Origin of the sequence: Pararcticibacter amylolyticus, assembly GCF_003130405.1 — a bacterium.
Taxonomy (GTDB): domain Bacteria; phylum Bacteroidota; class Bacteroidia; order Sphingobacteriales; family Sphingobacteriaceae; genus Arcticibacter; species Arcticibacter amylolyticus.
The window spans coordinates 109,289-166,959 of the sequence record NZ_QEAS01000002.1 but is presented as its reverse complement, the minus strand read 5'-3'; the positions used below and the strand labels follow the sequence as shown (position 1 = coordinate 166,959).

The window sequence follows — 57,671 nt, the reverse complement described above, 5'->3', positions numbered from 1 at the left end:
GGCACTTGAAACTCATCAGCGGTCTCCCAAAACCACTGTTGAGAAATCGATCATACGAAACAGAACCAATGTATTCATCATGATTGGTGTTTCGGCATCTATCCTGATGTTCTTTATTGTAAACTTCTTTCTGCTTCAATTGAGTTTGAGAAAACGTGCGGAGGCTGAGAGAAAATCGAAAAAGAATGAAGAAAAATTCGAGACGTTATTCTATCATAGTCCTGTGATGTTCCTGATGGTAGATGCGTTCAGTCTTGAGGTGATCAATGCCAATAACAACATATTGAGATTCCTCAACCTCGAAAGGGAGGCGATCGTAGGTAAGGCTATCGCCAGCCTCAATATTCTGAAATCGGCACCTGATAAAGCATTGATCAGGAAAATTATAACAGAAAATACGCAGGTGCGTGATTATGTTACTTCCATTGTTTTAAACGGTAGCGAACACCGCTATATCTCCTGTAATTTTGATAAGGTAATAATAGATGGTAAAACCACGCTCTTTATTGCCTTCTTCGATATCACGGTACAAAAAGAAGCCGAACAGGCCATTAAAGAAAGTCAGGATCAGTTTGCCACCCTGTTTTATAAAAATCCAAGTATACTGGCTTTAACTGATATTGCAACCAATCATATTATTGATATTAATGACCGTTACGCAGATTTCTTTGGTTATTCAAGGGAGGAGCTGGTTGGCCGTGCGGCGCCTTTGTTCGGCATAAACAGCGACACGGAATTGCAAGGCAGCAATAATCCTGTAAGTGCAGTAAATCAGTACCGGGATAGCGTTGGGGTCTCAGTCAGAACAAAGGCCGGTGTTGTAAAGTATATACAGCACTTTGCCGAAACGATCAACATCAGGGGAAAGCAGCAAAGGTTAGTATGTTTTCAGGATATCACCGATATCAGAAAGACTCAGTCGATTCTGAAGAAGAACGAAGAGATTTATTCCAGCCTTTTTTATAAAAGTCCGGTCATACTTTGTATTACAGAAGCGCAAAGCGGCAAATTCATCGACATCAACAATAACTTCTGCAACTTTTTCAAATTCAGAAAGGAACAGCTCCTTGGCGTTACATCCCGTGAACTAAAGATCTGGATGAAATATTCAGAGCGAATCTTTATGCTTCAGAGGCTTCACAATGGTGAGACGGTTTCAAATATTGAACTTCATTTAAGAGCCGCCGACGGGGAAGAGAAATGCGTCTACGCTCATGTTGATCTGATTGATATAGACGGAAAGGAATGTCTAATTTGCGCTTTTACGGATGCCGCTGAAGAAAAGAAAGCCCGACAGGAGATCCTGAAATTAAACGAGGTACTGGAGCAAAGGGTAATTGAACGGACTAAAGAGATCCGCGACTACAAACATGCCCTTGACGAATCGGCAATAATTGTTATAACCGACCGCCGGGGACTGGTCCAGCATGTGAACAATAACTTCACGCTTATATCCCAATATACCTTCAGGGAAGTAGCCGGAAAGAAAATTGACATTATGAAACGAACTTCCCGCGGAGATCTCGAACAGAAAATAATGTTAACGATCCGGCAGGGTAAGGTATGGAAAGGTGAAATAGAACAAAGGACAAAAGATGGAGCGGTTTACTGGACACATACACATATCATCCCTTTTTCAGATACCCGTAATCACCCATATCAATATCTCATTATAGGATGGGATATTACGCAGAAGAAACTTGCAGAGATTGAAAACGAGAGGGTCACAAGGGATCTGATCCAGCGTAACAAAAACCTTGAGCAATACGCATACATCATATCTCATAATCTGCGAGCGCCCGTATCCAATATTATGGGACTTATGCAGTTGCTGCAGCTTCAGGATATCTCGGAAGGAGAAAGACAAGCATTCAACCAGGATCTGTCGTCTTGCATTAATAAGCTGGATGAAATTATCATAGATCTAAACAGTATACTACGGTCGAGCAGGCAACTGGCCGAAACGAAGGAGGAGATAAACCTAAGCCGTATGGTAGACTCAATCAAAGGAAGTATCTCAAATATCATTGAAGATGAGCATGCGATGATCGAATGCGATTTTTCCGATGTTTCAAATATTTATACTACTAAAAGCTACCTTAACAGCATTCTTTACAATCTTATCAGCAATAGCATCAAATACAGGAAACCAGACCAGGAGCCGCTTATCAGCATTAAGAGCGCCCGGACAAACGGATCCGTTGTTATAAATTATTCAGACAATGGCCTTGGAATAGATCTTGAAAAATACGGGGATAAGGTTTTTGGGCTTTACAAGCGCTTCCATCCTCACAAAGAAGGAAGAGGAATGGGGCTTTTTATGGTTAAAACTCAGGTTGAAACCTTAGGTGGGAAAATCAATATTGAGAGCCAGGCAGGTGCCGGGACTTCCTTTACCATTGAGCTTCCCGTTTATTCCTAATCCTTCCCGTGAATAGCCGACATGATTATAAAGGCAAGAACGGATATGATCAGGCCGTACATAAATATATTGTAAGCTATCCTTAGCAGCCGGTATTTCTTGCCCAGAACAATCCCCTGCGAATAAACATCCCGTATAAGACTTCCATAGAGGAATGACTTGTCTTCCATTGTTTTCCACATCCCGGCAGAGTAGTCTTCCAGGCTCATCTTATAAAAGTTGCCGAAGAATAAAAGGTTAACAGATTTTTCATCAATATCCTTTTGGGTAAATATCCCGTCGGGGATAGTCGGACGCGTGGAAAGTATTGAGTAGATGATACTTAATAAGCTCACTGTTAGTAATATAAATGTTGGACCAGCCAGGTAGATGTGATCTTCAAGCCGCCGGAGAAGAAGGCTTATTATAGCGGAAAGTATAATGGAATTTACCGTGATCAGGATATGCGACTTATTATCCGCCATATCGCTCAGGCGCTGATGATTCGATGAGCTGACCCTGAACATTGTTTCAATACCACGGTCGGGCCTGTCTTTGTTTTTTTTGCCTGATTCAGCGCTTTTTTCTTCCGCAGGTAAAGGAATTAAAGCAGCAGAAGGTTCCTGTGGCCGGGCCTTCTCTTCCTGCTTCTTCTCAAGCTCCTGCAGATTTTCTTCTTTTCCTTTTCCCAGCAGCAGGCGGCAATAATCAGTGTGGTATTTATGTTGCTTTAGTAGCCTGATCGTACTTTCCCGCCATTCAGATTTGCTGATCTTTACACCCGAAATTGATTCAAACTCCTTTCTCATCAGGCGGTTCTTCTCCCTGAATGAATCCCTGCCAAGATGAAAAAGATCGGCATCGCATACGATCATTTCATTCAGGTTAGCCGGATTCTGAGGCATACGGGTAGACAGGATGCATTTCTGAACGGCTTCGTTGATCTCTTCGTCCACTTTGTGTTTACGAAGAAAGTCTGCCACCAGGTTAGCTCCTGCATACTCGTGGTTATCCATGCTGATATAATATCCAAGGTCATGAAACCAGGCAGCTGCCGTAACGATAAAGTAATCTTTCTCTGATAAGTGGTAGTGATCCGCAATTTCCGCCGCCGCAGCTACGACATCTTCCGTATGCTTCTCATTATGATACGTCAATATGGGATTGTGATGTTCCTTATAAAAGGAAGATACATAGTCTTTTATGATTCTGGATAACTCATGGTAATCGCTCATTGTTACAGTCGTTTTATATTGATAAAAATCAGAAGCAAATCAGATATTTCAAAATAGATAATATTAATACCTGATTTTTATCCTTAACGCTTTCAGTCCGGCCACTCCCTGTAAATCTTCCACCTCCAGGGTTTCAATTCCGGGTTCAAAGAAACCCTGCTTAGACAGCTCTTCCACATATCCTATATACTCAGCCTCCTCCTGAAGACCGGAATATACAATTGTGAGCTTTCCGGGCCGGGTAATCCGTTCATGGGTATTTTTAACATAAGCCTTGTCAATCCTTTTCTTTACTATCTCAAATCTTGCATTATAACTCCCATCCACGTCAAAACGTTTTTCATCCATCCGGAAACGGATAGAAATAGGTGAATTGTAAACAAGAATAAGAGAAGTGATATCCATAGGGCATGGAAGAGAAGGTTTCAACTGATAATGGGCTTGTGCCATAATACACAGTGTCCTGACCTGCCAGAACCGCAAGTTATGGAGCCTGGAGATGGTGAAGGGCACATCAGGCGCAATGGACGAGCCTATATATAAATTATGTTCCACTCCGTCTGTTTTAAACCTTTCGAAATAATGAGGAAATTGTGACTGGGCCTCCGTTTGCGCAGCATCTATGATCGTGCTCATCCTGTCGTTGATAGCCGATACTGACTCCTCGTACTGCCTTCTGAACTGGTGAAAACGCCCCTCTTTCTTCCTGGTTTGTTCGAAGTACTCCCCGATCAGCACCTGCTGCCCGGGCTCGTCTATCAGCTTTAGTTTGTTGTGAATGTGCTTTTCGAGATAGTCATTGATTTCCTGCTCGGCAGAAGCATGGAGCGATTGTGATACTTCCCTCAGAAAAGAATCCAGCTGTTCCTTCTCCTCTGCCGTAAAAAGCGCACTTGAGCCAGCGTCTACGGCAGCCATCAGCCCCAGTACCGACTCAATCTGCAGCTGTAAATCTCTCTGAAGATTAATGTTCCTGGTATAGGAGGATCCTTTTATATCAACCTGACCATAAAGGGGATAAACATCTTTAAATACAATCTCTCTTAAGGTTGTTTCTTTCCCAAGCCGCTGGTCATAAATAAATTTCTGCGCTTCTGCCTTGAACTTCCAGTATACACTTGGATGGATAGTCGTATACTTTTCCTGGATCAGTATCTGGACCTGGTTCTGCAAGTCGCTGATCAGCCTCTTGATGTTGTCTGTAATATAGGGCATGACAACATCAAGCTTGTGCGCATTAATGCTGTTAAGCTCATTTTTTTTTCGTGAAGTAACCTCAAGCACTCCTAGTGTTACGCCTTCCCTGATTACCGGAGCAAGGATAAAGCTTTGAATGCCGGTTGTTAAAAGCTGGCGGACAAGATGATTTTCAGGTTCCTTTGTTAAGAGCTCTTCCGTATCCGAAACCGCGAAATACTTGCCCTTTTTAAATATGCTGGCATACGAATGACAGCATAGTGCGTCTTCTGCTACCATGGGCGCTGTGCCCTGCATGATAAAACTGCGCATCGGCTGTCCGAAAACTGCGATGCTGAAATTCCTGTTGTCGGGGTTGTAAAGAGTAAAACCGGCTTTTATATCCGGATCATTAAACACCGATTGAAATACCGACTCCACCCCTTCTTCAAACCCATCAGATCCGGATTTTAAAAGCCTTTCCTTCAGGATCGAGACAGCATTTTCAATGGTGACGTCTATCAGTGACATGATGGCAAAACCTCTCAGTTCCCAACTGTTCTCAGGGAATTTCTCTTTCCATAGATCCAGGTTATCGTAGTTATCAATGAGGAGCTCAATGTCCTCCCTGCTGATATCCACCGACCTTTCTGTAGGAAATATATCCAGAAAATCAGCATTATAAAGGACCTTATAGTGTCTTACAACCCCATTTGCAGTCGGGATATCATAGAATAAGGGTTTCTGAAAATTCAGTCGGGTCTGGTAGTATTCATTCAGGATCAGGCAGCAGCTTAACACATAAGACTGATGATCGTCAAGATCCCGGATGCCGAAGTCAAACACCGAACCGCTCGCATTCAATATACTTAAAAAGCGTTGCGAATGATTGAAGACAAGTCCGGAATAAGGGATTGTAATGGCCTTAATTTCATTCCGTGTTAGTGCCGGAGGAAAATAAGGCGCCATAAGACGCCTGATCAGGTCAGCATTCTTCTGAATGTGGAGAGTGTTCGAAATGCCGTCTCTCAGCTCCGGTGCTGATGCTATCTCTTCAAGCAATCCTGCTTTGTCCCCGTGGTAATACCCGCTTTCACCTGCTGTTTCTTCAAGCTCTTTTATGACAGATTCAAATGATAATTTAACCCTGAAAGGGCTCTCCGGGAAGAAAAGCAGATTCATATATCTTTGTAATAATTCGCAAACATAGTCATGATCACCTGATATTTGCAGTCCGCATGCTTAAATACCATTTGTTTTGATATAATCAGGAGATAATGCAGCTGCAGCCTTATCATCAATGGCCCAGATAAGTTCTCCCTTTTCCGGTTGAAGCAATTGTGCCGGATATGTAATGGTATCCCTTTTACCTTCCAGTACATGAGCAAGCGCATCCGACTTATTCTCTCCGAATGTGATGACCATAATTCTATCGGCCAGGTTAATAAGCGGTGCCGTTAACGTAATTCTGTACATCTGCTGCGGGTTAAGGTAATAGGCTTTTACCCACGTATGCTGTTCCCTTGTCACCTGTGTTCCGGGAAACAGGGACGCGGTATGTCCGTCTTCTCCCATCCCTAATAATATCAGATCGAATGTACCACCGCTCTTATCGAAATGAGACCTCAACAGTTTCTCATAAACAGCGGCATACTCTCCGGGTGGCAACTGGTCGCTCCACATCGGGTAAACATGATCTTTATTTACCGGAACATGATCCAGCAATGCGGCATAAGCCATGCCGGCATTGCTTCTCTTATCATCAAGCGGTACCCAGCGCTCGTCTCCCCAAAAGATATAAGTTTTACTCCAGTCAATGCTGCCGGAATATTGAGGCGATGCGAGCAGGGTATACAGCTGTAAGGGCGAGTTTCCACCTGTAAGGGCAACGTTAAACGTACCTTTTTCTGCTATTGCTTTTCGTGCTGCTGCTGTAAAATAATCCGCAGCAAAAGCACTTAAATCTTTACTGTCCGTGAATATTTTAATCATATTTTGCTATTGATAGATCCCGTCCGCATTCACTGCCCAAACATGTCCTTCCCTGGCAATCAGGGCTTCTGCACTTTCAGGTCCCCAGCCGCCGGCAACATAATTCGGAAAATCAAGGGAATCGCGTGATTCCCAGGTTTCCAGGATTGGCGTAATCACATCCCATGCCTCTTCCACCTGGTCGGCTCTCATAAAGAGGGTGGCATCGCCGCGCATGGCATCGAGCAAAAGAGTTTCATAAGCTTCGGGACTTTGGGTAGAGCATTTATCATAGTTGAATACCATCTCCGCGGGATTCAGCTCCATTTCAAGTCCAGGTCTTTTCGTGGTAAAGCGAAGCCTGATGTCCATCTGAGGCTGGATATTAATCGTAAGCCGGTTGGCAGCAAGCCTGTCTGACTGGCTGTCCGGGAATGTAGAATGAGGCACCGGCCGGAACTGGATGGTGATAGAAGAGGTCTTCTGCTGCATTCTTTTTCCCGTACGCAGGTAGAACGGAACATCCTGCCAGCGCCAGTTATTCAGATAGAATTTGACGGCTGCAAATGTTTCAGTATTGGAGTTGGCATTTACGCCATGTTCCTCTCTGTATCCGGGTACCTTGTTTCCCTGTATCCAGCCTCTTCCATACTGCCCTCTTACAGCATAATGATGTACTTCATCCGGTTTCATCCGGCGGATAGCACGGAGAACATCGACCTTCCTGTTCCGGATCTCTTCTGCTTCGAAAGACACAGGCGGTTCCATCGCGATCATACACATGATCTGGAGTAAATGATTCTGGATCATATCTCTCAGCGCTCCCGACCCCTCATAATAACCGCCTCTTTCCTCTACTCCAACCTGTTCAGCAACAGTGATCTGAACGTAGTCAATATAATTCCTGTTCCACAGCGGCTCGAACAGGGCGTTGGCAAACCTGAAAGCCAGGATATTCTGAACGGTCTCCTTTCCCAGATAATGATCTATCCGGTAGATCTGTTCTTCCAGGAAAAGGTTTGTCAGTAACTTATTAAGCGCAATTGCCGTTTCTTTATTATGACCGAATGGTTTCTCTATAATGATGTGGTCAGACTGCGGGATAGAGGCTATCCCCGACTGGCTGATGTTTACGGCTACAGGCTCGATAAACTGAGGCGCAACCGAGAGATAAAACAATCTGTTGGCACGCACCTGCCATTGCTTATCCAAAGAATCGAGTGTCTCTCCCAGGCTCCTGTAAGAACCGGGATCATTTATATCCGATTGCAGGTAAGTAACAGAAGAAATGAAGCTCTTCCATTTTTCAGGGTCCGGAGTCCCGCTGCGTGAAAACTGGCTGATGCCGTCTGATAAACGGTTACAGTATTCCTCTGCACTTAAAGGAGTTCTTCCTAATCCGATAATGGAGAAATGCTCCGGCATCCATCCATCCAGGTATAAGTTAAAAAATGCAGGGATAAGCTTACGTTTTGCAAGGTCGCCGGTGCCGCCGAATATGACGATTATTACGGGGGCGGAATTTTTATTTGTCTTCATTCTTTTTAATCCCAGATTGTATGAAAAATGCCTTCGCGATCAGTACGTTGATACTGATGTGCCCCGAAATAATCTCGCTGAGCCTGAATCAGGTTTGTCGGCAGATCTTTACTCCGGTAACCGTCATAATAAGCCAGGGAAGCCATGAATGCCGGAGCTGGAACACCAAGATCAACGGCCAGTTTGACAACTGCTCTTGAATCCGGATGAATCTGGTTCAGCAATCCGCTGAGTTCCCGGTCAAGCATCAGGTTTGGAAGAACGGGCTGATCCGAAAAAGCGCGCATGAATGTTTCGAGACTGGCGGACCTGATAATGCACCCTCCCCGCCATATCGCCGCAACCGTTTTGAGGTCCAGCCCATAGCTGTAAGCACTGGAAGCAGTTTTCAGCTGCGCAAATCCCTGAGCATAGATGGTAATAACCGAAAAATAATACGCATTTTTCAATTGAGTCTGTATGCCGGCAGGTACGTCTGCACCACCTTCCTGTGGCCCGTTCAGCATAGCAGATGCTTCAATACGCTCGTTTTTATAGGCCGACAGGTCTCTCATCATTACCGCAGAATCTATTACCGGCACCGGCACCTGCAGGTCCATGGCATTTTGAGAGGTCCATTTTCCTGTTCCTTTTTGCCTGGCCTGGTCAGAGATCAGGTCAACGAGTAACGTCCCCGTGTCAGGATCTTTCTTTTTAAGAATTTCGGCAGTGATCTCCAGCAAAAAGGACGAAAGCTCGCTGTTATTCCACTCCTCAAAAGTTTTCTGAATATCCGTTTCGCTCCACCTAAATCCGCGTTTCATCAGGTCATAGACTTCCGAGATCAGTTGCATGATGGCATACTCAATTCCGTTATGCACCATTTTTACATAGTTTCCTGCCGACCCGCTGCCTAAATAGGCGACACAGGGGTCTCCGTTCACCTTAGCTGCTACTGCCTCAAAGACCGGCCTCAGGCGTTCGTATGCCTGCTTGTCTCCGCCCGGCATCATACTGGGCCCCAGACGTGCGCCTTTTTCACCGCCCGATATTCCCATACCGAAAAAGTGTATCCCTTTGGCGGCAAGTTCAGTCACCCGTCTGTCCGTATCAGTAAAGTAAGAGTTGCCGCCGTCTATCAGGATGTCACCTTCATTTAGGAAAGGCAGCAAGCTGTTAATTGCCGAATCCACGGCTTTTCCGGCCGGAACGAGGAACATGATGGCTCTCGGAGTTTTTAATACTTCAACGAATTCCGCAGCGGAGGTTGTTCCTTTTACAACAGCTTCGTCTTTCTTTTCAGTTTCAAGTGCTTTAACTTTTTCCGCATCCAGATCCAGTCCGGCAGCGGCAAAGTGATGATCAGCAATATTCAGCAACAGGTTTCTGCCCATTACTCCCAGGCCAACCACACCAAAATCGTACTGTTTCATATTTATATAGATTGTTTAAACCGTATTCCGGGAATTTATAATCCTTTGTTATTTTCCAGTGCTATTACCTTCTGAAGGCGCCGTTCAAAGCGTTCCTCGCCAGCATACCGGGCGCTAAGAAAGGCCAGTGCAATCTCCAGTGAGAGAGCGGGACCGATCACCCTTGCCCCTATGCACAAAAGATTCATAGCATCGTGCTCTACTCCCTGGTGGGCAGAGTAACTTTCTGTAATAAGTGCTGCTCTTACGCCCGCCACCTTATTGGCAGCTATCGAAACCCCAACCCCGCTTCCGCATACCGCTATTCCCCTTTCCACCTCTCCTGCGGCAATAGCTGTTGCTAAAGGAAGTACCTTGTCAGGGTAATCATCTTCAGCGTCATAGAAATGGGCGCCGTAGTCACTCACCTCAAATCCGGCCGACCGCAATTGAATAAGCAACTGGTTCTTTTGTTCAAAGCCTGCATGATCAGCAGCAATTCCTATTTTCATAGTATCTTAGTTTAGTCAGAGCGCACCGGCAAATCCTTTTGCCGGCCATTTTATAAATTTAACTCCTGGTTTCTGAATACGATGCCATTTGTGATATTTTGACGTTAAAATTATTCATTACCACGTTTCAAAAGTAGAGTCTGGTGCCGGGAAAAGTATTGATGTAGATTAAGAAATATTGTTTATACCTTTGACACAAAATTAAATCCTTGTCTAAGGGCACACATCTTTTTTATCTGTTACACCGGTATGATCTTTCGTTCGTATTTCTTTTTGCTCTCTGCTTTTTTCCTCACCTGCATATCCGCAGCTGCTCAGAATAAAGCCAGTATCATGGGAAATGTGCGCGATTCACTTACAAGAAAGGCTCTTGAGTTTGCGACTGTTTCCGTTATCCGGGCATCCGATTCAACACTGGTATCGTACACCTTGTCTGATGAAGATGGGAATTATACCCTCCGGAACATGCCCCTTCAGCAGTCCCTTCGCCTGGTAATATCCTATGTGAGCTATCATCCTTTCAGAAAGACACTGCTTCTCCGGCAAGGAGGCGAGATTAAACTGGACACTGCTTTTTTAGCAGGCACAACATTAAAAGAAGCGGTTGTTACTGCCACCTACCAGCCCGTGGCAGTAAGGAAAGACACTGTTGAATTTAATGCGCTGGCATTTAAGACCCGGCCCAGTGCTCTTATAGAGGAACTTCTGAAGAAAATTCCCGGAGTGGATATTGATAATGCTGGTACGATAACAGTAAATGGAAAGAAAGTTTCGAGGATACTGATAGACGGAAAAGAGTTCTTTGGCAACGATCCCACAATGGCAACCCGCAATCTGGAAGCAAGCCTGCTGTCGAAGATCCAGGTATACGACGACAGGAAGAACGATCCTGATCACCGAATAGAAGAATCGAAAGTGTCTAAGGTTCTGGACCTTCGTTTGAAAAAAGCGATCCGCAGAAGCGTATTTGGAAGGCTTTCCGCAAGTGCCGGAAGCCGTGAAAGAGTGGAAACAGGCGGTATGGTAAATCTTTTTACCGATACCATTCAATTTAGTGCAATCGCCTCTCACTCTAATCTGGGGAACCCAGGGGCCTCTTTATTCTCCTCTTCCGGGCCGGGCGACATGGTGATGCAGGGAGGAGGACAGCCGAGCAGGAACAGGGTATCCAGCACGGGTGTAAATTTTAACTACAGTCCTAAAAAGAAGCTGATGCTGAATGGAGTGTACCGCCTCAGCTCCAGCAGTTCCGAAACGAACAACCGGTCGCTCACTTCCCAGGTACTGAATGATACAACTCTTCTATCCTTAGTTTCCGGTACCGGTAAACAGAAGAATCTTCAGCACATGCTGAACGGTGGTCTCGACTGGCAGCCGGATACCTTAACGACCTTATACTGGTCGGCTTCTGCGAATTTTGGCAGTAACCGCTCTGATAACCTCAGCAGCAACACGACTTCCAATAATTTTAATCCCCTGATCAGTGAAAGTCAGAATAACGGAACCTCGAAAGGCGATCAGAACTCCTTTTCCCATACCCTCAATTTTCACAGACGAATGAGAAAAAAAGGAGCCTCGTACGGTGTCACCCAGCAAATCAGCATAAGTCCGAATAATAGCAGGAGCTATAATACCAACAGCCTTCTATCCTACAGCTCTCAGGTATCATCAGATACCTTAAGAAGGCTGAATGACAATTCCAGCAAATCTATAAACGGCAACCTCGGCCTGAGTTTCCGTTATCCTTTATGGAAGAAACTGGTTGCCGGTGTTGCCGCGGATGCCAGTTATAACAAGAGCAGCCAGAAGTCATCCATATTTAATTTTGATCCCCAAAGCGGTACTTATTCTGAATTCATCCCCGACCAGAGCAGTGATATTGACCGTATCCAATGGGAACAAAATGTCAGACCTGAGCTGGTTTATAGTTTTAATGAAAAGGCCTCACTGACGCTGGGGCTTACCACGCAATGGTCGTGTATTGACAACCACTTCGCCGACAGGAGCCAGGATTTGAATCAGGAATACTTCAACTTCCTGCCATCTTTCCGTCTTTCCCTTGAGCGGTACTCTTTCAGCTACGATGCCAGTGTCAGCCAGCCAAACGTGAATGATCTACGGCCGGTAACAATCGAACTAACACCTCAGAGTTCTTTCACCGGAAATCCAAACCTGAAGCCGTCAAGATCTCACAGTTTCACGGCCTCCCTGTTTTCCTATAATACGGAAAAGCAGCAGTACATAAACGTCTTTGTGAATGCGTCTATTCAGCAGAACGTTATCTTTCAAAGAAAAACCGTATCGGGCACTGGGTCAGAATCAACAATGCCGGAAAACCGGAACGGCCAGTACGGACTTAGTACCTCGGCTGAACTCTCCAGGCAGTTCAAAAAATCGGGAGAATTTCAGTTTACCACTGCAACCAGTGCCGGTCTGATGTACAACAAGAACTTTTTTGTGGTAAACCTTGACGAGGGGTATCTCAATAGTTATTCTCTGAACCTCAGCCAGCGCTTTTCAATGAGCTGGAAAGATAAAATGGAATTCAGCCCATCCTACACAGCCCGTCCGGTGTTCAACAGCTACCAGGACGTAGCTTACAGCAATATAAAGTATGTGTATCATAACGCTGATGCAAGACTGAGCATCAGAGTTCCGGCAAAAATGACCTGGGAAGTATTTTACTCTTATTCTTATAATCCCCTGGCTGGTGAAGGCTTTCAGAAAAGTGTGCATTTTGTAAATGCAGCTGTCGGAACACGGATGTTTAAGAAGGACATGGCCGAAATCCGGCTGTCGTGTTACGACCTGCTCAACCAGAATGTCGGTTCTATGCGTCGTGTATATGGTAACACAACCACCGATATCCAGACCGAGATCCTCAAAAGATATTTTCTTGTTACCTGCATTTTCAAGTTTAACAAAACAGCCGGATAAGGGAATTAATAAAGATATTTCTTATAGAAACTGTACATATCGGTAAGTACCTCTTTTGTTTGAGGAACAGAGTGACCATGTCCGTAGTCAGTTAGCGACGAATTGTGAATACCAAGCGAATTCAGCTTCTCCCTGAAGTGAGCAAGCTGGTCCTGGTAATATCGCTCGTCATCTGTGTTGTAGAAAAAGAGAACCGGAGCTGTGGCTGAGGACTTGACCAGGTAAGCGGCTCCCATTGATTCCCATCGCTCATAATTGTTTTCTAAAGGCCCCCAAACCCAGGGGCAGCGTGTCTCCAGATTTGTATCGCCATCCCCTTTAGTATTATAGATTTGCGTATAATCGAAAACGCCGGGGCCAAGTGCGGCTGCCTGAACATGGTCTTCAACTCCAATATTAAATCCTGCATTCTCAAAGTCCGGAACTTTCCGGTCGCCGATAGCCAGAGAGCCTGCCGTTGATCCCCGGGAGAAACCATAGATGCCTATTTTTCCTGATAAACCCAATTCCCGCCCCGACTTTCGCAAAGTACGGATGGCAGATTTAACCTTGCGTGCTGCATCCGGGTTGGTCTGATAGGATTTATAGGCGTCATTCTGCCCGTTAAGAGGCTTGCCTTTTCCCCATGGGCAGTATTTCGGATGATCTGCTATTGCCCAGGCAATGCCATTTGCTGGTGCTCCTTCCAGGAAAGAATCGTTGAATCCGCTTAATGTATTTCCGAGATTTAACCTCTGATCACGGTTGGCAGCAGTAAGTTGCTTTTTTTCAGGATCGTATGTGGCATAGCTATTGGAATAGGAAAAAGAAAGGATCACAGGAACCCGAACAGCAGTATTCGCCGGATAAATAATATCCATGTGCAGCATATCCCCTTCCTTATATTCAGACGGGGTGTTATAAACACTTGGATCATCCTTAAAATAAGGAACATTCCGCTTTATGCGGTATCCTTCAAATAACACGTACGACTGGTACTTCGAACAATCCTTATATCCGCAGAAGGATCCGGCTGCTATTGAGTCGTTGATAGCGATGATGTCCATATTAATGCCCGGGCTGACCGCTTCTTTGCTTCCGGCATAATCCAGTTCAATTACACGGTATCCCTGTGACAGCAGCCATTTTACATCCTTTGCATTACTGTTTCTTCCGGCTTTCTTTAAGTTCAGATTTTCCAGATAAACAACAGTTGGATAATTTCCGTAGAAATCTTTTACGGGTGAACTACCATCTCTGGCTGTAAACCGTATGAAACTATCCGTTGTTTTGCTGTTCCATTTTCCCCGGGATGTCCCCGCAGCTGCATCCGTCAAAATCATAAAGATTAGGGTCATTAAAGGAAAAAAAAGACGGCTGAAGGGAAGAAAAAAAGATGGTTTAATCATATCTGCACTCTATTAAATAATAGAAATTGGGTCAAAATAAAGAAAAATGATTCTATTTATTCGTAACCAGGGAAAACTTGTACCTGCCGAAGCGCTTGCCTGAGCTGTAAGGCTTATTACCGGTGTTCTGCCCTTATCCGGCTGAGGCTCACCTGCGACATCCCAGGTAAGAGGCGATATGGCCAAGTTGAACTTTGAAGTAATTCACATTTCTTCTGCAAAAGCCAGGATGTGTCCGTCGGCATCTGCGAAATAGCATACCCTGTGACCCCAGTTTCTTTCCCCGATATCACTTACCCGAACAGCAGAGAGCGCCTGTGCCCGTTCATAATAGGGCTGAATATCTTCCACAAGCAGGTAGATCTCACAACGGGGTATGCCGCTTCCGCTTGCCGGATCCGGGGTTTTTCCTCCGATAATCTTTGCGATTCCGCGCTCGGGCATTAGTCCCAATTTACATCCCGGTATGGGTTCAAATTCAGTCATACCCGGAACATTGAGCACCGGATCTTGTTGAAAGAGTTGGCGATAGAATTCTGTACTCCTTTCCTGGTCTGCTACATAAAGGATAAATTCAAAACACTTCATATTGTATATTCCTTTAGTTGTTTCAGCGTGTGTAGTCTTTAAATGTGGCTCCCTCTGAAAAAAACTTCTATGTTTTCCAGGACTTTCACAGACAATCGCTCCTTTGCCTCAACTGTAAATCCGGAGGTAAAAGGATATACAATGACGTTCTCAGTCTCCTGCAATTCTTTAATATAATTACCGGCGCCTTCCATATCAAAGATGGCGAATGACGACGGATCTCTTTTCAACCATTTTTCTAATGCGTCTTTCTCAAAGGTCAGTCCAAGGGATGTATTAATAAAAACAGAATTCTGTTTCTTCTGTGCAAAGATCTGTTCTGTCAGCAACACTGTATGCTTGGGTAAATGAGTGGTGATGACATCGCAGTGCGCGGCCAGTTCTTCAAGTGGCATGTACGAAATATTCTCCTTTTCGATCTGTGGCTTGCGTGTCCGGCTAAAATAGGCCACCTCCATTCCAAAATGAAGTGCAGTACGGGCGACCATCAGGCCAAGTGTCCCCATGCCGACGATACCGATTGACTTTCCTTTCAATTCCTGAGTTTGGGGCCGCCATTTATATTTCGAATATCCCTTAAACAAGCTGATTAACTGGGAAAATACAAACTCCAGTGTGCCTTCGTCACCATAATCCCTTACACCTTTAACTGTCACACCCGACTCTTCTGCAGCCGAGATATCGACATTCGCGGCTTTCCGGTCATACAGGCTGCAGCACATTCCGATATACCTGAGCGAACCAGCCTTTTTAAGTATACTGCCAGTAAGGGCCGTGCGCCAGCTTACCAGCACACAATCGGCCGCTCCAATCCTTGCGCTGATCTCTTCTTCCGTAGCGGGCGTGTCTTCATAAACCTCCATGGGTTCTGCAGAATAAGCTCTTATTTTTTCCAGTTCCGGCAAGGTTAATCCACAGCTATCAACCACCACTATTTTGCGAAATTTCATCCGGCAAATATAGTCCTTACATCTACAAAATCATCCGCTTGAAGTTGACCCGATGTATAGCGTTTTCTTCTTCTTTGGAAATCTAAATATTGGTTTTTCTTTATTTAGACCCGTTTTTTTATAATAATATCAAGCAAATAACTCCTTATATCTGTCTTAAAATGCCTAAATTATCTATATTCGCTATAGATAAGCATGATGAAGCAGCAAAGGGTCGTTTCCGACGAAGAACTGATGTATTTTTTTAAACAGGGCAGTGAAATCGCCTTCGCGGAGATCTATGAGCGATATTGGGGCAAGCTGTTTCTGCATGCGCGTAAATTATTGAAGGATGATGAAGAAGCAAGGGATGTCATACAGGAAGTTTTTACCCAGTTCTGGCAACGGGCAGCCTCGGTTGATATCTCTGTTGCCCTGTCATCTTACCTCTATAAGATCGTGCGAAACCGGATTTTCGATCATATTAAGCATAAAAAAGTAGTGAACGACTACCTTAGCTCCCTTACTCAGTTTATGGAGGAAGGTGTGCTTCTTACTGATGTCGACCTTAGAGAGAAAGAGCTTAGTGCATTGATTGAAAGAGAGATACAAGCACTGCCTCCCAAAATGCGTCATATATTTGAGCTGAGCCGGAAGCAACATCTTTCTTATAAAGAGATTGCGGATAGTCTGGGTATATCCGAACATACAGTAAAAAGCCAGGTAAGCAATGCTCTGCGGATACTCAAGTCGCGCACAGGCGTTGCGGGTATTGTCTTTTTGTTTCTTAGCGGACTCTGATTTATTTTTTTTAATTTTAATCTAATACTAGCCGTGTACTTAATCGTCATAACATAAAACGGGATGAATACCCGTCAGAAAATGGACGAAAATAAATTCAGAGATACACTTGATAAATACATCCGGGATGAATGCTCCCCGGAAGATATACAGCTTATGGAAAGCTGGTATCTGAAGGAGACGGCGAAAGAAAGTATAGCTGCTGCCGATGATCCGGCATTGATGATGAACTACCGGAAATCAATATGGAACGAAATTAAGAACCAGACAGGGATTACCAGGAATCTCCCTTCCCGGGGAGTACGCAGGCTCGTACCCCGCCTGGCACTGGCTGCCAGCGTACTGCTGGTGCTTTCCGCTGGTTTATATTATTACAGCGGCAGCATCAGAAAAAAACAGTACGGTTCCGTTTATGAAAATGACTTGAGCCCTGGTAATAATAAAGCATATCTCACTCTTGCAGATGGAAGAAAATTACTGCTGGATACTGCTTCCAGGGGAGAAATCGCGAGAGAGTCCGGAATCCGGATCAGGAAAACAGCCACAGGCCAGCTGGTATACCAGCTGGATAAAAAGCAGGGGCACGCAAATGAAGGCGGATATAACACTATTGAAACTCCGGTGGGCGGACAATACATGGTGGAGCTTCCCGATGGAACTAAAGTCTGGTTGAATGCATCTTCATCCCTTCGATTCCCTGTAAATTTTGCTTCCGGCAAGCGGATAGTCGAATTGTCGGGGGAAGGGTATTTTGAAGTTGCCAGGAAAGTCCAGATACAGGGAACCGCCCGGCAGCCATTTGTCGTGCACACTTCAAAACAAGACATCGAAGTGCTGGGTACTCATTTTAATGTGAATGCTTACTCTGATGAACCCGATACAAAAACCACCCTGCTTGAAGGTCTTGTGAGGGTAAACCGTATTAACAGCGCTGAGTCTGTTCAGCTTAAGCCAGGTGAACAAGCCGTTCTCAGTGCAACAGTCATCCGGGTGGGCACAACAGATATAGAAGCAGAGACCGACTGGAAGAACGGGTACTTTATTCTTGCTCATGAAAGCCTGGAGGGGATTATGAGGAAGGTTGCACGCTGGTACGATGTGGATGTTGAATATTCAGGAAAACCGGTCAATACTACCTTCGGAGGTATTGTAGCCCGGTCAAATAATATCTCTGCGGTGCTCAACACTCTGGAGGCGACAGGTTCAGTAAAATTTATCTTAAAAGGACGTAAACTCACAGTGTTACAACAATAGCACTTCTAATAATTTAAAATCAATAGTTTATTAACGTATAATCAAAACAAAACATGAAGAGACTCTACCTGACAAACTGCTGACCCTTCATCTCACCTTAAACAAATCCGGAAGTGCGCTAACACTTCCGGAAAAATTTGTTTTGGGCCTGGAAAAGACAGATAAATATTCAATTCTCAACCTCAAACATGCAAATTTAATGAAATTTTACAATCTCATCAGGAAGTGCTTTGCTTTCTGTTGTCATCAACCATTGCAAACGGTCGAAAGCTCATTCAAAGTGCCGGGACCAGATTTACGAAGAAAACTAATTATGCGGCTGAATTTAATGATCGTGTTTCTGATTGTCGGTTTTATTCAGGTGAGTGCCGGGGGATTTGCGCAGCGTATCACTTTGCACCAAAGAAAGATCAGTCTGGAAAATGTGCTGAGAGAATTTGGTAAACAGAGTGGGTACAACTTTATTTATGATTCAAAGATTCTGGAAAATACACGGCCAGTCAGTGTAAAATTAAACAACGCTGATTTGCAGGACGCACTTAGCGAAATCCTGGCAGGTACCGGCTTCAGCTATCAGATAAAGGGAGCCACAATCGTACTGAGACCGGAAGAAAAGACCTTGTTCGATAAGGTAGCCGAAACACTGGACCTTCCTGGAAATATCCGGGGAAAAGTGACGGACCAGGACGGGATGCCGCTCATTGGCGCTGTTGTGAAGAAGAAAGGTGTCAGTGGAGGTGCAGCAACAAATGCGCAGGGCGAGTTCTTTCTTCCGGGAGTAAACCAGGGCGATGTATTGGTTGTATCATATGTTGGTTTTGAAAGCCGCGAGATCATTGTTGCAAGTTTTGCGCCGCTGAACATTAAGTTGTCCCAGGACTCGAAAGATCTGGGAGAAGTGGTCGTGACAGGGCTTGGCATAAAAAGAGATAAAAGAGCGCTGGGTTATGCTGTAAGTTCTATTTCAGCGTCCGACTTAGCCGATCTTGGTTCGCCGGTAAATGCCCTCACGGCTTTATACGGACAGGTTCCGGGATTGAGGATAAACTCAACGGCCATGGGGCCTACCGGAGGGATTAATGTAAACATCCGTAATGCGGTTTCATTTTCGGAGAGCTCAAATGTCCGCCCGCTTTTTGTAATAGATGGTATCCCTATGCTCGACTGGCAAACGGATATCAACCGGAATCCGGGTAACGGACTTAACGATCTGAATCTGGATGACATCGAATCTCTTGAGGTATTACGCGGAGCGAAAGCATCACTATTGTATGGTTCCCAGGGAGCCAATGGTGTTATTCTCATCACTTCCAAGACAGGAAGAAAGCGTCCTGGCTTCGGTATCGATGTCAATCTGGGCACCCAGACAATCGAACCCTGGGTTCAGCAGGAATTTCAGAATGAATTTGGTACGGGCTTGCCCATCGCATGGGGAGATTATTCAACAGCGAGAGACAGTGAAGGTTTTTTTGTACGCGACGGGAAACAATCTTATACTCCGGCTTCGACGTATTACAATTTCGGGCCACGCTTTGACGGTCGCGATATTCTGTGGTATGACAACGAAATGCGACCTTATGTAGCGCAGCCCGATAATGTACGGGAACTCTTCAAAAATGGATCTACCAGTAAAGCCAATATTTCCTTATCAGGAGGCGGTAACTTAGGTGGTTTCCGTGTTGCTTATACTCACGAAGACTACAGGGGGATTTTCGAAGGGTATAAAGTAAAAAACGACAAAATTGCCTTTAATGGCAATATGGATATTACCGACAGAGTACGCCTCCAGGTAGTAAGCAGCTATTCGCGCTCTTTCAGTCATAACGCTCCAACACCGGTTAACGAAATGGTTGCCAATGGCATTCCGAGGAACCTCGATACCAGATTGCTCAGAACCCAGGTTCTCGATCCTGAAACAGCCTACTCATTTTGGAGAATGGAAAACCGGGCGAATGTAATGAGTCCGGGCAGTCACGTAACAAGGGTCTCGGATAATTACTTCTTCTCTCAGTGGCGGGACACCTTTGATACTAAAAGAGACCATTTCCTAAACTCCCTGAATCTTAACATAAAGCTAAGCAAGTATCTCAGCCTCGATGGGATCGGCGGTTTCGACTGGATACTGACCAATGTTAACAAGAACGAAGTGCTTCGTTCCCCTATTACAGCTAACGGTTCGGCTGGCATGAATTCGTTGAGTAATGCCAGTGCCGTTCGATGGAATGCCCGTACAATGCTTCGGTATGAACGTCATCTCAAAAATCCTGATTTTTATTTTTCTGGATTTGCCGGAGGTGAATACCAATCGTCGTCTGACCGGACTCTCACCAGGAGTACGAATGGAGGCTTTATCATCCGTGATTGGCCATCGCTCGAAAACTCCAAAAATCCCCTTAAAAACAGTTCATCAAACCTGGGACAAGATCGTTTGTATGGAATTTTCGCTTCTGCACAACTCGGATACAAAGACTACTTATTTGTCGATTTTCAGGCGCGTAACGACTGGTCATCTATGCTGCCTTCAAAAAATAATTCATACTTCTATCCCGGAACAAGCGTTTCATGGGTGTTTTCAGAAGCTCTTCCTAAACCGGCATGGTTGTCTCTTGGAAAGTTAAGAGCTTCATGGGCAGATGTAGGACGTCCTGGCTCAAGGTACTTTGCCAATGAGATATATAGTATAGGAGCCTACGGTAACACGACTATCTATAATGCTCCGTCGCTGATACCTCCTATTGATTTGAAGCCGGAACGAAAAAGGGAATTCGAAGTCGGTCTTGACACCAGATATTTTAAAGATCGTTTCGGCTTGGAATTTAGTTTTTTCTCATCGAACACTTATAATCAGATCATGGCACTCAGTATTCCTTCTTCTTCCGGCTATTCAGCTGTTGGCATAAATGCAGGGAATATCAGTACAAAAGGGTATGAACTTATGTTAAAGGGTACCCCTGTTAAATCGAAAAGTTTCGCATGGGAACTTACACTAAACGGAAGTGCCTCTACTCCAAAGGTCAAGAAGCTCGCAAAAGGGATCACTACGCAAAACTTATGGGGAGGCCAGGGCGCCAGGATTGTAGCTGCTGAAGGACGCCCCTTTGGGGAGATCAATCTCTATCCATATGCAACAGATGAAAACGGCAACAGGCTTGTTACCTCTTATGGATTTTACTACCAGGACAAATCACGTGAAAAAACAGTTGGAAACGTTATTCCCGATTTTATCGGTGGATTCAATACGAATGTTTCATACAAAGGCTTTAATCTCGGTATTAATCTGGACGCTTCGTTTGGCAGTACCCTGATTTCTATGACGAATCTGTTTATGATAGGGAATGGTACAGGCAAAAATACGGTATTTGGGAGAGACGAAGCTTCGGGCGGCTTACCGTATTATATTAATACCGCAGGAGAAAGAATCAGGTTAGATAGCCATAGTGCTGCCGTTCCCAATGATTCTAAATACACATACATCCTCCATGATGGTGTTTTACTACCGGGGATGAAGTCGGATGGTACTCCGAACGATCAGGTTATTTCTGCTTCAGAGAAGTACGCTTATTTTAACCAGCCTCAATCTGATCTCCAGGAAGATGTGGTCTTTAAAAATGATTACATTAAAATCAGGGATATTACGTTATCTTATTCCCTTCCTAGGAGCCTGACATCAAAAATGAAATTTGAAAGACTTACTTTGACTGCATTCGCTAACGGAATAGGATTTCTTTATAAGACGATGCCAAATGTTGATCCCGAGTCATTTAACGGTACAAACGTTTATTACGAAAATAACGCATTTCCTTCAGCGAGGAGTTATGGAATGAGTATCAGGGCTACATTTTAATTATTTAAAGAAGATACGTGATGAAACTAAATAAGACACTAAGCAAAGTATTGATTGTGATTTCTTTATTTGTCGGCTCATGTAGCCAGGGATTAGAAGATGACTATCTTAATCCTAACGGTTTAACGGCTCCTTCTATCGAAGGTTTTTACGCAGAGACACAGCAGTCACTGGGCACATTCCGTTATACGTATAGCGAGATGACAAGTGCCTTCCTTACTCTGGGGCCAATGCTTGGCACCGGGGGGTATTCAAATGATGGAGTAACAAATACATTTTCATGGGGATACGATCCGTTTGAAAATTCTTTTAGCAGGCTAAGATCATTTGCTGAAATAGAAAGATTATATCAAGCCTTGTCTGAGGGTGAAAAGACTAACTATAAGGTTTACAAGATGACCGCTGATGTGATGAAAGCGTACATTTTTTACCAGCTTACAGATATATTTAATAGTATACCTTATTTCGATGCATTAAAGGGAAAAAGTGATCATTTTTTTCCTAAATACGATAAGCAACGGGATATCTATCATGATATACTCACAAATTTGAAATCTACTTCTGGTGAACTCAGTACTTTCACGTTGGGGTCAAGTGTTCCCGAATCGGCCTTTTCAATTCACGATATTATGTTCAAGGGAGATCTCACTAAGTGGAGAGTCTTTATTAACAGTCTTCGGCTGCGTCTGGCTATCCATCTGACAAATGTAGAGCCAGAGCTGGCGAAATCCACTATTATGGAGGTCCTAACAGAAAATGTGTATGCAAAGGATAGAGCCAGTAGTATATTGTTTACTGAATTGCAGCAAGAGTTAGCCCCCGAAAAGATCTTGATATTCAAAGCTATTGACGAACAGAAACTCTACCTGCTGGCACCCGAAAACATGATAAAGGTAATGAGAAAGCCAGGCCAGTCTGATGATCCTCGTATTAAAGTTATTTTCCAGCCCGATAAATATGGCGGATACAGCGGCATCCGTACTGAAGGACCTTACAACCAATCTTACAGAGATTCGATTGATACGAGGGTGATGTCAAGAACTTTTCCATCGTACTATAACAGGACTACTTTTGAGCAGAATTATACCATGCCCTACCAAATCATCACCTCCCCCGAGATGCACCTGATTCTTGCCGAGGCTGCTGTTCGCTGGCCCGATCTCGGGTTGAACGCCAGTGACGAATACGTAGCGGCGATTAAACAGTCTATTGATTTTTATTATGAGATCAACGCTATGAATACCCGCAATTATCCAAGCAGGATTGCTGGCGCTCAGCCGGCCAAACCAGCCCAGAGCCAGATTGATGCATTTGCGGAAGTTAAACGGAACGAATTCGTCGCCGCTGCTGAACAGGAGAAAAAGGGCTTGATCTACGATCAGAAGTACGTTCATTTCAATATTTTGAAGCCATATGAATTGTGGACAGAAACACGGCGGCTTTACAAGGAATTAGGTAACAGGGTAATGAAGAAACCTTCAAACAGGCGGTTTATGGAAAGAAGGCCCTATCCTGTCAGTGAGTCTACCAATAACCACGATAATTTTGCTGACGTGGTCAATGAAAATAATTATACCAGCCCGGTGTGGTTAACAGGCCGGTAAAAATCGTCCATAATATCTTTTAATAACAATAGATGCAGGGATAGCCTGGAAGAAAAGCTCAGACATTGAACTTTACCGCCTGGGCTTCCCTGTATCTTTAAAATTCTCGTTTAAAATCTTATCCTGTTCTTAGTCTTCGTTTATATTAGCTAATGCCTCCGCAAACAAAATATTCCTGTCTCTGGTTGCATACACAAAAACAAAATGAACAGGCCGGTATTTGAGATAAAACAACGACAAACTCAAGGAAAGAAGCACTCAAAATTCTATTTATTAACCTGGTTGAATGTCACAGCCCTTATATTAGGAATCCGGTCAGTTCAGGCTCAGGATACCAGCCATCTACGCTATTCTATTTTCAGACCTATGCCCCGTGCTTTAATGCGTGAAGAAATGGAAACAGATCGTCCGAACATCACGGAATCCCCTTTCACTGTAGAGCCAGGGCATTTTCAATATGAGGCAGACTTGTTTAAACACCGCAGAGAGACAAGTGAAGACAGCAAACAACGCCTCTCTATTTTTAACCAGGCCAATCTGAAGCTGGGATTGCTCCCCCGAACAGCTTTGCAGGTGATCGTTGAAAGCTACGTAAGGGAACTTGACAGGGAAATTCAGTCTGGTGAAAAACAATCGGCTGAAGGCTTTGGTGATATAACCATCCGCATTAAACAAAATCTACTCGGAAACTATAAAGGTAACTTTAGCCTGGCACTCATACCCTATGTAAAGATCCCCACCAACAGGTATTCTGAAAATCAAAGCGATGAGGAAGGCTTAATGGTGCCGATGTCACTCAAACTTCCCGGCGACTGGAAGATCGGTATGCAGGTTGAGGCAGACAGGATGCTGGATGAAGAATCTAAACGGCACCATGCGGAACTTTTGCAATCGCTGTCAGTAAGTCACGTTCTTTTTGAAAAGCTCGAAGTTTCAGGAGAGACATACTATACGTATGATCTGAAAAGTCATCACTTTAATAACTTTCTGGATGCTGCATTGGCAGTGGAACTTACACGCGACCTTAAGATAGATGCAGGAATGGTGTACGGACTTCAGAAAGATGCCCACAAAGATTTCTTTTTCGGCTTAGCATTCCGGTACTAAAGCAATCTTATTTGTTCTTTCCAGCCTGCCTTTTTACCGTGAGCTGCTATTGTATTTTTCAGTCAACAACCCTTACTTTGCTGTTATTACAAACCAACCGGATAATGACAGTCCTTGTATTATGCTTTCTGGATATTGACCAGCAGGCACAACAAGACATTGATGTTGGGATAACCAAGCCGTTGTACCTCACAGGTTTTACAGCAAATGATTGTTCAATACGATTTCTATAGATCTAAATACGGAGAAGAGCTACTGATAGATCTGCTTAGGCTTGAGAGCCTTCACCATTATATCAGGGAATCTCCTGTTCAGCAGCTAACATATTATGATATTACGTTCATATACTATGGAGATGGATCATTTTCCATTGACGGATGCGAATACCCGTTAATGCCAGGAACTGTTTTCTTCTCCGGGCCGGGACAGGTACGCTGTTGGGACACTCCTTCAGCACCGGATGGCTACGCTTTGATATTTGAAGAGGAATTCCTCGGTGCCTTCTTCAACGATGTTCATTTTATCAGACATCTCGCTTTTTTTAGAGACCGGAATATGCCTCCTATGGTGGAACTAGCATCAGAGGAACTGAATAAAATGAAGGAGCTCCTTGAAGACGTCAGGAAGGAAATAACAACGTTTAGAAACAACGACAAGCACATACTGAGAGCCTTGCTTTATCAGATACTCGTTTCGCTTAACAGGATATACATAAAAAGGAGGCCCAGTCCCATGGACAAAGCTGTAAACCGTTATGCCGGGCAGTTTGCTGAACTTGTTGAAAGTCATTTCAGAGAGAACAGGTCTGTCGGGTATTATGCGCAAAAAATATGTATCACCAGCGGTCATCTCAATGACATCATTAAAAGCCGGTACGGAATAAGTGCAAAAAAATATATTACAGAACGGACCCTCCTTGAAGCCAAGCGTTTACTAAAGTATACTGACATGTCGATCGGCCAGATAGCTATTCATCTTTGTTACGAGAATACCAGTTTCTTTGCCCGTTCGTTCCGGAATGGCACCGGAGAGACTCCCCTTGAGTTCAGAAACAAGAAAGAAAATCCCGGAAAAATGTCTTTTCTTCCCTGATTTCTATACCGGAAATGATAAAGAGGAGCGCGTACTTTACAGGTATAAAGACAGTTTATGAAATATGTATTTTTTTTTACATTATTATTTATGATTGGCACAGCTTCCTCTCAAACGGCAAACGCCGTTTTTACAGAAAAAATTATTGCATTGGAGAAAGCCGCACTTGAAAAGTGGAATACCGGCGATCCTGCCGGCTATCTGGAGCTTTCGGCGGAAAATGTCAGCTATTTTGATCCTTATCTCGAAGCAAGACTGGATGGATTGCCTGCACTGAAACAATACTATGCTCCTATAAAAGGAACATTCAGGGTTTCCAGGTATGAAATGTTAAATCCAAAAGTGGTTTCAACTGATAAAATGGCTGTACTGACATTCAACCTTAACTGTTTCGAGGAAGACAAAGAAACCAGATGGAATTGTACAGAAGTTTACTTGTTACAGCCAGACAGTACATGGAAAATTGTGCAGACTCACTGGTCGCTGATCAAGCCCCTCGGCAATTAAACAAAGTAACTTCTCTCCTATTGGAAATCAGACAGTTTTTCATCCGGGTGTGACTTTAAAGTTACCTGCCCGGATGTTTTATTTGTTGCAGCTTATATTCATATAATATAAATTTGCCCGCTGTCATGAACTTATCTTTTGCATGTCTTTAAATAATCGCAGACCTCCGGTTATAAGCGGAATATTTGCACGGTGCTTCATTTTATCGTTAGTCCTGCTTTCTTTCAAAGGTTTTAGCCAGGACAGCCGCTCTCTTAAAAATAACGCCGACTCTGTTTTGCCGGGGGCCGCAAAAAGATTTGCCCACTATATCGGCCTGGAGTTCAGGCCCGGTTTTGTCGTTCCGTCTTCACCATTCTATAAGGGAGTAAACAACGAAGAGCTATATATGAAGCACCCGCTTTCGGGACATCTTAAATACTCATTCGGTCTCTCCCGCAATACACCTGGCGGCAGGATATTCTCAAACGTTCAGCAGGGAGCCGGACTGGCCTTTTTTGATTTTGGGAACGGCGCCGAAGTTGGAACTCCTGTTGCAGCTTATCTCTTTCAGAATGCTGAAGTAACCAGACTGGCCAGCCTGGTATCGCTCAACTATGAATGGAACTTCGGTCTGTCATCCGGATGGAAGCCCTATGACGGGAGAACAAATCCCAATAACGTCATAGTCGGATCTAAAGCAAATGCGTACATCAACCTTGGATTATATTTAAAATGGAACCTTGCGCGGCGGTTATCGCTGACAAGCGGCTTTGATTTTTCGCACTTCTCTAATGGCAACACAGAATATCCCAATGCAGGAGTCAATACCTATGGTTTCAAAACCGGCTTGCTCTATGGAATTTCAGAAGCGCCGGCTGTAAACCAGGGCACAGGAGTAAGAATACCAGAATTCCCGCGTCATGTGAGCTATGACCTGGTTGTTTTCGGCTCCTGGCGAAGGAAAGGAGTTTATTTTTTCGGCAGCCAGATCGCCTCGCCTCTTAAGTACCCTGTCGCCGGAGCCTACTTCGCGCCTATGTATAATCTTGGATACAAGTTCCGTACCGGACCTTCTTTAGATTTTATCTATGATGGCAGCGCCAATGTTTATACCAAAGATTATATTGTAGGTACAGGCCAGGACTTCTTCAAACCGGAACTGAACCGGCAGGTTGCCCTGGGATTATCTGCACGGGCAGAATATATCATGCCTGTCTTTACCATTGATATAGGAATCGGATCCAATGTTCTCCATAAGGGTGGAGACTTTCGGGGAACCTACCAAAGCGTAGCATTGAAGATTGGGACGAGTAAAAGTTCCTTCCTGCACATCGGGTACAACCTGAAAGACTTTAGGGAACCTAACTACCTGATGCTCGGATTGGGGTACAGGTTTCATAACAAAACGCCATCTTTACTGTACGATTAGCAAGCACATACAGGTGACCTGGATTTGTTATCTTTAATGGTATTAACTTTGATCGGCAGAAACGTATGCAACAGCGCGCAAAGTATCTCGAGCTTCTGCCTGAAGAAGAATTGAGGCCTCTTATCAAATGTTTTTGGATATCTGTCAACGATTCGGGGGCTGACTGTCATTTTACCACATTGCCCGACGGATGTCCGGAGCTTATTGTTACCTACAGGGATGGTATGCTTCATAACGTTATGTTGGCTGGTATTTTAACCGAAGCTTACGAACTGTTAATGCCCGGCAATGAACTGAAACTTGGCATCCGTTTGATGCCCATTGGGAAAGAGTATTATCTGAACAGGTGCCCCACCCTGGAACGTTTTGGTGCATTTACGACAAGCTTGTCGGGAGATATGGTAAGAGATCTCCGGCTTTTTTCAAATCATGTGACTGCCGATATCAGGAGCATTGTGCCGGTTGAGTCTATCGACAAGAGAAAACTTATCCTTTTCGAGCTGCTACAACAAACTTCAGGCAATATTCATGTAGAAATACTTGCAGAACATTGCTGCTGGAGTTCGCGGCAGATCAACCGTTATTTCAATATGCAGATGGGGATGCCTCTGAAAAGTTATAGTAATATTTTGAAATGCTATGCTTCTTACAAAGAGATTAAAGCCGGCCGCCTCAACCCGGATCTTGGTTATTATGATCAGTCTCACTTTATAAGAGAAATCAGGAAGCATACCGGTACGACACCTAAAATGCTTTTAAAGAATGAAGCCCAGCGTTACCTGCAGTTTAACAGCCCGGAAAATTCGGATGACAGATAATCAGCTGCTCCGATCCCTGAACAATCAAATATTTTAAATACGTCCGATTTATCCTATTTAGAACCTCTTCCTGGCGATAATTTTGTTCTGTCAAATAATTTAAATGCGATGAAAATAAATCATATCAATCTGGTAGTAACAAATGTCTCAAAGGCGGTAAATTTATTTGAGAGTTTTTTTGGGTTTAAATGTATCGGGAACAGGAAAGATGCAGTGGCTGTGCTAACCAATGAGGATAACTTTGTGCTGATCTTCTGGTCATCAAAATTGAACAAGTCAGATGCTGTAAATTATCCGGAAAACTTTCATATCGGTTTTTACCAGCCCGACAGAGAGTCTGTTTTGAAGGTATATAATGACCTGCAAAACGAAGACCTTGCCTTCGATAGCGCCCCTCAGAAGTTACGGAACACGTTCGGCTTCTATTTTCATTTTGATAAGCTGATGATTGAAATCAGTGTCCTGCCGTCTTAATGTTAATTCCGGTACCGGGAGCATAAAAAATATTCAGGAGAAATTACGCTCCTGTCTGCCCGGATCTCAACGGATAGTTTCTTCCTGGTGTCATATTTATGCAACCCTGTTGCACTTATAAAAACTATTAATAGCTTTGTCACTATGAAAAATCAAAGTTTCGAAGTGATTATCGTCGGGGGCAGTTATTCCGGATTAGCAGCTGCTATGTCACTGGGCAGATCTTTGCGGAATACATTAGTGATCGATAGTGGAGAACCCTGTAACCGCTTCACGCCCCATTCGCAAAACTTCTTAACCCAGGACGGCCGTGCTCCGGGTGAGATTGCCGCCATTGCCAGGAATCAGGTTCTGAAGTATAATACTGTAAAGTTTTTGGATGATCTGGTTGTTTCCGGCATGCCGCGCGCAGGCGGCTTTCAGATAGAAACATGGTCTGGTAAGGTTTTTCAAACCCAAAAGCTGGTGTTTGCAACAGGCGTCAGAGATATCTTCCCTGATCTTGAAGGTTTTGAAGATTGCTGGGGCAAAAGCATCATTCATTGCCCCTACTGTCACGGCTATGAGTTTCGGGGGCAGAAGACCGCGATATGGGTCAACGCAGAAAACTCCGGCCACCTGGTGCCGTTGGTACGTAACCTTACCAGGCAGGTGACAGTCTTAACAAATGGCGACATACAGTTAAGCAATGAGGAACTTACAAAGTTTAAAAAGCACGGCGTAAAAGTTGTCGAAAAGCGGATCACCGGTATTAGCCACAAAGACGGCCAACTAAAAAGCATTGCTTTTGAAGATAGTCAAAAGCATGATTTTGACGCAATGTATGCTGGTTTACGATTTGAGCAGCATTGCCCCGTTCCAGCTGCGATGGGTTGTGAGCTGACAGATAAAGGCCATATCAAAACCGACATGTTCTTTAAAACCAGCATTGAGGGTGTTTATGCATGCGGTGATAATGTCAGTCCCCTGCGCTCTGTCACGAATGCCGTAGCTAATGGCAGTTTTGCCGGAGCAAACATCAACAGGGAACTGGCAGTGATGGCGTTTCAGGGATGAGCCACCTTCGGGCAGGGCAATTCCTTGTTTGGATTCACTATAGTCCAACATAAGTGGCTCAAAAAATACCGGCTTCGCTCCAGTGTTATGAATGAGCTTTATAAGAAAGCCTGTTAAAGCGTAATCTGAATTGAGTACCCGAGTTTATCACAGTTTCGCCCAAAAAATGTACACCGTTCTTGATGGCAAAATCCCTGACCAGATGCAAACCCAGGCCGATGCCCTTCTCGTTTCCCGTACCGTATGTAGAAGTTTGTTCATGCCTTCCAGCCAGTATGTTATCAAGTTTCTCCTGCGACATGCCAATCCCGGTATCTTCGATAATCAGATCCAGGAAATTACCCTTTAATTCATAACGTATGCAAATATGCCCGGACTCTGCGGTAAACTTGATTGAATTAGATATGAGGTTATGGATCATGATCCTGATCTGATCGGCATCCCCGGTTACAGATGGTAAATCTGCCTTGAGATGCTCGATAGTGATGCTTTTATGCCGGGCAGCAGCGATATAAACGTCAATAACCTTATCGACTTTCCTCTGAAGATCAACCTCTACCGGGAAATAGGACATTCCTCCTCTTTGATTAGCCGCCCACATTAACAGGCCATTTAGCATCCCTGATGCAGTACTCACCTGGCTGGATAACGCTTCAGATAACATAGTCAGTTCTTCGTTGCTTAGACCTTCAGATTTGAAAAAAGCGATTGTATTTTCTATAGCAGCAAAAGGACTTCTCAGATCATGAGCAATTATCGATAGCAGGCGATTGTTGTCCCTGTTCATCAGGTTGAGTTCTTCGTTTTGTGCTTCTATTATTTTGTTTTGGTGCAGGCTTGCTTCATGATCCGCTTTTAACATCAGGTTGCGCCTCGTCATTTGACGGTGCCGCCGGTAAAGAACCACTGCAATAAATAGTATGAGCAGGGAGGCGATCAGGACAACAATAATAATAAGCTGATCTATCTTTTGCTGCTTCCTGGCCAGTTCTACTTGTTTCCGGAGATTGTCATTTTCTACGGACTTCTGCTTGTACCGCAGTTGGGCTATTATTTTTTCACTCTCTACATTAAATAAACTATCTGAGTATAGTTTATAAGCCAGCAACCGGTCATATGCTTTTTTATCATTACCGGCAGCCCTGTAAGCCCGATGTGCTACTTCTAGAGCCTGTGCAGCGTCCCATTTCGCATTAACTGCCTTAGCTAGCGTAAAAGCCCGGTCTGCTGCCAAAGCTGCCTGTTGGAAGTTCTTGCGACTGAACATGATCCTGGCCATACCGGTGTTGGCAAAGCTATTCTCCCAGTCGTCCTGATAAGCTTTGTTAGTAAGCACTGCCATAAACTCTGCTTCTGAAGCCGCCAGTTTGTTTTGCCTGAAATAGTAATCGCCCAGATGGTTACGTCCCATAGCAATCAGGTTTTTAATATGATGTGCGCTGCTGATGGTTAAAGACTTTCGGACGTAATAAACCGCACTGTCCAACTTTTGAAGTTCAGACTGAGCCAGACTGATGTTTAGAAGGTTCGCTGCCACCCTTTCCTGGTTTCCGAGCTTCCTGTTAATCCTTTCAGCATTCCTGAAATAAACAATAGCGGCTGCAGTCTGTCCCTGGGCCAGGTCGACCAGTCCTATCAGGTTCCCAGCATCTGCGAGCATAGCAAGATCACCGGTTTTCTGACCATGACTATAAGCCTCCAGCGCGCCTTCCATCGCTTCCGGATAATTCCCGTCGCCATAATCCGCTTTCGCCTGCTTCAGTGAATTTTGAACATGAGCATTAACAGTTCTTTTCGTATGAGCAGGACCATCACCAGCAAGCGTGATTGTCCAGCAACAACAGAGTATGGCAAGTTTTGAGAAGAAGCCCGACATTACCGCAATTTAGTTCTATTACTGTATGATATAAAATTTATCACGAGATTCCAGCAAGTAAAGATATTTCTGTTTAGAGCAATAAAACCTTTTTTTAGTTAATATCTTTAGATTACTAATGAGCTCTTAGAGTCGGGAATAAATAATAAAGAATTGTCGGAAAAGCGCGCCAATGTCGTAATGAATGCCCTGACAGCTAACGGGATCAGCAAATTAGGGCTGAAGGTTTTGATGCAGAATGCCCATTGGTGACTAATGATAGCATTCCATTGATACATACGACGAAGACCTGCTGGTTTATAAACATTAAAGACTAATCATTTATTTCTGGTGTATTTCTTCAGGCAAATATCTTCTCCTACAAACACTCTTTCTAGTGGAAAGCTGCTGCAATCAAACTTCCTGCTCAGAATTGAAATACTGTATACATATTCGCCTTCAGACGTTGCGCAGGTAAAATGGATGATCTTATCCGAAGACTCCCATCGGTATACAGAAGGGTTTTCGTAAGCCTGGTAAATATCTATTCGGTATTTTCCGAATTCATTATTGATGTTTTTTAATATATTCTCCGTCATATTCTGTTTGGATGTAAAGGATATGGAAACACCGATAAGCATGTTTTGCTTATTTACCTTAAAGTCATATTTATATCTGCTTACATCTATATCGCCAAGCGAAACCTTAACCTCAGGATTGTCTTTCTTACTTATGATATAATTACACGCGACAACGCTGCCGTCATCGTCACTAATCGTAGTTTTGTAATATTTATTCCTGCCAAAAAGAGCAGCTGGTTTTTCATTGAAGGTTAGTTTATCAAGACGAAAGTTCTCGCCTCCTAAGGTTTTAGGATTTTCCATATCCTGTGAATTGCAACTCCAGACAATAAGAACGCAGACAACGGCAAGCATGATTTTTTTAACCCAGTGCATTGAGATCAATTTTTTTATTGTTATAACCTGGATTTCGGTTAAGGGTTTGATGTTTATGAAGGTTACTGACCAGACATAAATTTCCTGGATTTTGTAGCGTGACTTGTAATTGTTATGCATTGTTTAGCATGATTATTTGCCGATACAAAACTTCGAGAAGATATTGTCGAGCAAATCATCTGTTGTAACAGTTCCGGTGATCTCACCTAAATAGTGTAGAGCCTGCTTAATATCCATTGCAAGGAAATCTGATGATACAGGATGATCGATCCCGTACACCACTTTGTCAAGTGCCTCCTGCGTTCTCTGCAGCGCTTCTACATGACGGATGTTAGACACCAGAACGCTGTCAGTACTGATGCCGTGAAGATTGACTTTTGAAAGGATAGTCTCCTTCAATCGTTCAATCCCCTCTTTATCTTTTGCTGAGATAAACTCGAGCTCCTGTCCGCTCAATTCTACCTGTTTCCCCGGCACTATAAGATCACTTTTATTCATTACTCCGATTATGGGAATATGAAGATCAGAAGCTCCATTCAATTGAAGATCAATGTCTTCCATGGTTTGATCAGGGTCGAAAAGGTAAATGATCAGGCTCGCCTGTTTCATCTTTTCAAGGGTCCGTTCCACCCCTTTTGCTTCGATAATATCTTCTGTATTCCGGATTCCGGCAGTGTCAATAAAACGAAAAACAATTCCGTTGATGGAGATCTCATCTTCGATGGTATCACGAGTCGTTCCTGCGATCTCCGAAACAATGGCCCTTTCTTCGTTTAAAAGTGCGTTAAGAAGCGTCGATTTACCCACGTTGGGTTTTCCCGCTATCACCACCGGCACGCCGTTCTTCAGGGCATTTCCCTGCTCGAATGACTGAATCAGGTGTTTCACTGTATGATTTATTCTTAAGATCAGCGTACGCAGCTGATCCCGGTTGGCAAATTCAACATCCTCCTCAGAGAAATCCAGTTCCAGCTCAATCAGGGAAGCAAAATGGATAAGATGCTCCCTGAGCTGGCGAAGTTCATTGGAAAAACCGCCCCGCATTTGCTGCATCGCGATATCATGAGCAGCTTTCGAATTAGATGCTATAAGATCAGCCACTGCTTCCGCCTGGGACAAATCCATTCCTCCATTCAGGAATGCGCGAAGGGTGAACTCCCCCGGCCTGGCCGCCCTGGCCCCTTGCCTGATCAGTAACCGTATCAGGCTTTCGATGATATAAGGAGAACCGTGAGTGGATATTTCTACTACATTTTCCTTTGTATATGAGCGTGGTGCAATAAACAGCGAAACTAACACTTCATCTATAATTGCATTCCCGTCCCGGATAGTACCGAAGTGTATAGTATGCGAGGCCTGAACGGAAAGGTCTTTGCCTTTAAATACAGTGTTCACTATTGAAATCGCATCGGGTCCGGAAAGACGGATAACTGCAATAGCACCACTACCCGCAGGGGTGGCCAGTGCTACAATAGTTTCTCCCGAAAATGAAGTATTCGTCATTGCTTGCGTAAGTATTAATGAGAGGAAATAAGTTTGCCAAACGATCGGTCGATGCCCAGGCCAAATAATGCGAAGTCGTACTTCACGGGATCCAGTGGATCAAATTGCCGGAGTTGTTCGGTCAGTTCAACGGCAGTTTGCCAGTCCGTTTGTTTTCTTGTAATTAGTTTCAGATAACGGGCTATACGGTCGACATGAAGATCGCAGGGACAGATCAGCTGGGATGGATGAATCCGGGACCAAAGCCCAAAATCAACGCCCCTGTTATCATTTCGTACCATCCATCTCAAAAACATATTCAGTCTCTTGCATGTGGATTTCTGCGATGGGGAGGAAACATGCTTGATAGTCCTTGAAGGGAAATCCGGGAGGCTGAAAAAGTATTCGCGAAAATGATTCAAAATAGTCTCCACGCGATGATCGCCAGGATCAATCCCAGTCAGATAGCAAGGCGGCGAGAAGAAGCTTTCTGAAGGATGAGGGCCCCGGACTTCATCCATAAATTCTTCCCTGAAAACCTCATTTCTGAACAGCCCTGTCCTTGAAGGCAGGAATGCATCCTCAAGAGATTCATACTGCTCATAATGATGCCTGAAAAAGTTGATAAAATAGAGCAGGTCGGTGTCATTGAATGTACGGTGTTTGAACCCTAATAAAACCTTCAGATCTTCATCCGTATGATTCATAACAAAATCATACGGACTGCTGTCCATTCTGTCCGACAGTTCTCTGCATTTATTAATAATCGTCTTTCTCTGTCCCCATGCCAGGATAGCGGCAAAGAAGCCCATAATCTCTATATCCTGCTTCCTATGAAACAGGTGCGGGATGGAAACGGGGTCATCTTTAATAAATTCAGGACGGTTATATTGATCCGCCTTTTCGTCTAAAAAAGCCTTAAGATCATCACCGGTCCTGATGTTTTTGCCTTCAGATCCCGCAATCTCGGAATCTGCTTCTTGTCTTTGTTCCATAATCAACAGAAGAATTATCTCTGTGTAATGAATTGAATCAGATATCTAGTACCCTTTTAAGATCATCCAGGAGGTCGTCTGCGTCTTCTACTCCGACGCTTAAGCGTAACAGATTATCGGTGATACCTGCTTTCTCCCTTGTTTCTTTCGGGATAGAAGCATGTGTCATGGTAGCAGGATGATTTACAAGCGACTCTACCCCGCCTAATGATTCAGCCAGTGAAAAGACTTTAAAGGAGGAAACGATACGGAAGGTCTTTTCCGCATCTGCACCTTTAATGGTAAAGGAGATCATGCCGCCGAAGTCTTTCATCTGTTTCTTCGCTATTTCATGATTGGGATGATCTTCAAAGCCCGGCCAGTAAACTTTGTCTACTTCGGGGTGGCTCTTAAGGAAATGAGCGACCTTCCTGCCATTTTCGCAATGAGCTTTCATGCGTAAATGCAGGGTCTTAATGCCTCTCAGTACCAGGAAGCTGTCCATCGGCCCGGGTGTTGCGCCGCAAGAATTATAGATAAACCAGAGCTTTTTGTATAACTCCTCGTCGTCGAGCATCAGGGCACCCATTACCACGTCCGAATGCCCTCCAAGGTATTTGGTAGCAGAGTGCATCACAATATCAGCACCCAGGTCGCCCGGATTCTGCAAATAGGGTGATGCAAAGGTATTATCAACCGTCAGAATGATCTGATGCTCTTTCGAAATTGCAGACACAGCCGCAATATCAACGATCTGCATCGTCGGATTTGTCGGCGTTTCGATCCAGATTAACTTGGTCTTTTCGTTTATATACTGCTTGATATTCTGAGGGTCAGACAGATCAGCGAAATGAAATACAATGCCATAGTCTGCAAATATCCTCGTAAACATGCGATAGGTTCCTCCGTAAAGATCGGTACCTGTGATCACTTCGTCTCCGGGCTTTAGCAGTTTCATTACCGCGTCGGTAGCAGCCATTCCACTTGAAAACGCCAGGCCATACCTGCGGTTCTCAAGAGCTGCCAGGCATGATTCCAGGGCTTTACGTGTAGGATTTGTGCCTCTCGAATATTCAAATCCCTGATGGTCGCCGGGTGATTTCTGCCAGTAAGTGGAGGTTTGGTAGATCGGAGTCATGATCGCACCAGTTGATGGATCAGGCTCCTGACCTGCATGTATTACTTTGGTTGCAAATTTCATAGTTTATACCTTTAGTCAGGCAAAAATAGAAATACTGGCCGACACCTGGAGGTCCTTGCTGTATTATTACCGTTGAATTACGTTAATCCCTGTTGCTTTGAGCTGGTCAGGGCTGCTCAGGCTTCACAATTACAACTGCCTGCCCCCTGTCAATAAGCTATGTCTGTGCTGTTGCTTCCGGCTGCTGCTTCTTTACATACAATTCATCTACTATCACAATAATGACGGCTAGCAGAGGAGTTGCCAGTATGATTCCCAATCCCCCCGTGAGGGTCCCGAATAGTACCTGACTGATAATGATCATAGCCGGAGGGATCTGGATCATGGCATTCTGGACCATCGGGGTAACAATATTGCTTTCTACTGCCTGGATCAGGAGATAAAGTCCGGCAACAATAAGAGCCGTATTGACACTTACGGTAAGGCTGACCAGAACAGCCGGTATCATAGCTATTAAAGGCCCGAAATTCGGAATAAAATTGAGAAGACCGGCCATGACAGCAAGGGCAAGTCCCATAGGAATCCCAAGAATAGTTAAACCAATCACAGTCAGGATACTAATGAACAGCATCGCAATCAGCATCCCTTTCAGCCAGCCCTTCAGTGTATAGCTTATCCTTTCGAAAACTCTTCTTGCATCGGCTTTGCCCGCTGACGGTATCAGCTTGATGAATCCTTCTTTATAAATAGAGGGATTTGCAGTAAAAAATATCCCGATGAACATCGTAATATAGAAATCGCCCACTACCCCAAAGCTGGTGCGGAAGATCTGTTGGAATGAAGTCATCAGCTTCTGGCTGCTGTTGCTGGAAATATAGGTAAGGACTTTTCTTCCCAGCGAACTATGTTTCAGTTTTTCCTCTGCCCCCTTTACCAATTCGGGTAGGTCTTTCGACATCTCTCCTATCTGCCCCGAGATCTTGGCTCCCAGGAACCAGAACAGCAGGCCTGCTGTGATAAAGGTAAGACTTAACGACAGCAGGAGATTCCACCTCCTGCGCCATTTTGTACGACGTTCGATAACGTCCGCCAGTCCGTGAAAATAAGTGGCAATCAGAGAACCGGCAAATATCATTAACAGTACGTTGAATGCTGCCTTCAATATAAAAATAAGGATAACCAGCAGTGCGATTATGCCCAGGGTTATCCATACTTTCTCCGTAAATTTCTTAAGATCCTTGTCAGATGTTTTTTTTTCCTTGCTTTCGTCCATAGAGTATATGCAAAAGCAATTAAACCGGAAAAATGTTTTTACTGGCTGACCGCAACAGCGGTCGGCCAGTAGTTATTGGCTGCTAGCTATCAGCGTCAGGCTTTTATCGACGCGAGGAATAAAATGCTTTCGGCTATCAGCAATCAGCTCTCAGCGCCATATAATCAGCTATCTGTCTAAGACGTTTAAAGCCATTAGCCGTCAGCATATCGTTCATCAGCCTTTCAGGCTCAGCAATTGCTTAACCTTCCAGCTATCACCATTCATTTTTGCCGCGTGCCTGTCCTTACAACTTAAAACTTACTACTTACAACTTAATAAGCCCGTGCAAACAACACTCTTTGCTTTGATGGCTGTCCTGTAAGGATACAAACGCCATCCTCAAGCGCGTTGTCCAGCGGGATGCAACGTATCGTGGCTTTAGTTTCTTCTTTGATGCGTTGCTCGGTTTCAGGAGTTCCGTCCCAGTGAGCCGAAACAAAGCCACCCTTTTCGTCCAGTATCTTTTTGAAATCTTCATAGGTATCCGCTTTGGTGATACTATCGTTCCTGAACTTCAGTGCTTTCTGGTAAATGTTCTCCTGGATCTCGCCAAGCAGATTTTCAATGTAAGAAGCCAGGCCTTCCTGGTTCACGGTTTGTTTTTCGCGTGTATCCCGGCGGGCAATTTCCGCAGTCCCGTTTTCCAGGTCCCTTGCTCCCATCGCCACCCTTACAGGCACTCCTTTTAGCTCATACTCAGCAAATTTAAAGCCCGGACGCTGTGTGTCGCGGTCGTCGAACTTCACAGAAATGTCCATAGCCTTCAGCTCCTTTACCAGGGCATCAGCCACTTCCGAAATCCTGTTCAGTTCTTCAGCGCTTTTGTAAATAGGAACAATAACCACTTGTATAGGAGCAAGTTTTGGAGGGAGCACCAGGCCCTGATCATCTGAATGTGCCATGATAAGCGCTCCCATAAGGCGGGTCGAAACACCCCATGAGGTAGCCCACACGTGATCAAGCTTTCCCTCCTTGCTCGTGAACTTAACGTCAAATGCCTTCGCGAAGTTCTGTCCGAGGAAGTGAGATGTACCAGCCTGCAAGGCTTTTCCATCCTGCATCAATGCTTCAATACAATACGTTTCAATAGCTCCCGCAAAGCGTTCGTTTGGAGTTTTAACTCCCCTCACAACCGGCACAGCCAGCCAGTTCTCCGCAAAATCCGCATATACGTGAAGCATTTTTTCTGCCTCTTCGATTGCCTCTTCAGATGTAGCATGTGCTGTATGTCCTTCCTGCCACAGGAATTCAGCCGTACGCAGGAACAGGCGTGTGCGCATTTCCCATCTTACCACGTTAGCCCATTGATTTACCAGGATAGGAAGGTCGCGGTACGACTGAATCCACCCGCGGTAAGTATTCCAGATGATCGTCTCAGAAGTAGGCCTTACAATCAGTTCCTCCTCCAGTTTTGCTTCTTCATCCACTATGATGTTGCCCGAACCGTCATTCTTCAGGCGATAGTGTGTCACAACAGCACATTCGGTTGCAAATCCCTCCACATGTGAAGCCTCTTTCGAAAAAAATGACTTTGGAATGAATAAGGGAAAATAAGCGTTGGTGTGGCCAGTATCCTTAAACATTTTATCAAGAGCAGCCTGCATCTTTTCCCAGATAGAGTATCCGTACGGCTTGATTACCATACATCCTCTTACTGAAGAGTGTTCTGCCAGATCCGCTTTTGTAACAAGTTCATTATACCATTGCGAATAGTCCTCATTTCTGCTTGTAATACCCTTACTCATAATAATTTTTAAAGTTTTTTTTCGTAATTTTAACACAAATATTCTGATAGCAAAGTTATAAAACTAACCCGGCTATAAAATATATTTTAAGATGCAACCTTTGCCCCTAAGGAGCGTCTAACAATGAGAAAGGGATGATTGGAGATTTAACACACACGGCAATGAAACAATTACTATTACCGGCCCTTGCATCAGTAGGCTTACTGATGGCAGCCTGTTCCACTACTAACCAGTTGGCACAGCAGGGCAACAACGACGATGTATATTATTCAGAGGCGAGGGCAAAAGAGGTAGATTATGCCCGGCAGGCAGAAAGAAGTTATCGAACAGACGAACAGCTTTACGGCGGGGAGGATCACGGCGATGACGTAGATTATGATTTTGATTATGGGTATGCCTCAAGGCTTAACCGATTTCAGTATGCGTCTCCCTGGAGAACGTATTACGATAACTGGTACACCTATGCTTATGACCCATGGTACTCTTACCGGTACGATCCCTGGTTCTACGGTTCAGGCATGTCATTGTCTTTCGGATGGGGATCACCATTTTACGGCGGTTACAGCAGTCCCTGGGGAATCTACGGATATGGATCGCCATACTACAGTAACTACTGGGGCCCTGTTTCCTACTATGGTTACGGAGGTTATCCGGGCTGGGGATATGGCGGATATCCCGGATGGGGCTACGGTGGTGGTGTAGTTGTGGCAGATCAAAATTACCGTCCTAGACCAGGGCGAGGTACAGGTAATCCTAATCTCGGCAGAGACCGGACAACTAGACCCACAAACAGCGGATATTCAAGACCTTCTGACGGAAGGGTTTCAGGTGGGTATTCCAGACCTGTCAGAGGTAATGACGGAACTGGCACTTCAACATCATCAGAACGGCCTGTAAGACAGGAGCGTCCGACCCGCCAGGAAAGGCCGTCAACAGAATCATCGAGACCAAGCAGGTCATCTGAAAGACCTCAACGTTCTGATTATCCGAGCTATACCCCCTCTACTCAAAGCAGTTCGCCCCGAAGCTCAGGAAGTACCAGCAGCGGAGGGTCTTCAGGTGGTGGCAGCAATAGGCCAAGACCAAGCAGGTAAGAGTTTGTAATTAACTTTTAACACAAAACAATGAGATTAAAATTTCTATTGATTGGCACTGTATTACTTACAGTCAGTCAGACAACATATGCACAATATGTGCAGGATGCGTTGCGGTTTTCGAGATTTAACCAGGGATCCACATCGAGAGTTAAGGCGCTCGGTAACGCGTCTACTGCCATCGGAGGAGACTTAACATCTGTCAGCAGCAATCCTGCCGGCTTAGGATTCTTCAACGGATCTGAATTTAGTTTTACTCCTGAATACAATTTATCTTCCATTGATGCTACTTATTTTGGGAATAAAGAGAGTGCAGACAAGAACCGGATGAATTTTAATAATGCCTCACTCGTATTTAATACGAAATCAAGAGTAGGCAGAGGAGCTAACACATCTGAAGGCTTCTTAAATTTCAATTTTGGTTTATCCTGGAACAGGACATATAACTTCTATAATAACGTGTCTTATTCAGGGTTTAATAATCAAACATCTGTAGCCGACTATTTTGCAGAACTGGCTAACACGCCTTACGGGATGGAGGATTATCCCGAAGCCGGTTGGGCAGCCGATCACAGGTTGATCAGATTAGAAGGAAATACATATGTGCCGAATACCGCGATAGGTGCTGATCAGTATTATGATCAGCAGATGACCGGAGGACAAAACGAATTTAGCGTTTCGATGGGTACAAATTACAGCAACAAGCTTTACCTGGGGCTCGGGATTGGTTTTACAAGTCTTCGTTACAGGTCGGCCTCCACATTTATTGAGACAAATGAAACAACCTTTCTCGATGGTGATGCTGTTGCAGATAATGCCCTTTTCGATAGTTTCTATGATATTAACCAGCATACTAACGGCAGTGGTTTTAATCTAAAGGTTGGTTTGATCTACAAACCGGTTCCCGCTGTACAGTTTGGAGCATCATTTACCAGCCCCACCTGGTATTCGATAGAAGACCGTACTAACTATGCACTGGAAACCCGTTACGTGAATGCGACTCCTTATAGCCGCGCAGAGCCTGCTGAGGCTTATAACTACAATTATAATTTACGTACACCATTGAAGGTTTCAGGAGGCTTGGCAGTGTTCTTCAAGCAAAGGGGATTTATCACAGCTGACGTCGAATATGTTGATTATGAAGGAATGAAGATTAGCGATACTCCCGGGGCTGAGAACGACAATAGTGACATAGCATCGTTATATCAGTCGACAGTTAATGCCCGCATTGGAGCAGAAGGAAGAATTGATAATAATTTCTACATGCGTGCTGGTTACAATTACCAGGGCAATCCAGAAAGAGGTATTGGAAGTGCGACCAACACATACAGCGGCGGAGTCGGATATCGTTTTGCTAATTTCTATGTAGATGCTACATATTCAAGAAGTTCAGGAAAACAACATATTTACCCTTATGAGCTATATAATAATGATAGCCCACAGGCTACGCTTGACAAAACGTATAACAACGCATACCTTACTGTAGGCTTCCGTTTTTAATGTGTGTTTTATATATTTCTCCAGAAAAGAAGCGGGCCGGAGTGTTTAACTTCCGGCCTGCTTCTTTTTAAATAACTCCATAGAGAGATCCACCTTTCTCTCCAAGCCGGTCTACCCTCCTTTCAACATCCGGATCTTTAATCAGCTCGGGTGCGTGATGTGGTTTCTTTCGTGCATCTATAATAACGGGACCTTCACATCCCCAGTGTTTATACCTCGTAAAACTATTAACACCGTAAATATCATGAGACGGATTGCTGCGGGTAAATGTTATCCAGACCAGGTTGTTTACAGAGGCCGTAGCAAAGTCAGCATCGTCACATAAAACGATCAGAGCCAGTCCTTTTAGGTCTTCCTTCCTCAATTGCTCGTTGAGGATACCTATTTCTTTTTCAGTCTTTTCCTCATTCTGGTAAGCTGGCGCTTCAATAGCGGCTATACCCGGCAGGGCCAGTTTAATGCCGCTAAAAACAGAAGGAATAGTCAACGCAGCAGGCAGCTCTCTCCATAATTCCCTCTTCTTCTCTCCCGCTGCTGCAAAAACGACTTTTGACCCTGAATTTAAAGCTCCGCCTGTATAATCAAGCGTATCAATTGTTGTATTGGTGTGAAAATGGAGGTCACTTCTGAAGTCCATCCTTTCGAGTACATGTATTAGGAAGCCGCCAATATCGTGCGTATGCAGTGAAGGATCGTCTTCTTTCGCTGAGATGAACAGGTATTTAGCGAGGCTTAACTGGTTTTTTCCTAATATATGATTCGCTATCGTCAGAATCTCCTGCGGTTTGCGTTCTGCCAGGTATGGGGTGTACCGTTCACTTCCGATGGCAAACAGTAAGGGGTGAACACCGGCCGCATCCACAGCATTTACTTCATGTAAGCCCGGAATTTCCGAAGGAATAGCTGAACCCGTGATCTCGTGGATCAGCGCGCCAAAGCTGGTATCCTCCTGGGGAGGCCTGCCGACTACGGTAAATGACCATACCGGATTTTTACGGTGATACACCTTATGAACCTTCATTAAGGGGAAAGGATGAACGAGGCTGTAATAGCCAAGGTGGTCTCCAAACGGTCCTTCCGGTTTATTCGCATAAGGCTCGACCGTTCCTGTAATCACGAAATCGGCGTCTGCGGAGATACAAAATCCTTCCTCATCGTAAAAATAGCGGAAACGCCTGTTTCCTAGTGCTCCTGCAAAAGTCATCTCAGAGAGGCCTTCGGGCAAAGGCATAACGGCCGAAAGCGGATGAGAGGGCGGCCCTCCCACAAATATACTCACCTTCAGGGGCTGGCCTTTAGCATTTGCTTTAGTCTGATGCACACCAATGCCCCGGTGGATCTGGTAATGCAACCCCACCTCTTCGTTCAGAACATATTCGTTTCCGCCAAGCTGGATCCGGTACATTCCCAGGTTCGCATTCATGATGCCGGGCTTATCGGCATCCTCGGTATAAACCTGTGGCATGGTCACAAAAGGGCCTCCGTCCATCGGCCAGTTTACAATTTGCGGCAGCTCACTGATCTGCGTTCTTCCGAAATTGATGGGAGCGTTACGCCCCGTCTTCATCGGAAGCGCGGAAAGGGCCGTCAGACTAACATCAAGATATTTAAACGGATTTTTGATAGCTTTCACCGGATCGGTCTTCAGATCTACCAGGATCTTGATCTTTTCCAGGGTGTCCCTGAAGATGAACTTCGAACGGTCAAGTGTTCCGAACAGGTTGGAAACCGCCGGAAAACGGGAACCTTTGACATTCTCGAAATAGAGAGCCGGTCCTTCATTTTCGAATACACGGAGATGAATGGCGGCCATCTCCAGGTACGGATCTACTTCTTCCCTGATCCTGATCAAATGCCCGTTATTCTCCAGATCGTTTATGCAGGTTTGCAGACTATTATATCCCATTGGAGCCAAAGGTAAGAGTTCGCTCCGAAAATCTGAACATTTGATTGTGGTATGGGGTTATATAAAAGGGAGGATGATTTATAGATCATAAGGATCACGCTGCCATCTCTGTGGCACCTCTCTGCCGGGTGAGAGCACGTTGACAGCAGGGTGAGAGCACGGTGAGTGCACCCTTTTGCAGGAAAAGGTGCACTTACCGTGCTCTCATGGTTCTCTCACTGAGCCCTCATCCCGCACAGCGGCAGCACAGGGGTCGCAACCGGTTCCTTTAGTTCTGCAAAGCTTCCTCCTTATGAGGCAGAATTAACCTCCGGTTCCCCTGATTTCACCAGGCGCTGGCCCTGTTGAGTGATTCCAGATCAGACTCATCCAGTTTCAGTGTTGCCGACTTTGCAATGTCTTCCAGTTGTCCGGTGGTGGTAGCGCTGACAATCGGAGCGGTGATACCCGGATGGGCTATCAGCCAGGCAAGAGAAACCTGTGCCGGGGTTGCATGGTGTTTTGCAGCTATTTCATCCAGGGTCGCCAGGACATTCTTACCCTTCCCTTCCAGGTATTTTCTCACTCCCTGTCCGCGCGGACTCTTCGAAAGGTCTGCTTCGGTGCGGTATTTCCCGGAAAGGAAACCGCTGGCAAGAGAATAATAACTGATCACGCCGATGCCATATTCGTTTACTATAGGTTCATATTTGCTTTCATAGCCTTCCCGTTCGACAAGATTGTATTCCGGCTGAAGGCTTTCATATCTGGGCAGGCCTTTTTCGCTGGCGTCAAGCGCTTCCTTTAGTCGTTCGGGACTGAAGTTAGACGCTCCAATTACCCTGATTTTTCCTTCGCTGATCAGTTTCGCATATGCTTCGAGGGTTTCTTCAACCGGTACCGAAACATCATCATAGTGAGACTGGTACAAATCGATATAGTCTGTTTGCAGGCGCTTCAGGGATGCCTCTACAGCTTTAGTGATATATTCCTTTGATAATCCTTTCTGGCCGGGGCCCATCTCGGAGCCGACTTTTGTAGCCAGGACAACCTTGTTCCTTTTGCCGCTTTGTTTCAGCCATTTGCCGATAATGGCTTCCGACTCTCCGCCGGTGTTGCCGGGCACCCAGCGGGAGTATACATCCGCCGTATCTATAAAATCAAAGCCCAGATCTAAAAAAGAATCCAGCAGCCTGAATGAAGTGCTCTGGTCAGCGGTCCAGCCAAAAACGTTACCACCGAAGCATAAGGGAGATACTTCCAGTTCTGAATTTCCAAGTTTTCTTCGTTCCATTGTACGTATGTTTTGTACAAAATAACTAAGGCTAAACCGGATTGTTCAACACCTGAATGTCATTTCACTGAGATTTTGACAGAGGGATCTCTGTAAGCTACAGAGTGGATTCTTTCCACCTTTTCTTTACCGCTTCTATCGCCTTTTTATCCGTCAGAAACGTCACATCGGAGGATTGCAGGGCGTGAAGATTTCGCCAGCGGAAGGCCTGGCGGAACTTGCTTCCTTCAGGGAAATCAAAAGGAAGTTCGGAGCTGGCAAGCTGTACCGGCGACAATGGTTTTACAAGGTAGTAAATACTGATGATCTGGCTTTCGTTAAATGCTGATTTCTCAAAGAAATCGGTGGTATACAGGTGATCCTTTATTTCGATCTGGAAACCACACTCTTCAAAAAACTCGCGTTTAAGGGCGTCTATAAGCCCTTCGCCATACTCTAATCCTCCGCCGGGAAACTTGGTAAGATATACACCTTCGTGTTCCTCATCACTCAGGAGCACTTGCTCCTTCTCATTTATTAATAGCCCGTAGACACGAACGTTAAACAGAAACATGCGGCAAATGTAATGGAATTTATCATGATTTTAAGCGCCTATATTTTCAGCCGGAGCTTTTTCTTTTCCATTTTTTTAACGAGTACGATAAGTAAAAAAGATATAGACAACGAGCGCAGGATGCCTGGCAAGCCGGAATTTAAAACAGCAGGATACCAGAAACCGGCCAGGTCAAAGATGAAATAAAGGATGTAAGGCATCAGGTAGCAGGTAAGCGTGCTTGTTCCTGCCGCGCTGATCCAGCTAAACCAGTCCTGCTTTTTCTTTATGTCAATCAGCCAGATCATGCCGGCAAAGAAGAGGATGGCGATACCGGAACAGATCGTTACCCAGGCTGGTGTAGCCATGATCTTGGAGATGCCCCCTGCATAAGGGCGGATGAAGAACCCGAGCGCTGTCAATGCTACTGCAGTTCCGGCCAGCAGGGACCATAGTGCTTCCTCCCTGTTCCGTTCGGTGAGAATTGAGTACATTAGGGAGACGAGGGCGCCCAGCATGATGAGCATGATGCTGGAAGCGTCGCCTACCACCGGGATATCAAAAGGCATGAGCTGAAGATGAGATGTAATATTAATTGCCAGGAACAGCATTGTGGCAGACAGGTGAAGATAAATATTCGCCCTGATCACTGTGAAAACTACTGCACTCACGAGGTATGCCCAGCCAATGATGCCCAGGATACCCCACCATGATGGCTCCATTCCATGAGTTTGCCCGCCTTCTCCCCCTTTGTACAGCAAAGCCATTGTGATGAGGGCTGCAGCGCCAAGGGATATCAGCGCATATTTCAGTATTTTGTTGATGGCCAGAGGATAATCCAGCCAGACAAGAAAAAAGCTCAGAGTGATCAGCAATCCCCATATTGCCTTCGGCAGCATAGATTCGTCGCTATAGCTTTCCATATTTACATGGTAAAAGCCCATCACTATCAGGGCAAACGAGCGGGAAAAGATGTGATAAAAGATGCTGATAAAGGAATCTCCCTTTTGAATGCGCTTTCTTAGCGCCCAGGGCATCGAAAGCCCGACAATGAAAAGAAAGGTCGGAAAGATAATGTCAGCAAAACCCATTCCGTCTTCATCAGCCTGCGTGTGTCCGATCCAGGACGGAATGTTATCTACACCTGCTACATCGTTAACGAAGATCATCAGGAACATCGTGATCGCCCGGAACACGTCAATAGACAGGAGGCGCTTAGGGAGGTTAGTCATTTTGCTGGTATTCAAGTCTTATAAAAGCAGAACAAGATAATAAATTTCCTCTATAGAATATTTTCAATGGCTGAGGAGAGATCGAATTTATCTAAGTTTACTAAAGAGAAGTTTATTTTAGTGACATTTAAAACCAGATATGAAAACAGCGTTTATTAACGGTACAATCTATACCGGGGACGGAGAAATTCAGGGAAAAGCCCTGTTATGTACCAGGGGGGAAATTGAGGGATTTACAGATCTCTCTTCCGTTCCTGAAGATTATACTATCATAGATTGTAATGGAAAATATATAGCACCCGGATTACTTGATCTCCAGATCTACGGAGCCGGAGAGTATTTGTTTTCGCAGGCGCTTTCCCGCTCTTCCCTTGAAAGTATCTCCGATGCGATTACCGCGACGGGAACAACAGGTTTCCTGATCACCCTGGCTACCAATACCCTGGAAGTGTTCAGGAAAGCAATTGAGGCAGCCAGAGGATTCTCCCATCCCGCCTTTATGGGGATTCATCTGGAAGGACCCTATATGAACCCGGCGAAACGGGGAGCTCACGTGCTCGGGTATATCAGGAAGCCGGATATGAAAGAAGTTGAAGATCTGATCCGGTACAGTGATGGATTAGTTAAAATGATCACCCTGGCTCCTGAAATGACAGACCCGGCGATTATTACCTTCCTGGAGCAAAATGGAGTAACGGTGTCTGCCGGACACAGTAATGCTACATTTGAAGAGTCGCAGCAGGCTTTTGCAAACGGTATCAGAACATCCACACATCTTTTCAATGCAATGTCGCCGCTGCATCACCGGGAGCCAGGTTTACCAGGAGCCTTGTTCGGGGCGAAAGATGTCTTTGCAAGTATTGTGGCAGACGGTATCCATGTTGCCTTCCCTGTGATTTCCATTGCGAAGAAGATGATGAAAGAACGGCTTTTCCTGATTACAGATGCCGTTACAGAAACACTGGCAGGACCGTATGTTCACGTAGAAAAAGAAGATCGCTTTACTTTACCTGACGGTACGCTTTCGGGCTCTAAACTAACTCTTTTAAAGGCTGTTGAGAATTGCGTGAAGCATGCAGATATACCCCTGGACGAGGCTTTGAGAATGGCATCTGCCTATCCGGCACAGGTGATCGGAGCGCCGGACCGCGGAAAGATCCGGGAAGGTTATAAAGCAGATATCCTGGTGTTCGATGAGGATTTCAAGCCGGATATGGTGTTCATTAACGGGGAAGAACAAAAACGATAAAAAAACAACCGGCAGGCTCCTTTTGAAAAAGAACCTGCCGGAATAACGATTTGCATATTAAATGGTGTGCCTATCGGGCATCCCTTTGTTTCTTTTCCCCGGTATATTGCTTCTCTCCTGCCTTCACTGCTAAAGAAAGATCATTTTCTTCCGGAGGGACGGGGCAGCGGTAACCGGAACTGTATGCGCAGTATGGATTATATGCCCTGTTGAAATCGATTGTGATGTTCCCGTCTTTGATATCGCTGGTTTTGACGTCTATATATCTTCCCCCGCCATATGTCTCCGTGCTGTTGGTCTGGTCGGTGAACGGAAGAAACAGATAGTCCTTATATTCAGCGTTAGACGCCAGAGCAATATTCCTGTACAGCGTAAGCTGGCGGGACTCGCCGGCCAGCGTGAAGCTGAGTGTTGCATAGCGGATAAACTCCTTACTGGTTCCGTCGAAAGTGGGCATCTTAAAAGGTTTCTGGTCTTCGGGAAGCGTCACTTTTGCCTGTACCCTGAAGTTGCTGTCGGCCTCATAAAAATGCAGGTTTTTCAGGTCTTCTTTCTTCAGGGGAGAATGCTGATCCTTCAGGAAACCTTCCAGGTACTCCTTGCGGTAGCGGGCTGCTTCCTTTTGAAAATCCTGAGCGAAAGCGGCGGCGGCCTGACACAGGCAAGCCACCACTAAAAGATATTTTAACTTCATTATTATTCCTGATCTTATTTATTCCACCACAAGGCTGTCTCAAGGTTGTCCTGTCCCTGTCCGGCAAGCGCCTGCTGGTAATTTTCCCTGTTTACACTCTGCTCCCTGAGGGGGTAATATAATCTTTTGGGGATCCCGTTTCCAAACAGTGGTTCAAAACGATACTCCTGGACACCGGTATCAGTCGTACGCCGCCATACCAGGTCGCCCGGTTTCACCAGGAACAAGGGGTAACCCGTCCTCCTGATCTCGCTCCAGGCTTCCTGCCCCTGCATATACAAAGCAAGGTATTTTTGGGTTAAGACGTTCTCCTTATTTGCAGCGGGGAGTTTAGACAGGTATTCTGAAACCTTGTCGGCACTTACCCCCCACTTCTCCAGTGAGCGCTGCACGCCGCTCCTGTAAGAAGCATCATTCCAGTTATCATGCTCTGAACGGAGGAAGGCTACCTCTGCATATTCCATCAGAACTTCGCCATAATCTGCTGCGTTTACGGCTGTACCGGGAAGACTGATGTCGGTCGGGCCGTTTACCCCGGCAACTGAAAGCGGCAGTCCGTAAGGCTGGCCGATGTACTCGTTCCGGGCGTTTGGAAGCGCGTAAATACTCAGGCGCGGATCCGCGAAGTTGAACGGCCCGGTCTCCCCCTTCAGGACATTGATGAGAACGTGCGATACCGCGTAGTCCTTACGGTTTGCAGTCACTGTTGCCCGGTAAAGAGGGGCTTCATTCGGAGCTGCCGGTAAATATTTAAATACGGCATTGTCTTCGTTTCCTGAAAATACTCCCTTTTGAACGGCATCGGTAAAATGCTGCTCAGAAAGCTGCGGAAGCTTGGTCTTTATCCGCGTAGCAACTCTCAGGCGCAGTGAATTAGCGAATTTGGCCCATTTTGCATTGCTTCCTTTATAAATAATGTCTGAAGCGCCAAAGGTGGTTGCCGAAGGCGTTTTTAAAAGGGTGTCGCCTGCAGCCTTGAGTTCGTTCAGAATATCGGTGTAGATCTTTTCCTGGCTGGCATAAGCAGGGGTGTAATTTTCCTGGATTTGCTGTAAAGCTTCGAAATCAGGGTCGGAGTTTCCGTAGGACTGGTAAGGGACTGAGCCGAAAGCATCTGTCAGGGTCTGAAAGATGTATGACTTCAGTATCCGGCTGATGGCAATCTGGTTGGCATTCGTTCCTGCTGTTCCGGCAGCGGCTACATTCTTTGTCTGCTCACTGGTGTTCAACTGGATTATTTCTTCCAGGTTATTAAGCGTCTTGTATGAATTTGACCAGAAGGTGTTCAGATCGCCTGCTGAGATGCTGTACCTGGACTGATCGGTGTAAATGTTCTGACTATAATACTGGGAGAAAAGCATAGCTCCTTTAAGGGAGAATGTTTCACCACGAAGGTTATCCACGAGCTGTTTTTCTGCAGAAAGCAGAATGGTCGTTGTAGGTACGATAGCCGCTTTGTTGGGGTCGGTATTAATATCTGTTAAGTCTTTGCAGGACGACAATCCTGTAACGAGTACAAGTGCTGCCGCTGCTGTTTTGTATATGGTGGAAAGATTATTTTTCATCACTCTGAGCTTTTAAAATTTGAAGTTTAAGTTTAATCCGAAAGTTGCCGGAACGGGCAGGTTCCCTCCTTCTATTCCCTGAACGTTTCCTCCGCTGTTGGTTATTTCAGGATCTATATACTTGCTTTTTGTGTAAATGTTCCAGAGGTTACGTCCGTAGAGACTAAGGTTAACCTGGCGAACCGGGGCATTCTTAAGATTGAAATTATACCCGAGGGTTACTTCCCGTAATTTTACGAAAGTGGCATCAAACACGCTGAAGGTGGTGGGGCCATTGTATTCGTTCCTAGCCCAGTTAAGAGCGGAGATACGTGTATCATTCGGGCTGGTATTGCTTACCGTGTAAGTTCCGTCGGCATTGAACTGAACATTTCCTTTTACTCCGTCTACAATGATGCCGTCTTCCCGGACATTATTGGCGGCAGTACGTTCGAGCACACCGGAATACATCCCTACCTTATAGGTCTGGGAGAAAAATTTGCCGCCTACCCTGCCGTCTACCAGGAAGCCAAGATTAAAGTTTTTGTATCTGAATGAGTTCTGAAAACCAAAGAGGTAATCCGGCAGGACGCTCCCCAGGGGCACAAGTTGTTCTGTCCTGGCATAGGTACCGTCGGCTTGCACCAATCGCTGACCATCAGGAGCATATACAAAATCATAGCCCATAATCTGGCCATAAGACTGACCTTCTTTTGCCACGAGAGTTACCAGTGTGTTGCTGAGTTCCAGGGTATTAACGTCCTCGTACAAGTTTTCTACCTTATTCCGGTTTTTAGACCAGTTAAGGGTACTGTTCCATTCGAAATTGTTGTTTCTCACAGGACTTGCACCGAGTGTGACCTCGATCCCCTTATTAGTTATCAAACCGGCATTCAGATATTTGCTGTCATAACCGAATGCAGGAGATAAAGGAATTGGGATCGTCTGATTCCGGCTTTTATTGTCGTAGACGGTTACATCGATGGAAACACGTCTCTGTAAGGCCTGTATGTTTAAACCCGCTTCCAACGACCTTGTTAATTCCGGCTGGAGGTTGGCGTTATTCAGAGTGGAGGGCAATGAATACACCGGACTTCCGCCAAATGCCTGTCCGGGCTCATATACCTTCGCAAGTCGGTAAGGTTCCGTATCATTCCCGGCGTCAGCCCATCCTAACCTCAGTTTTGCAAAATCGAGCCATGTCCATTGCTTGAGTGCGCTCAGTTCACTAAACACAAAGCTTCCGGTAACAGAGGGGTAAATGAATGAAAAGTCCGACTCAGGAAGGGTCGAAGACCAGTCGTTTCTGACAGTGCCTTCCAGGTAAAGCATATTCCTCCATCCCACAGAAACACTGCCAAATAACGAGTACATCTTTCTATGAAATTCGTTTGAATTTGTTGCTACAGAAGGAGCATTCCTTAGATTATAGTAGTTGGGAACGATAAGTCCGCCCTGGGTAATCACATCGCTGATCCTACCGCGCTTGTTCATGATATTTCCTCCGGCAATTGCGTTAATGGAGAAATCATTAACGTTCTTTTTTGCCAGCGCAAGAAATTCATAGTTCAGTTCGCTGAAATTATTAAAATATTCTTCGTAATTCGATTGTGACCTCGAGTAAACAGCAATTCTATCCTGAAAATCATAGTGGTAAATATCTGCGTTTAATTTACCTCTCAGTTTCAGCCAGTCAGTAGCATCCAGCTCAAGGCCTATATTTCCGAACACCCGGTCGCGGTTTTCCTTCAGATAACTCTCGTAAGCTGACCAGTAAGGATTGTCTATAAAACGGGTGGCTTCAGCTGCCGGGGTATTCAGATAGCCGGTCCGGTTCCATGCACGCGGAGTTCCGTCGGGCCGTTTATATTCTTTCAGTCTGTCGTAATCTACCTGCACCTGGCCCCATTGAAACGCTTCCAGCATGATATTCCTGTTAGATGCTCCCGTCCATGGACGTCCTGTAGTTTTATTTTTGACATAGTTAATACTGGAGGAAGCGTTCAGCTTTCCAAACCTGGAAGAGCCGGAAGCGCTGATTGTGTTCCGGTTGAGACTTGAATTCGGAACTGTACCGCTGACATTTTTATTTGTATAAGAGAGTCTGTAAGTCGTCTTCTCACTTCCTCCACTGATAGACAGGTTATTAGTATTAGAAATTCCTGTTTCGAAGAAGGATGTTACGTCGTTTTTAGGGTAGATCCAGGGCTGAGGATTAAGATAATCAGCAGGATATTCCGGATCGAGATTGTACCAGTGCAGGACGGGGGTACCGTCCAGGCGCGGGCCCCAGCTTTCGTCGGCTGCATAATCGACAATGTTATATTCTGTGCCGTTTATATTCGCTTTCTGAAATTCGTTCGAGTACCCTCCACCATATAGTTTCTGACGTTTTGGAAGGCGTACTATTTTTTCCAGTTCCACTCCTGTTGTAAAAGAAAGATCCGTCCGGTCACCGGTTTTTCCTTTCTTTGTCGTAATAAGGATGACCCCGTTTGCAGATCTTGTACCATATAAGGCTGAAGCTGAAGGGCCTTTTAATACCGAAATATTCTCAATATCGTCGGGATTCAGGTCCTGGATCATATTGCCGATGTCCTTTCCTGCGCTACCATTTTGCGTAGGGGAAGTATTCAGGTCGGTGTTGTCTATAGGGGTACCATCTATTACATATAAAGGCTGGTTGCTACCGTAGAGGGAGGTGATTCCCCTTAATGTTACCCGGGTCGATCCCCCCATGTTTCCTCCTGATGATATCACCTGTAACCCGGCGATCTTTCCGGAAATGGAACTAAGTGCGTTAGTTGGCCGGGTGGCAAGTGCCTGTCCGCCAATGTCCTGAACTGCATAACCAAGGGCTTTTTTTTCTCTCGGGATATTAAGCGCCGTCACTACCACCTCAGTAAGGTTGTTGTTTGACGGGCTGAGACGTATATTAAGTAAAGTCTTCTGTCCCACCTTAAGCTCCTGGGTATTAAACCCGATATAGGTGAACACCAGGATAGCGTTCTGATCCGGCACCGAGATATTGAATTTACCTGCAGCATCAGTCGATGCGCTGATATGTGTATCTTTCACCTTTACAGAAACACCCGGGAGAGTTTCCCCGCCTGCATCCGTTACCGTTCCGGAGACGTGGATTTCCTGCAATTTGACAGGACTTTTAAATAACTCTGCGGGTGCCGTGCGCGCAGCCCGTATTGCACCGGGTATATAAAGACAAAAGGCAAAAACAAGGATTGAGGCATAATGTGTTCTTCTGAGGCCATAGGTATTCAGCCTCAACTTCCAATAGTTAAAGTATGTCATGTTGATTGATTAATGAATGTTCTGTTTTTTGATAATGTGTTGTTTCCTGACTGCCGTACGTCAGCAGATCATCGGAGAGGCTTGGGGTGACTTACAACAGGCATGCATGGAATTGCCCGTCATGGGATAGTCCCGGTAATGGGACCAGGAAGGCTTGACTGATTTGATTACTGCTTCTGTTTTCACTGTGTTTACTGGATAAGTTTTCATAATTCTTTCTAAAAACTTACTTACCCGGAATGATTTTTAATGGACAAACAATTAAAATCACTTATCTTCTCCGCCTTGGCGGACAGGAATTAGCACCTTGTTATTACAGGTTGCCAAGATTTCGCAGGGCCTTTCCCTCCATCTTTCTGGATAAGCAAAAACTATGGTGCAAATATACTAGTAAATCTAGTAATTCTATAGGGTATTGGAAAAATTAGAAAGAGATGACTTTTGAGCTGTTCCGGCTCACAGTGATGAGAGGATCGGCCCCCCCTCTCAGATGCTGAAAAATGAAGTCTTTTTTGCATTTATGTCAGCTCGAAAACCGTAATCTCGGGGAGAATCCCCACCCTTCCCGGATATCCAAGGAAACCAAAGCCGCGGTTTACATACAATTTCTGGTTTCCGGCTTCATACAGTCCGGCCCACTGCTTGTACACCCACTGAACCGGACTCCATTTAAGACCGGGCAGTTCAAAGCCAAACTGCATACCATGTGTGTGGCCTGAAAGTGTCAGGTCGATATCCGGATATTTTATTCTCACCTCTGCTTCCCAGTGGCTTGGGTCGTGACTCATTAATATTTTAAACGGATAGCTTTCCGATCCCCTGTATGCTTCTGCCATCCTGCCGTACTTTGGAAACCCGGCCTTCGCGCCCCAGTTTTCAATCCCCAGCAGAGCCATCCTGTCTCCGTTGCGTTCCAGCTCCACATGTTCATTCATCAGGAGCCTCCACCCCAGCTCACTGTGCACATCTTTCAGACGGCTCAGATTGTCCGCTTTTTCCCTGGCTTTTTCGCCCTGTGGGTTTATTCCCCAGTAATAGTCACCATAGTCATGGTTCCCCAGTACGCTGTATACACCCAGGGGGGCCTTCAATCTGCTAAAGACATCCATGTAATTTTCCATCTCTACCGCCCTGTCGTTTACCAGGTCGCCCGTGAACAGGATCAGGTCTGGCCTTTCCTTAAGGATCAGATCGATTCCCCTGTTTACTTTTGCTTTATCCTGGAAACTGCCGCTATGAATATCGCTGATCTGAACGAAGCGCATTCCTTTGAGTCCCTGAGGGAGCTTCGGAAAATGAAGCTTTATCCTCCTGATCCTGTAAGCGTATTTATTTCCGAATCCATATACCAGTGAAAGAAAAAGCCCGGTGCCCAGTACAAGCCCCACAATCGTAACAATAGCGCTTCTTGGAACAGAATCGTGTGCTCCTCCCTGAAAAGAAAGGATGATCCATGTAATGAGCCTGCGGATATCGTCAAGCAGGAACACCGCCGAACTGACAACTTTTGAAAACACAAGCCCTATGACCACAGCAAACAAATAGTTGCTGAACCTCGTAAACCTGACAGCCGACTGGAGATAAGGAAAAAGAAGCACAGAAGCCAGAGTGCCTGCAGACATCAGGGCGTATACGATATAAATTCCGGTTTTTACTCCGTCCCATTCTGACAGGAACAAGGAATTTAAAGCGGTAAATACATAAAGGTCTAAAAGTAATATAAGCGCAATAATGACCCAGCGGGACCCGGTTCTTCTCATTTATCTATGCGGCATTTAATTTTTTATGCCCGCCGCAATATTATGGATTATCCGGTATATTACCCTGATATTTAGCTGCGAACGGAATTTTATTTCATTAGGCTGACTTACCAGGCTATCCCGTAGTCTTCACCGTGGTTGCTGACATCACTGTCCATTTCTTAGGGTCAAGGGGCGAAGCGCATTCCGAAATACAGGCCGGTACACAGTTCCCACTTATCGTAATAAAAACTACCTTGACTAATTCCCGCTTAATATTTTTTCTTTGTGCCTTCTGCAGGAAGCGGATCTGCATAATTGCGGATAAACCATTCCAGTACCTTGCTCTCACTTGCGTTGTGACATGCCAGCACCACCTCCGTACTCACAGGGATCTCCGGAAGTTCAATAAAGTCAACTTTCAAATGGGTATACTGGTGTTTTAAAGAGACCGGCAGCACGGATACGCCAAGCCCTCCTTCTATCATCTGGAGAATCGAATATACGTTATTAGCTTCATGCGTAATGTCAGGAATAAAGCCAAGCCTGTTACACACCTCCGCCAGCTTCTCGTTGTAATGAGGTGCAAACTCATTATCAAAAGATATGAACGGGCTCTTCCGCAGATACTCAACCAATGCTTCCCGCTTATGTGTGTCAACCGCCAGAGAAGGTACAACCAGCATAAAAGGATCGTTAAAAAGGCTTTTTACTTTCAGCTTCGCCGATGGCACCGGCGCCCTTAATATCCCCACATCCAGTGTGCCTTTCTCGAGGTTTTCTATCTGCGCCCTGGTAGGCAGCTCATACAAGGAAGTTCTTATGTAAGGGAAGACCACCCGCATAGCCTTCAGCACCTCTGCCAGATAAGATTGATAGACCGAACTGATATACCCGATCCGGAATTCGCCGCTTTCGTTTTCGTGAATTTTCCTAACGGTGTTTTTGCACTCTTCAAGTTCGTTCAGGATGAGGTCTGTTTTAGTTTTCAGGTATTTGCCGGCATCTGTAAGCGTCACTTCTTTATTATTCCGGATAAACAACACGGCTCCCAGTTCTTCTTCCAGTTCTTTTATCTGGCGGCTCAGCGGAGGCTGGGAGATATAAAGCTTATTCGCAGCCCTGGTAAAGTGCAGTTCTTCAGCCACTGTGCGGAAATAGATGAGATGCCTGAGTTCCATAATACCTTAAAGGTATCAATAATTGACAGAAAATGTATTTTCAGTGCATAGTTAATCCCTTTACCTTTGATAAAAAACAAACCGCACGATGAAAACAGATTACACAAGCAAGGCCACAAACGAAGAGATCAGGGCCAGATTCGATCAGGATGTAGAGCGTTTTTCGAATCTCGACACTGGCCAGAAAACCATCATCGATGCACCCCTCATGCTCGAACTTTGTACGGAAGCAGCTATGTATGTTAACCCGCAGGCTAAAGAACTGCTGGATGTCGGCTGCGGGGCTGGTAATTTAACGCTCAGGATGCTGAGCAGGATTCCGGGACTGAACTGTACGCTCAACGACCTGAGTTTGCCTATGCTTGAACGGGCGAAAGTCCGGGTGAGCGGACAAACTACCGGTCAGATTACGCTTATCCAGCAGGACATGAGAGATCTGGAACTTCCCTCAGATCAATTTGATATCATTCTCGCTTCTGCTACCCTGCATCACCTCCGGGATGATGCCGACTGGGAAAATATGTTTCAGAAGTTTTACAGAATATTAAAACCAGGCGGAAGTATCTGGATCTCGGACATCGTGACGCAGGAGGCACCTGTACTGGAGCGCATGTTCCAGAAAAGGTTCAGTGATCATCTTGAATCAATTGGCGGTCCGCAGTACCGGGATCATGTACTGGAATATGTTGATTATGAAGATACTCCGCGTTCTTTGAATTATCAGCTCGAACTGCTTCGCAAGACAGGTTTTTCATATACAGAGATCCTTCATAAGAATTCAAATGTGGCTGCTTTTGGCGCAATTAAGTAAAAGCGACTAACGGTTCTGCTCCTCAGGCAAAGAGCACAGGGCAAACAATTCAGCGTTTTCCGCCTTTATTATCTGGAAACAGATATTACTATGAATACGAACGG

At 45.1% G+C, this 57,671-nt stretch carries 42 protein-coding genes and 1 riboswitch (1 of these 43 cut by a window edge); of the genes, 17 read left to right on the top strand and 25 right to left on the bottom strand.

Features of this window, described 5'->3' with window-relative positions:
• Positions 1-2,422: the 3' portion of a PAS domain S-box protein gene (locus tag DDR33_RS03125; protein WP_109414307.1), read on the top strand. The gene continues 461 nt to the left of window position 1, outside the view; the window shows 2,422 of its 2,883 coding nt (coding positions 462-2,883); the start codon falls outside the window, past its left edge; it ends in the stop codon at positions 2,420-2,422.
• Here the strand turns inward: DDR33_RS03125 and DDR33_RS03120 are convergent.
• The 6 genes from DDR33_RS03120 to DDR33_RS03095 form a co-directional block, all read right to left on the bottom strand.
• Positions 2,419-3,636 carry a Pycsar system effector family protein gene (locus DDR33_RS03120; RefSeq protein WP_109414306.1) on the bottom strand — a complete coding sequence of 406 codons (1,218 nt, stop codon included), beginning with the start codon at positions 3,634-3,636 and terminating at the stop codon, positions 2,419-2,421. The two genes, DDR33_RS03125 and DDR33_RS03120, sit on opposite strands and share 4 nt — an antisense overlap.
• A gap of 63 nt (positions 3,637-3,699) precedes the next feature.
• Positions 3,700-5,994: a GAF domain-containing protein gene (locus DDR33_RS03115; protein ID WP_109414305.1), complete on the bottom strand. Its 2,295-nt coding sequence runs from the start codon at positions 5,992-5,994 to the stop codon at positions 3,700-3,702.
• 60 nt (positions 5,995-6,054) lie between these two features.
• A complete protein-coding gene (pgl, locus tag DDR33_RS03110; RefSeq protein ID WP_109414304.1) occupies positions 6,055-6,804 on the bottom strand; it encodes a 6-phosphogluconolactonase in 750 nt (249 codons plus the stop codon).
• Positions 6,805-6,810: 6 nt separating this feature from the next.
• A complete protein-coding gene (gene zwf / locus DDR33_RS03105; protein WP_109414303.1) occupies positions 6,811-8,322 on the bottom strand; it encodes a glucose-6-phosphate dehydrogenase in 1,512 nt (503 codons plus the stop codon).
• Between the two features lie 5 nt (positions 8,323-8,327).
• Positions 8,328-9,734 carry an NADP-dependent phosphogluconate dehydrogenase gene (gene gndA, locus DDR33_RS03100; RefSeq protein WP_109414302.1) on the bottom strand — a complete coding sequence of 469 codons (1,407 nt, stop codon included), beginning with the start codon at positions 9,732-9,734 and terminating at the stop codon, positions 8,328-8,330.
• A 35-nt stretch (positions 9,735-9,769) separates the two neighbouring features.
• Positions 9,770-10,225, bottom strand: coding sequence for an RpiB/LacA/LacB family sugar-phosphate isomerase (locus DDR33_RS03095; protein WP_109414301.1), 456 nt, complete (start codon positions 10,223-10,225; stop codon positions 9,770-9,772).
• Between the two features lie 333 nt (positions 10,226-10,558).
• Here DDR33_RS03095 and DDR33_RS03090 point away from each other — a divergent pair, with 333 nt between their 5' ends.
• Positions 10,559-13,162 (top strand): outer membrane beta-barrel protein, encoded by a 2,604-nt coding sequence (locus DDR33_RS03090; RefSeq protein ID WP_238387646.1) that lies wholly within the window; start codon positions 10,559-10,561, stop codon positions 13,160-13,162.
• A 5-nt stretch (positions 13,163-13,167) separates the two neighbouring features.
• On the opposite strand, the gene DDR33_RS03085 is transcribed toward DDR33_RS03090, so the two are convergent.
• The 3 genes from DDR33_RS03085 to DDR33_RS03075 all read right to left on the bottom strand — a co-directional run bounded on the left by DDR33_RS03085 (position 13,168) and on the right by DDR33_RS03075 (position 16,088).
• Positions 13,168-14,484, bottom strand: a complete 1,317-nt coding sequence (locus tag DDR33_RS03085) for an alpha/beta hydrolase family protein (protein ID WP_146198691.1) — start codon at positions 14,482-14,484, stop codon at positions 13,168-13,170.
• A 270-nt stretch (positions 14,485-14,754) separates the two neighbouring features.
• The gene (locus DDR33_RS03080) at positions 14,755-15,138 is read right to left on the bottom strand and encodes a VOC family protein (RefSeq protein ID WP_109414298.1); all 384 of its coding nucleotides are present in this window, start codon (positions 15,136-15,138) and stop codon (positions 14,755-14,757) included.
• A gap of 38 nt (positions 15,139-15,176) precedes the next feature.
• Positions 15,177-16,088 carry an NAD(P)-dependent oxidoreductase gene (locus DDR33_RS03075; RefSeq protein ID WP_109414297.1) on the bottom strand — a complete coding sequence of 304 codons (912 nt, stop codon included), beginning with the start codon at positions 16,086-16,088 and terminating at the stop codon, positions 15,177-15,179.
• 195 nt (positions 16,089-16,283) lie between these two features.
• On the opposite strand from DDR33_RS03075, the gene DDR33_RS03070 reads away from it, so the two are divergent.
• From DDR33_RS03070 to DDR33_RS03020, 11 genes are all read left to right on the top strand, one after another.
• A complete protein-coding gene (locus DDR33_RS03070; RefSeq protein WP_238387645.1) occupies positions 16,284-16,868 on the top strand; it encodes an RNA polymerase sigma factor in 585 nt (194 codons plus the stop codon).
• A gap of 63 nt (positions 16,869-16,931) precedes the next feature.
• Positions 16,932-18,122 carry a FecR family protein gene (locus DDR33_RS03065; protein WP_109414296.1) on the top strand — a complete coding sequence of 397 codons (1,191 nt, stop codon included), beginning with the start codon at positions 16,932-16,934 and terminating at the stop codon, positions 18,120-18,122.
• Between the two features lie 313 nt (positions 18,123-18,435).
• A complete protein-coding gene (locus tag DDR33_RS03060) occupies positions 18,436-21,966 on the top strand; it encodes a SusC/RagA family TonB-linked outer membrane protein (protein WP_158280623.1) in 3,531 nt (1,176 codons plus the stop codon).
• Positions 21,967-21,986: 20 nt separating this feature from the next.
• The gene (locus tag DDR33_RS03055; RefSeq protein WP_109414294.1) at positions 21,987-23,570 is read left to right on the top strand and encodes a SusD/RagB family nutrient-binding outer membrane lipoprotein; all 1,584 of its coding nucleotides are present in this window, start codon (positions 21,987-21,989) and stop codon (positions 23,568-23,570) included.
• A 393-nt stretch (positions 23,571-23,963) separates the two neighbouring features.
• The gene (locus tag DDR33_RS03050) at positions 23,964-24,677 is read left to right on the top strand and encodes a transporter (protein ID WP_158280622.1); all 714 of its coding nucleotides are present in this window, start codon (positions 23,964-23,966) and stop codon (positions 24,675-24,677) included.
• Between the two features lie 207 nt (positions 24,678-24,884).
• Positions 24,885-25,769 (top strand): AraC family transcriptional regulator, encoded by an 885-nt coding sequence (locus DDR33_RS03045; protein ID WP_109414292.1) that lies wholly within the window; start codon positions 24,885-24,887, stop codon positions 25,767-25,769.
• A 57-nt stretch (positions 25,770-25,826) separates the two neighbouring features.
• On the top strand, positions 25,827-26,276 hold the full coding sequence (locus tag DDR33_RS03040; RefSeq protein ID WP_202913641.1) for a YybH family protein: 450 nt from the start codon (positions 25,827-25,829) through the stop codon (positions 26,274-26,276).
• 142 nt (positions 26,277-26,418) lie between these two features.
• Positions 26,419-27,687, top strand: coding sequence for an acyloxyacyl hydrolase (locus DDR33_RS03035; RefSeq protein WP_109414291.1), 1,269 nt, complete (start codon positions 26,419-26,421; stop codon positions 27,685-27,687).
• 65 nt (positions 27,688-27,752) lie between these two features.
• Positions 27,753-28,505: a helix-turn-helix domain-containing protein gene (locus DDR33_RS03030; RefSeq protein ID WP_109414290.1), complete on the top strand. Its 753-nt coding sequence runs from the start codon at positions 27,753-27,755 to the stop codon at positions 28,503-28,505.
• A 108-nt stretch (positions 28,506-28,613) separates the two neighbouring features.
• On the top strand, positions 28,614-28,979 hold the full coding sequence (locus DDR33_RS03025; RefSeq protein ID WP_109414289.1) for a VOC family protein: 366 nt from the start codon (positions 28,614-28,616) through the stop codon (positions 28,977-28,979).
• Between the two features lie 144 nt (positions 28,980-29,123).
• Positions 29,124-30,035, top strand: coding sequence for an NAD(P)/FAD-dependent oxidoreductase (locus DDR33_RS03020; protein WP_109414288.1), 912 nt, complete (start codon positions 29,124-29,126; stop codon positions 30,033-30,035).
• 85 nt (positions 30,036-30,120) lie between these two features.
• Here DDR33_RS03020 and DDR33_RS03015 read toward each other — a convergent pair whose 3' ends face one another.
• From DDR33_RS03015 to proS, 7 genes are all read right to left on the bottom strand, one after another.
• Positions 30,121-31,911, bottom strand: a complete 1,791-nt coding sequence (locus DDR33_RS03015) for a tetratricopeptide repeat-containing sensor histidine kinase (protein WP_109414287.1) — start codon at positions 31,909-31,911, stop codon at positions 30,121-30,123.
• A gap of 317 nt (positions 31,912-32,228) precedes the next feature.
• The gene (locus DDR33_RS03005; RefSeq protein ID WP_146198689.1) at positions 32,229-32,774 is read right to left on the bottom strand and encodes a hypothetical protein; all 546 of its coding nucleotides are present in this window, start codon (positions 32,772-32,774) and stop codon (positions 32,229-32,231) included.
• Between the two features lie 204 nt (positions 32,775-32,978).
• Positions 32,979-34,349, bottom strand: a complete 1,371-nt coding sequence (gene mnmE / locus DDR33_RS03000) for a tRNA uridine-5-carboxymethylaminomethyl(34) synthesis GTPase MnmE (RefSeq protein ID WP_109414284.1) — start codon at positions 34,347-34,349, stop codon at positions 32,979-32,981.
• Between the two features lie 14 nt (positions 34,350-34,363).
• Positions 34,364-35,323, bottom strand: a complete 960-nt coding sequence (locus DDR33_RS02995; RefSeq protein WP_202913640.1) for a TIGR02757 family protein — start codon at positions 35,321-35,323, stop codon at positions 34,364-34,366.
• A gap of 37 nt (positions 35,324-35,360) precedes the next feature.
• Positions 35,361-36,503, bottom strand: a complete 1,143-nt coding sequence (locus tag DDR33_RS02990) for a cystathionine gamma-synthase (protein WP_109414283.1) — start codon at positions 36,501-36,503, stop codon at positions 35,361-35,363.
• A 157-nt stretch (positions 36,504-36,660) separates the two neighbouring features.
• Positions 36,661-37,716, bottom strand: a complete 1,056-nt coding sequence (locus DDR33_RS02985) for an AI-2E family transporter (protein ID WP_109414282.1) — start codon at positions 37,714-37,716, stop codon at positions 36,661-36,663.
• 314 nt (positions 37,717-38,030) lie between these two features.
• Positions 38,031-39,503 (bottom strand): proline--tRNA ligase, encoded by a 1,473-nt coding sequence (gene proS, locus DDR33_RS02980; RefSeq protein WP_109414281.1) that lies wholly within the window; start codon positions 39,501-39,503, stop codon positions 38,031-38,033.
• Positions 39,504-39,664: 161 nt separating this feature from the next.
• Between proS and DDR33_RS02975 the strand changes: the two genes are divergently transcribed.
• A complete protein-coding gene (locus tag DDR33_RS02975) occupies positions 39,665-40,597 on the top strand; it encodes a hypothetical protein (RefSeq protein ID WP_146198688.1) in 933 nt (310 codons plus the stop codon).
• Positions 40,598-40,627: 30 nt separating this feature from the next.
• Complete coding sequence (locus DDR33_RS02970; protein ID WP_109414279.1) at positions 40,628-42,097, top strand: OmpP1/FadL family transporter; 1,470 nt, start codon at positions 40,628-40,630, stop codon at positions 42,095-42,097.
• A gap of 67 nt (positions 42,098-42,164) precedes the next feature.
• Here the strand turns inward: DDR33_RS02970 and DDR33_RS02965 are convergent, their stop codons facing one another.
• The 4 genes from DDR33_RS02965 to DDR33_RS02950 form a co-directional block, all read right to left on the bottom strand.
• Entirely contained in the window at positions 42,165-44,003 is a 1,839-nt protein-coding gene (locus DDR33_RS02965) for a UbiD family decarboxylase (RefSeq protein WP_109414278.1), read from the bottom strand.
• Positions 44,004-44,328: 325 nt separating this feature from the next.
• Positions 44,329-45,276, bottom strand: coding sequence for an aldo/keto reductase (locus DDR33_RS02960; RefSeq protein ID WP_109414277.1), 948 nt, complete (start codon positions 45,274-45,276; stop codon positions 44,329-44,331).
• 97 nt (positions 45,277-45,373) lie between these two features.
• Positions 45,374-45,829, bottom strand: a complete 456-nt coding sequence (locus DDR33_RS02955; RefSeq protein ID WP_109414276.1) for an NUDIX domain-containing protein — start codon at positions 45,827-45,829, stop codon at positions 45,374-45,376.
• A gap of 38 nt (positions 45,830-45,867) precedes the next feature.
• Positions 45,868-47,040 (bottom strand): DUF5009 domain-containing protein, encoded by a 1,173-nt coding sequence (locus DDR33_RS02950; RefSeq protein ID WP_109414275.1) that lies wholly within the window; start codon positions 47,038-47,040, stop codon positions 45,868-45,870.
• Positions 47,041-47,179: 139 nt separating this feature from the next.
• On the opposite strand from DDR33_RS02950, the gene nagA reads away from it, so the two are divergent.
• Positions 47,180-48,289 carry an N-acetylglucosamine-6-phosphate deacetylase gene (gene nagA / locus DDR33_RS02945; protein ID WP_109414274.1) on the top strand — a complete coding sequence of 370 codons (1,110 nt, stop codon included), beginning with the start codon at positions 47,180-47,182 and terminating at the stop codon, positions 48,287-48,289.
• Between the two features lie 70 nt (positions 48,290-48,359).
• Here nagA and DDR33_RS02940 read toward each other — a convergent pair whose 3' ends face one another.
• The 5 genes from DDR33_RS02940 to DDR33_RS02920 all read right to left on the bottom strand — a co-directional run bounded on the left by DDR33_RS02940 (position 48,360) and on the right by DDR33_RS02920 (position 56,756).
• On the bottom strand, positions 48,360-48,983 hold the full coding sequence (locus DDR33_RS02940; protein ID WP_109414273.1) for a DUF1684 domain-containing protein: 624 nt from the start codon (positions 48,981-48,983) through the stop codon (positions 48,360-48,362).
• Between the two features lie 14 nt (positions 48,984-48,997).
• Positions 48,998-50,548 carry a SusD/RagB family nutrient-binding outer membrane lipoprotein gene (locus DDR33_RS02935; RefSeq protein ID WP_109414272.1) on the bottom strand — a complete coding sequence of 517 codons (1,551 nt, stop codon included), beginning with the start codon at positions 50,546-50,548 and terminating at the stop codon, positions 48,998-49,000.
• Positions 50,549-50,560: 12 nt separating this feature from the next.
• Positions 50,561-53,836 (bottom strand): SusC/RagA family TonB-linked outer membrane protein, encoded by a 3,276-nt coding sequence (locus tag DDR33_RS02930; RefSeq protein ID WP_109414271.1) that lies wholly within the window; start codon positions 53,834-53,836, stop codon positions 50,561-50,563.
• Positions 53,837-54,104: 268 nt separating this feature from the next.
• Positions 54,105-54,203: riboswitch (SAM riboswitch) on the bottom strand.
• A gap of 151 nt (positions 54,204-54,354) precedes the next feature.
• Positions 54,355-55,596, bottom strand: coding sequence for a metallophosphoesterase (locus DDR33_RS02925; RefSeq protein ID WP_109414270.1), 1,242 nt, complete (start codon positions 55,594-55,596; stop codon positions 54,355-54,357).
• Between the two features lie 251 nt (positions 55,597-55,847).
• The gene (locus tag DDR33_RS02920) at positions 55,848-56,756 is read right to left on the bottom strand and encodes a LysR family transcriptional regulator (protein WP_109414269.1); all 909 of its coding nucleotides are present in this window, start codon (positions 56,754-56,756) and stop codon (positions 55,848-55,850) included.
• An 88-nt stretch (positions 56,757-56,844) separates the two neighbouring features.
• Here DDR33_RS02920 and DDR33_RS02915 point away from each other — a divergent pair, with 88 nt between their 5' ends.
• Positions 56,845-57,567: a class I SAM-dependent methyltransferase gene (locus DDR33_RS02915; RefSeq protein WP_109414268.1), complete on the top strand. Its 723-nt coding sequence runs from the start codon at positions 56,845-56,847 to the stop codon at positions 57,565-57,567.
• Positions 57,568-57,671: the final 104 nt, after the last annotated feature.

Coding starts and splice junctions, on each gene's coding strand:
- DDR33_RS02955 (WP_109414276.1), bottom strand. CDS start 45,829: ATGTTTCTGTTTAACGTTCGTGTCTACGGGCTATTAATAAATGAGAAG.
- DDR33_RS02965 (WP_109414278.1), bottom strand. CDS start 44,003: ATGGGATATAATAGTCTGCAAACCTGCATAAACGATCTGGAGAATAAC.
- DDR33_RS03080 (WP_109414298.1), bottom strand. CDS start 15,138: ATGAAGTGTTTTGAATTTATCCTTTATGTAGCAGACCAGGAAAGGAGT.
- DDR33_RS02990 (WP_109414283.1), bottom strand. CDS start 36,503: ATGAAATTTGCAACCAAAGTAATACATGCAGGTCAGGAGCCTGATCCA.
- DDR33_RS03055 (WP_109414294.1), top strand. CDS start 21,987: ATGAAACTAAATAAGACACTAAGCAAAGTATTGATTGTGATTTCTTTA.
- DDR33_RS02940 (WP_109414273.1), bottom strand. CDS start 48,983: ATGAAGTTAAAATATCTTTTAGTGGTGGCTTGCCTGTGTCAGGCCGCC.
- DDR33_RS02975 (WP_146198688.1), top strand. CDS start 39,665: ATGAAACAATTACTATTACCGGCCCTTGCATCAGTAGGCTTACTGATG.
- DDR33_RS03045 (WP_109414292.1), top strand. CDS start 24,885: ATGATTGTTCAATACGATTTCTATAGATCTAAATACGGAGAAGAGCTA.
- zwf (WP_109414303.1), bottom strand. CDS start 8,322: ATGAAGACAAATAAAAATTCCGCCCCCGTAATAATCGTCATATTCGGC.
- mnmE (WP_109414284.1), bottom strand. CDS start 34,349: ATGACGAATACTTCATTTTCGGGAGAAACTATTGTAGCACTGGCCACC.
- DDR33_RS03120 (WP_109414306.1), bottom strand. CDS start 3,636: ATGAGCGATTACCATGAGTTATCCAGAATCATAAAAGACTATGTATCT.
- DDR33_RS03115 (WP_109414305.1), bottom strand. CDS start 5,994: ATGAATCTGCTTTTCTTCCCGGAGAGCCCTTTCAGGGTTAAATTATCA.
- DDR33_RS02930 (WP_109414271.1), bottom strand. CDS start 53,836: ATGACATACTTTAACTATTGGAAGTTGAGGCTGAATACCTATGGCCTC.
- proS (WP_109414281.1), bottom strand. CDS start 39,503: ATGAGTAAGGGTATTACAAGCAGAAATGAGGACTATTCGCAATGGTAT.
- DDR33_RS02915 (WP_109414268.1), top strand. CDS start 56,845: ATGAAAACAGATTACACAAGCAAGGCCACAAACGAAGAGATCAGGGCC.
- nagA (WP_109414274.1), top strand. CDS start 47,180: ATGAAAACAGCGTTTATTAACGGTACAATCTATACCGGGGACGGAGAA.
- DDR33_RS03085 (WP_146198691.1), bottom strand. CDS start 14,484: ATGATTTTGACGGATGCAGCTGCGGGGACATCCCGGGGAAAATGGAAC.
- DDR33_RS02960 (WP_109414277.1), bottom strand. CDS start 45,276: ATGGAACGAAGAAAACTTGGAAATTCAGAACTGGAAGTATCTCCCTTA.
- DDR33_RS02985 (WP_109414282.1), bottom strand. CDS start 37,716: ATGGACGAAAGCAAGGAAAAAAAAACATCTGACAAGGATCTTAAGAAA.
- DDR33_RS03065 (WP_109414296.1), top strand. CDS start 16,932: ATGAATACCCGTCAGAAAATGGACGAAAATAAATTCAGAGATACACTT.
- DDR33_RS03015 (WP_109414287.1), bottom strand. CDS start 31,911: ATGTCGGGCTTCTTCTCAAAACTTGCCATACTCTGTTGTTGCTGGACA.
- DDR33_RS03095 (WP_109414301.1), bottom strand. CDS start 10,225: ATGAAAATAGGAATTGCTGCTGATCATGCAGGCTTTGAACAAAAGAAC.
- gndA (WP_109414302.1), bottom strand. CDS start 9,734: ATGAAACAGTACGATTTTGGTGTGGTTGGCCTGGGAGTAATGGGCAGA.
- DDR33_RS03035 (WP_109414291.1), top strand. CDS start 26,419: ATGTCTTTAAATAATCGCAGACCTCCGGTTATAAGCGGAATATTTGCA.
- DDR33_RS03090 (WP_238387646.1), top strand. CDS start 10,559: ATGGGAAATGTGCGCGATTCACTTACAAGAAAGGCTCTTGAGTTTGCG.
- DDR33_RS03005 (WP_146198689.1), bottom strand. CDS start 32,774: ATGGAAAATCCTAAAACCTTAGGAGGCGAGAACTTTCGTCTTGATAAA.
- DDR33_RS03040 (WP_202913641.1), top strand. CDS start 25,827: ATGAAATATGTATTTTTTTTTACATTATTATTTATGATTGGCACAGCT.
- DDR33_RS02935 (WP_109414272.1), bottom strand. CDS start 50,548: ATGAAAAATAATCTTTCCACCATATACAAAACAGCAGCGGCAGCACTT.
- DDR33_RS02995 (WP_202913640.1), bottom strand. CDS start 35,323: ATGGAACAAAGACAAGAAGCAGATTCCGAGATTGCGGGATCTGAAGGC.
- DDR33_RS02950 (WP_109414275.1), bottom strand. CDS start 47,040: ATGACTAACCTCCCTAAGCGCCTCCTGTCTATTGACGTGTTCCGGGCG.
- DDR33_RS03020 (WP_109414288.1), top strand. CDS start 29,124: ATGAAAAATCAAAGTTTCGAAGTGATTATCGTCGGGGGCAGTTATTCC.
- DDR33_RS03030 (WP_109414290.1), top strand. CDS start 27,753: ATGCAACAGCGCGCAAAGTATCTCGAGCTTCTGCCTGAAGAAGAATTG.
- DDR33_RS02925 (WP_109414270.1), bottom strand. CDS start 55,596: ATGAGAAGAACCGGGTCCCGCTGGGTCATTATTGCGCTTATATTACTT.
- DDR33_RS03075 (WP_109414297.1), bottom strand. CDS start 16,088: ATGAAATTTCGCAAAATAGTGGTGGTTGATAGCTGTGGATTAACCTTG.
- DDR33_RS02920 (WP_109414269.1), bottom strand. CDS start 56,756: ATGGAACTCAGGCATCTCATCTATTTCCGCACAGTGGCTGAAGAACTG.
- DDR33_RS03070 (WP_238387645.1), top strand. CDS start 16,284: ATGATGAAGCAGCAAAGGGTCGTTTCCGACGAAGAACTGATGTATTTT.
- DDR33_RS02970 (WP_109414279.1), top strand. CDS start 40,628: ATGAGATTAAAATTTCTATTGATTGGCACTGTATTACTTACAGTCAGT.
- pgl (WP_109414304.1), bottom strand. CDS start 6,804: ATGATTAAAATATTCACGGACAGTAAAGATTTAAGTGCTTTTGCTGCG.
- DDR33_RS03050 (WP_158280622.1), top strand. CDS start 23,964: ATGGAAACAGATCGTCCGAACATCACGGAATCCCCTTTCACTGTAGAG.
- DDR33_RS03025 (WP_109414289.1), top strand. CDS start 28,614: ATGAAAATAAATCATATCAATCTGGTAGTAACAAATGTCTCAAAGGCG.
- DDR33_RS03060 (WP_158280623.1), top strand. CDS start 18,436: ATGCGGCTGAATTTAATGATCGTGTTTCTGATTGTCGGTTTTATTCAG.